Source organism: Fibrobacter sp. UWB5, from assembly GCF_002210295.1.
In the GTDB taxonomy this organism is placed as follows: domain Bacteria; phylum Fibrobacterota; class Fibrobacteria; order Fibrobacterales; family Fibrobacteraceae; genus Fibrobacter.
The window spans coordinates 1-57,671 of record NZ_MWQH01000004.1 but is presented as its reverse complement, the minus strand read 5'-3'; the positions used below and the strand labels follow the sequence as shown (position 1 = coordinate 57,671).

Below are 57,671 nucleotides of genomic sequence, written 5' to 3'. Positions count from 1 at the left end.
GGACCTGGATGCGCGTACTCCCATGATGCGCCATACTAAAATTCACCTTTATAACAACTATGTTCTCGGTCAGGGAACAGGCAACGGCCCGAATGTTCGCTATGGTTCTGACGACTACTTTGAAAATAATCACTATGCGGGCCTCAGCAAGGCGATTTTCGCTGGCGATGATGGCGTGGCTACCATTGTTGGAAACTATTACGAAGGCTGCGCCAACTTCCAGAGTAGTGGCTGTAACAGCAAAAAAATGAAGATTTCCGTAAATCCCGGAACTTCGCTTACTTCCAAGGATACCGCATGGGTCACTTACGATACGGAAATCCCTAAGGGAACTTTCAATCCCAAGAGCGTCTACAGCTATAGTGCAGATCCCGTAGGCGATGTGAAGGGCTTGGTGACAAATTATTCTGGCATTGGTAAAATTGATATCAGCGAATATGAAAAAGGAACGAAAATCGACCCGGTGATTGTTAGCTCAAGTTCTGTCGCCGAAGTAAGTTCTAGTAGCGTTACGAGTTCTTCAAGTAGCTCCGAAAACACAACGCGGTTGATTGCAACCGATGTCGAGTTCACCATTTCGCCTATGACCAAGGTGCAAATTTTCTCCTTGACAGGAAAACTGATCAAGCAGGGCTTTTACAGCGAATGGGAACAATTGAAGTCTAGCCTCCCGCAAGGCCACTACATTGTGCGAGGGCTTCACCAAACATTAATATTCCAGTCCCGAGGAAAATGCTCTCGTCTTTAAGGTAGTGGAGCAATCGTTGTCCTTAGACAACGCGTAAATAAAAATTTCAATACTCCTTGGCCAGCTAGGGAGTATTTTTTATGTCAGCATAAAAGTTGGAGTGTGTTATGCGAAAAAGTTGTTTGGGATTGATTCCGGGCGCCGTTTTGTCGGCTGCCCTAGGTGTTCACACATACGCGGCGTCGGGTGATGCTTACACATGGCCCGGTTACCGCAGCGACCTGGATTACGACACAAAGTCTAATCTGGGCGACATTCAGCCGCCGACCAAGTTCAATAACAATTGTTCGGGCGTTACCGGAAAGAAGGCCGGTAAATGGTGGGCGTTTTATTGGGGCAAGGATCGCGACAGCCGCATTACCGACGTGACGATTGATTCGATCCTCAAGAAGTACGATACCGATTTCGAGTACCTGTACAATGAAATGGGCTGGGCGCCGGATGCCCAGGCGCAAGAAGGCCAATACAGTGCCATTTACTATTACGGTTCGGGCACTTGTGCCGGTGGTGCGAAGACGGACACCACGGGTGGTTGGCAGTCGTGGGTGGCGGGCTACACGGCCGTGGCGGCCTCGTTCTATCCGCTATACAGTTTCAATACGAGTTGCCCCTATCGCGATCGTGTGGCGCAGATGGATGCGATGATTCACGAAGGAATTCACTCGATGACGAACGGCTACCCTGGCGCAAAGGATGCACACTGGTTCCAGGAAGCGGGTAACACCTGGATTCAGCAGGATATGTTCAGCCACCGCGAAGGTGTATACAGCGGTATGGGATTTCTGAATGCGGCGACGGTTATTGCGCCGTTTATGCCTATTGAAACCTATTCGGGCTGGCTGATTGACGGCACTTTCGGTGGCCCTGGTGGCGGCGCCGATGGCGGTGGCGTGACCGGTAAGAATCAGCGTTACCTGCTGGGTGGCTCGCAGTACAGTAATATCTTCCCGACGTTTATCGGCACGTGGATTGGTACGGGGGCTGTTCGCTGGATTTACGGAAACGCTTACGGCAAGACCAAATACCTGCTCGAGACCTACGGCCTCGACAAGGGCCTTGGCGATGCGGGCGTGCGCAGGCTCATTACCGAATTCCGCGCAAGGCTTGCGATGCTTGACATGAAAAAATGGTCCGGCGAAATCAAGAATTTGCTGAACCAGCATTTTGGAAGCGACACCTACTGGGAACAGGACATGTGGGACAATAACAGGAAAAGCTACACCTGGACCATGACGCCCTACCAGACGGTGACGGAAAGCAACGGCTACCTTGTTCCGAATCAGGAAACAACTCCGGGTTGGTCTGGCTCGAACGTGGTGCCGCTGAAGGTACAAAGCGGCGCTAAAGAAGTGACGGTGAGTTTCTACCCGAACGGCGCGAATTCCAATAACAGTAACATGAATTTCTTGCTGTGCTACCGCGCAACTGACGGTACACCTGTGTACAGCGAACCCATTACGGGCGAGGGCTCTGCAACGCTTCGCCTAGACAAGACGCCTTCTTCGACGAACGGCACGCCGATGGTTTTCGCGGTCATCGTGAATACCGATTACCAGTACACCGGCAACACGGGAATTCGCAAGTTGCATTACGATTATAAGTTGAAACTGGAAACGGGCGTAAGTGGCGCGGGTGCAGCAAACGTCAAGTATTACAACGACTTTAAACTGGATTACAAGTGGCCCGAAATCGGCGAAACCCCGGTTGTGTCCAGTAGTTCTGTGGCATCAAGCAGCTCTGTCGCTCCCGCAAGTTCCAGCAGCGTGGTGGCTTCCAGCAGCTCCGAAAAGATTGTCTTGGACGGAGCCACGACATATTCCATCTCGGTGACGCTTCCGATTGACGACAATTATGCGACGGTCGCGGCAAAATTTGATGTGAACGAAATCGCTCAAAAGCTTGGACTTACCGCAGCGACTCTTTCCCAGGCTTCCTTCTTTGCGCAAGAAAGCGATGGTAACATTGTTACCAACAGCACCGCCACCGCTCCGGGACACTGGTTCGGTAAAGACGGCAAGGTGGTGGAATGGGGTGAGTCCGCCTACGTGTTCAGCGAAGCCGACTTGTCGAGGGGAACGCTTGCCGTCGGACATTATCCGAACCGCGTGAAGGACGGCGAAAAGTACAGCTTTACGCAAGGGCTTTCGCACAACGGAAAATCGGTGCTGTTCAAGGTAAATGTGACTATCACCAACGAAAAGGGGAGTGGCGAGGCGACAGCGGCGTTGATGTATGGACTCGAGGGAATTTCGACTCATATCGACCTTGCGCTTCGTCGCGGACAGATCGAGGTTCGCTACACGCTTCCGCAGCGCGACAATGTAAAAATCAGCCTGTTTACAGGCTTTGGAGCCTTGATTGCCCAGGAAGTGGTTGGCATGCAGAACGCAGGTGCGCATACGTTTGCGTTTGATATGAATGGCTTGCCTATGGCGACCTATATCGTGAAGGTGACGACCGGCAGCTACCGCGAGGCACGACCGATCAATATTACCAGATAGCTTGCTCCTCTGCTATTCACACCAAAGATCCTCCGGCAGTTTCGCCGGAGGCTTTTGTGTCAGATCATAGGAAATGCGCAGGCTTATTTCACTGTAATGGAGTGATTCAGCTTGCCGATGCGCAGGATATACTTGCCAGCGTGCGGAACACTGATGTTCAGAGAGTTTTTCTGGTTCCAGATGCCCGCGTCAAGCATCTGCGCGATAAACACCCCTTTTTGGAAACAACCATTTTTAATATAATCTTTTTGGGGTGAATGTTACATGGAGGGGGCTAGTATTGCATCAGCACGCTGCTGTAATTATCGGCTCGCTCGGCGAGCCATTTTTTTAGCGTCTGGATTTCGGTATCGTACCGGCGGATTGGCGGCCAGCGGGTAGCGTCGTTTTCGAGAGCGATTGCGGTCTGCGAAACGTAGGCGTCGAGCTTTGCGAAGGCTTCTGCGAGGATTCCAGTTTTGTGCGATTCCCAGCGCGCCCTGTATGCGGCGAGGAACGTGCCGTTCGCGAACATGTTAGCGAAGAAACCTGGAACCGCCCTGCCGTCGTAATTGTTGAAGCGCATGTTTGTGCCGTTGCACATTCCCCAGTCGTTCTTGCTTTCTGCAGTGCAGTTGTAGGGGCTTTTCGAGGGGTTGCCTGTCCCGAGAATCCAACTCTGGCTCGTGAAGTACTCCTTGGTATCCTCGTCCCAGCCGTAGCCGAAACCTCCGTCAAAATCCCAGACGGGCCCCATGTGGTATTTCCCGGTATCGTCCCGGTAGAGGTACATGCTTCGCGGTGCTTCCAGTTCCACGTTGCGCGTGATTTCCTGTAGCAGGATGAAGTCGATGAAACTTTCCATGTCCATCAGTTTCTGCACGTTATCGTAATCGGCGCTTACGATTGCCTGTTCCAGGGTGGCGAAGTCGGCAGCGATGGCTTCGAGCCGTTCTGCGGAAATGTTTTTCGGGTATTTTACGGCGACGGGCATCCCGTATACCTTGCTGTAGAAGTTGTTGCCTGCGTCGGGAGAAAGTTCCGGACCGTCGTCCATGTCGAGGCTGAGCAGCAGACCGCTTGTGTCGATGTCTACGCGGCTTGTGGCCCTCTCGATCTGTTCGGTCAACTGGTACATGCCCATGTAATCCCCGTTGATTTCGACCTCCACGAAGCGATTCGCGTTCACGAACGGGAAACTGCCCATATAGCGTGCCATGTCGAACGCGATGGCGTTCATGAACTTGCTCTGGTCGCGGTAGTTGGCGAGCAGCACCCAGTCCTTGTTGGCGGGGAGCCCGAGAAAGCTTGTCTTGTTGTCAAGCTTGATGCGGTACGGCTTCTTGTCGTACCAGAGCCTTGTGGAGTTGCCGCGCTGGCGAATTCTTGCACCTGCCGGTGTGATGTCCTCGTATTGACCGTTACCTGCAATCTCGATAGTGCAGGCGACGTACTCCGTGTCGATACTGTCGGTGGCGATGATTCGCACGTAGGGAATGCCGTTGTTCGGCAGGGGGATGTTTTTGACGGAAGAAGACGATGTCTGCGAATTCCATAGTGAAGACGATGTCGGCTGCATTTGAGGCGAAGAAAAGCCTTGCTGCGCCTGAGACGATGAAGAACTTTGCGGTGCCCAAAGAGAAGATGAACTGTTAAAAAATGAACTGTTCGGAAAATCGACGGGCGTAATGCTTGTGGTACTTTCGGTGGCTGCGACTTCGGTACCGGTTGGTGCTTCGGAAACGGAATCTCCGCAGGCGCAGATTGATAGTAAAACCAGAAACAGCCCACCTTTCGCCAGTCTACAAACATGTCCCATTTTTACACCTCGCTACGCAATATAGCCATTTCTCCACGAAAAAGAAGGTTTTGGGCAAGGTGCCGTTGAGTTTCCGTGTAAAAAGTTGTGTAATGGGTTGTGCGGTTCAATCCAAAATCCCCAGCCGAGGTGGCCGGGGATTTTTTGGAGGTGTGTTGCTTCGAGAGAGTTATCGCCTTACTGCCTTGAATATCCCGAGAGTCCGGTTGCCTTGCGCGACCTTGACGAGATAGGCGCCTTGCCGTAGGGTTACGTGGAGTTCGCTCCCCTGCACTGCGCGGAATTCCGCGATGCGGTGGCCTTGCATGTCGAAGAAGCTGATGTTGTGCGCGCCGCCGTCGATGCTTTCGAGACGGAGCGTGTTACCATCGATATGGCCGCGAATTGCGTTGCGCGGTGTCAAGGATTTGACGGCGGTGGTGCCCTCGGTTCCTTCCGCACTGGAAGATATGCCTTCTGCTGCGCTGGAAGACTGTGGCCCGGCGATTTCTGCGCTTGACGAAGATTCCGGCTTTTCGGAACTGCTGGACTCTGGCTCTACCTGAATCAAGCCACCATCGGTGATGGGCGTCTTTGCCTGCGTAAGGATATCGAGCGGGTCGGGCTTGCTGGAATCGAAAGCCTCGTGGTCATCGCGCAGGTGCTTGGCGAGTTCGGGCACTTTCGCCTTGATTTCTTCGATGTTCGCGCGGGCGAGTTCGTAGGCACCGTATTCGCAGAAGTGCGTCTTGTCGCTCGCGGTGTACATGTACATTTTTTCCTTGTTGCCTCCGAGCGCCTTGCCGAGCGTGATGCTGTGCTGGTTCAGGTCGAGTACGGTGACGCCGAGTTTTTTGCCGAGGGCGCGCATGCGTTCGGGAAGCCCGCCCACGGCTGTTTTCGGGTCGGTCTCGTTCTGCCTTGCGGTGGATGTCACGAACAGCGGCGTGGCGCCCTTCGCTTTGATTTCGTTTGCGTACTTGGTGAGGGTCGCTTCGTAGTTGTTCACGTCGTTTTGATTCTTCTGGTCGTTATGCGCGAACTGCACGGTCACAAAATCGCCCTTCTTGACTTCGGAGAGAATCTTGGCGAGGCGCTTCATGCTGTAGAACCCGCTGGCGGTAAGGCCCGATTCGGCGTAGTTCGCGATGGCAAGGCTGGATTTGAAAAATCCCGGGGCCATCTGGCCCCAGCCCGCCCACGGAGCCGTAATCTGGTCGACCACGGTGGAGTTTCCGCAGAGCCAGAGCGTGGTCACGTTGTCGTTACGCTTGATTTCGATTCCTGCGACGGCGGGCGCCTTGCCGCTGATGACGAAGGTGAGCTTCTTGTCCCAGGTGCGGTAATCCTTTTCGCGATCCTTGATACTCATGGTCACCGAGCCGTCCATGCTTCTTGTTTCCATGCGCCTGAGCGAAACGGTCTGCCTGCTGAACACGCCGCCGGCGAGGGTGATGCGGTCGAGCATGAGCTTGCGGTTTTCGGCCCATACGGTGGTTTCGCTTTCGTTTTCGCCGTCACCGAGAATGAATGTCACCTCGTAATTGCCTTGCGGGAGCGCCACCGAGAAAACCATGTCGCCTTTCGCCGTCAGGAAATCCGTGGTGAGGTCGTCGTCCCACAGGCGATCTACTGAAGAAACCGTCCCACTTTCGAAACCGTAGCCCTGCGAGTCGCTGTACTTGGTGTTGGCCTTGACCTGCGTGTAGCCCGCGGCAACCGGGCCCTCGCCGAAGTCAAACTTGTAGTTTTCGGCGGCGTCAACTAATGTGAATGCCCCGAGAAGTGCAACCGCCGAGAGAATCGTTGCGGCCTTGATCGCAGTGTCTATTCCTGCTAATTGTTTTTGCTGTTCCATAAAACCATCCCTTTTACACGCGTTTGTACTTGTACTACAAAATGTACTATAAAATTTTTAAAAATGCAAGAAAAAAATGGAAAAAGTATGTTTTTTTTGCTATGAAGTGTTCGATTATGAATTAAATTTTTGCTTTTTACTATACCATGTACTACATTTTTATGTATATTTAATATCATGAATACCTTCGTAAACATTTTCGAGTTTACCAAGTTCCGCAAGTTCCTGGCCGAATACCAGGAACGCCGTCAGGCGGCGGAGCCTTCGTTTTCGCGTACCGAGTTCTGCAACTTGCTGGGGCTCCCGAATACCCGCAGCTATTTCAACGACGTGGTGCAGGGCAAGCGCGTGACCGACAACATGCGCGAGCGTTTTATAAACGTCATCGGGCTCAAGGGGAACGAGGCGAGGTATTTCGAGGCGATGGTCGATTTTGACCAGGGGAAGACTGCCCAGGTGCGCGAGGCGGCGTTCGATGCCATGATGCGCCTGAACAAGAACCCGCAGGCGATTGTGGATCCGGACAGCTACGAGTTTTTCGGAAATTGGTACAACAGTACCGTCTATGCGATTCTCGAGGTGATGGATGTGGGTGATGACGTGTCGGAACTCGCGGCGAAGATTTTTCCGCCCGTATCCGAGAAGCGCCTGAAGGCAAGCCTTGAGCTTATGAAAAAGATGTCGCTCGTGCGCAAGGACGAACGCGGGTTCTGGAAACCGACGAAGGATAGCCTTGCCACGGTGCAGCAGAGCAAGAGCCAGATGGTGCTCCAGTTCCAGAAGCAGTGTCTGGAACTTTCGAAGCAGGCGCTGGAATCCGAAGGGAGCGAATCCCGCGACATGACTACGTTCACGTTCGCGGTGTCGAAATCCGCGCAGGCGAAGGTCGAGAAGGCCGCCGAAAAATTCAAGGCGCAGGTGCGCCAGATCGTGATGGCCGACAACGAGACGCCAACCGTCGTGGAGCATGTGAACCTGCACGTGTTCAGCAACATCCGCGAAAACAATAAACCGTCCGGAACGGGCGAGGCGTAGGGAGGAAGGTGTTTATGGGATGCTTTAAGAATATCTTTGGTTCGGGGCGACTCGCGTTCGTTTTTGCCGCGGTGTGTGCGCTTGCCTTCTTTGCGGGCTGCAGCAATACGTCTTCTACGGATTCCGCGGGAATTTTGATTGAGACGAATACGGGCAACAAGGGGCTTGCGCGGATTCTTGTTTCTACCGAAAATCTGGATGTTGTCGCGGGCGATACTGTCGTGGTGTTCAAGGCGAGTGCCGATACCGTAGGCGATACTTTGTATGTAGATACGGTGGATTACAGGCACGTGGCGACCTTGATCGAGTGCGCGTCGGGCGTGATGTCGCTCGACAGCCTGCCCGTGGGCAATTATGAATCCGTTTCGGTGCACCCTCTGGAAGGTGACGTGCGTTCCGTGGCGGTATCCTGGGACGTCGAGGAAAATTCCACGAATATCGACCGCGCGCTGGATGCGGAATTCAAGGGCGCTGTCGCGCTCGTGCTTCCTGAGGGTTTTGTGGATTTGGCCAGTTCGGACGAGGTGTTCGAAAGCATGCCCTTCGCGGTTCGGCTCCCGGATGTAAAAAATCCCTGCCTGCTGGATGCTGACGGCAATATGGTGCGCCTCAGTCGTGCCGAACTTGCGGATGTCCCCACGGCAAAGACTTCTGATTCCGCTGTTTATTGGGGTGTGCTTCCGCAGGTCGCCTTCGACGGGAATGGCGCGATTTCCCTTGACATCGTAGAATCGTGCCAGTCCAGTGACCGGATTGACCTCGCGCTTGCGCGCCATGTGGAACATTTCGACTCGTTCGAACCTTCCGAGGCGGCGCTCGCTACCGGCAACGAGCTTGCGTCCGTGCTTGGCAATTCCCGCTGGGTGGATTCTACCGACAACTGGTTCTACATTCCCGATTTCAAGCCCTTCTCCGAAGACGGCTACTACATGGGGCTTTCCATCTGGTTCAATATCGATTCCATGCAGGTGAGCGAGTACGCACAAATTATTTCGGCCAAGAAGGACAGCGTGGGCTTCACGTTGCAGAAGCGTGGAGCGTCGGGTGCGGTGAACCTCAGACTCGATACGCGTACGGGTGTCTACAATACGGTCGTGGGTCGTGCGAACGGGGTGCTCGACGGAGCCTGGCACAACTACTCGTTCAAGATTCATGGCGATAGCGTGACCACGTTCATTGACGGAACGCTGCTGGAATCCAGGCAGTTCGATTCGGGCGAGGGCTTTGCGGCTGCATTCAACCCCTCGATCGGCTACGGCGGGCTTCGCGGCGGTATCGACGAGGTGTTCTTCTTTGACGGCACACAGTCCAACAACTGGATGCGACTCTTCTACGCTCTGCAATATTCGGCTATAAAGGAATAAATGGGTGTTTAAGGCCCCTTTCGGGGCTTGTTTTGTGAAATGTAGACTTTTTTTAAGTAAAATGTTGTAAAAATTGCATCATTTAGTTTGAAATTACGTAAAAACTATTGACTTTTAATAAAAACTAGCGTATATTTAAAGTAGTAAACCTTATAGTAAAAAGGGAAATAAATATGTTTGGTGTGATGGGATTGAATTCTCGCGGAGTGGTGTCCGCGGCAATTTTCACGCTTGCTTTTGCGGGCCAGGGGGTGTTCGCCCAGTCGTGGTATGCGACTGACGTGCGTCAAGGGGGCCACGATCCCTCGATGTACAGGGACGAAAACGGCTACATCCTCATGTCCACGAATAACAACTTGGCGATGTGGACCTCGACGGATATGGTCAAGTGGAGCGCGAAGGGGCAAATTTTCAACGACAGCCCGCAGTGGCTCAAGAACGCCGTGGGCGGCAAGACTGACGGCATCTGGGCTCCGGACCTGTTCCATTTCAATAACCAGTACGGCGTGTTCTACTGCGGCTCCGTTTTTGGCCAGCGCACGTCTGCCATCGGTGTTGCGACGAACGCGAACCTAGATTTCTCGAATCCGGCGAAGGGTTGGACGGACCAGGGCGAAGTGACGCGTACTACGAATAGCAACAACTACAACGCGATTGATGCCGACGTGGTGGTGACTCCCGATGGCCAGTACTGGATGACGTACGGTTCGTGGAATGCGGGCGGTATCCGCTTGATCAAGCTGGACCCCAAGACGGGCAAGCAGGCGAGCGATGACAAGACGAACTACCAGATTGCGACGCGCGGCGGTACGGGTATCGAAGGCCCGAGCCTCATCGAGCACGGCGGGCAGTATTTCTTGTTCACGGCCTGGGACGTATGTTGCAAACAAGGTAACGAAATCGAACAGACCACCTACAAGACGGCCATGGGCCGCGCCGACAAGGTGAACGGAACCTACAAGGACCGCAGCGGCAAGGAACTCAACAAGGGCGGCGGAACCATCCTGATGCAGCGTTACAGCCGTTATGTGGGCCCGGGCGGCGGCGAAGCCTTCAAGGACCTGAACCGCATCCGTTTTGTGCATCATTACTACGACCTGACCGGCGACAAGTACAACCACATCCATATTCGCGACCTGGTGTTTACCGACGACAACTGGCCCGAAATGGGGCAACCCTTCCTCGGGCGCTACCTGAGTGCCGAGGCGGAACACGGCATTATGACACGCGGTGCGACGGATGACCTGACCTTCAATTACACGAAGGAAGCCTCGAACGGCGAATACGTGGGCTACATCAATACGAAAGGTTCCAAGATTCGCTTGCCGATGAACATTATGCAGGCGGGCGACTACATTATGCGTTACCGCTATGCGAACGGCGGCGATAATGATGCTACACATAAAGTAACGGTGAATGGCAAAGCGCAGACGGTAAAGCTCCCGAAGACGGCTGCCTGGGGCAGCTTCCCCGAGAATTCTGTCGCGATGATTCCGGCGACGCTCAAGCGCGGTGGCAACTTTATCGAGGTGGAGCCCGACCAGAATTTTGCGGAACTGGACCGCATCGACTTCTTGCGCGTGATTCGCGATACCATTCCGGGCAATGGATTCGATAACGGCATCAAGGTGCGCCTCACGAACGATGACAAGCTTGCCGTCAAGAACGGCGGCTACGCCATCTTCGAAAATGTGGTGACGGATTCTATCAAGAGCACCGAAGTCAAGGTCGAACTGCAGCAGTGCAGCGGCGGAACGCTCAGCATTCGCGAGGGTTCTGCCTCGGGTACGGAACTTTCCAAGTGCACGGTTCCTTCGAGCTGCGCAAGCGGCGCCTGGACCGAAGTGAACTGCTCTGCCACCAAGAAGCTTTCGGGCATCAAGGACTTCTATCTCACGGGTAGCGGCATGAGCGGCGAAGTGCTGGTGGGCAACATCCGCTTCGGAAAAATTGCTGAACCGGCGGTATCTAGTTCTAGCGTGAATCCGCCGGCATCTAGTTCTAGCATGGTTCCGCCTGCATCTAGTTCCAGCGAGATTGCTCCGGAAAGTTCCAGCAGCGGAACGACCGCGATTGCTCCGCGCGTAATCCGCAACGATGTGCAGACCCCTGCACGCAAGGGCTACCGCGACCTCAAGGGCCGTAGTTTTGACAAGCAGATTCCGTATCGGGTGATGTTCTAGGGGCTTGATATGAAAAAACTAGGTGCAATTTTTTCTTTGTTGGCTGCGGCCTGTTTCGCGGCGAACCCCCTTACGACTCAATTCTACTCTGCCGACGCCGCGGCGCTCGTGCACAACGATAGCCTGTTCATTTTTGCGGGCCACGACGAGCAGGGCGCTCAGGGGAACAACAACAAGTTCTTCTTGATGAACGACTGGCACGTGCTGGTGACCGACGACATGGAAAACTACCATGACTACGGTGCGGTACTTTCGTGGCGGACCTTCAAGTGGGCAAGCGGCAACGCCTTCGCGGGCCATTGCGAATACCGTAACGGCAAGTTCTACTGGTACGTGGCGGTGCATCATGCGACCATCAAACAAGACGAAGGTTTTGCGATTGGTGTCGCGGTGGCCGATCACCCCTCGGGCCCGTGGAAAGATGCTATTGGCAAAGCGCTCGTGACCGACAACACCACGAACGATGTCGCGCTGAATATCGACCCCGCGATTTTCTACGACGGGAACGATATCTGGATGTATTGGGGCTCGTGGAATGCGGGGCGTCGCGTGAAGCTCAAGGAAAACATGATTGAGCTCGCGAGTACGCCCGAAGACATCAAGATTAAGGATTTCTTCGAAGCTCCCTGGATGCACAAGTACCGTGGCAACTACTACTTCAGTTACGCCTCGGGCTACCCTTCTACGACAAACTACTCCATGGCCACGAGCCTAAATGGCCCGTGGACGCAGAAGGGCGTGCTGAACGACAAACTCGACAATTCCGAGACGAACCACCAGGCGATTTTTAAGTATCTCGGGCACTGGTATTTCATGTATCACGGCGCGAATGCTCCGGGTGGCTGGACCTATCGCCGCTCCGTGAATATCGACTACCTGTACTATGACGAGAATGCGAATATCCAGAAAATCAAGCGCACCACCACGGGTGTAGACAAGGTAAATAATGCGCTTGTAGAAAACGGCACGTACCGCCTGACTGTTTCGCACAGCGCCCTGTCGCTGGTCGAAGAAAACGGAATCGTGGTGCAACGCCCCGAAAGCGAAAAGGATGCAAACCAGTTCTGGATCGTAGAACGTAGCGCGAAAAATGCCCGCCATTACATGCTCAAGAATTACGGCACCGGCCGCTACTATTGCCCGCCCAAGACGCTGCTTGATACCGTCAAGACATCGGCGACTGCCTGCGAAATCCGCATCGAGAATGCCTCTGCCGCGAAGGGCTACTACCTGTATGGCGATTACGACAGCGACTTTGTGGGCGATGTGCTGAATGTCTCGAAGGACGCAGGCATGCCTGTGATTACCTGGGTGCGTACCGGTGCCGACAACCAGAAGGTGAAACTCGCGAAGGCGACCCCGCCGGCTGTTGAACCGGAATCGTCCTCTAGCATCAAGGAGTCTTCCAGCTCTGTTGTCGCCGAAAATTCTTCGAGCAGCGAAGTTGCGTTGAGCAGTTCCAGCAGTGAAACTACCGCGATTGCTCCGCGCGCAGCTCGCCAGGGAATGCAGGTGCCTGCTCGCAAGGGTTACCGTGACCTCAAGGGCCGCAGTTTTGACAGGCGGATTCCGTATCGGGTGATGTTCTAGCGGAATTAACTTATTCTAAAAACAGGAGTGTTTGGATGTATGGATTGGGAAACGCCCTACGGGGCGGCTTTGTGGGTGTCGGCTTGTCGCTAGCCGTTGGTGCGTTTGCGGCGAGCAATCCCATTGTCACAAAAATGTTCACGGCAGACCCCGCGGGGCTCGTTCACAACGATACCATGTATATCTTCACGGGACATGACGAGGCGCCCGCCGGTCACGAAGGCTACATAATGAACGACTGGCACATATTCTCTTCGGGAGATATGGATACCTGGGTGGATCGCGGGGCCGTGCTTTCTATCAAGTCGTTCAAGTGGGCGCGTGGCAGCGCCTGGGCGAGCCAGACTATCGAACGTAACGGCAAGTTCTACTGGTATGTGACCGTGCACGACGGTAGGGACTTTGCGGTTGGCGTCGCGGTTGCGGACCATCCGGCCGGCCCGTACAAGGATGCCATCGGCAAGGCGCTCATTACCAGCGACATGACTCCGGCGAATAGCGGCGTGAATTACGATATCGACCCGACCGTCTTTATCGATGACGACGGACAGGCTTATATTTATTGGGGCAACGGCGCCGTGATGGGCTACAGGCTCAAGGAAAACATGGTCGAACTGCAAGGCAACATGTTCAACGTGACACCGCCCAGTTTTACCGAGGCTCCGTACGTTCATAAAAGGAACGGCTACTACTTTTTGACGTATGCCTACGGCTGGGAAGAACGCATTGGTCAGGCGACGATGAAAAGCCCGACGGGGCCCGTATCCAATTCCAAGGTCATTGTCGGCTACAACAAGAATTCCAATACGAGCCACCAGGCGTTCGTCGAATTCCATAACCAGTGGTATTACATATACCATACGGGCGCGATTGGCGGCAGTTTCCGCCGTGCACTGTGCGTGGACTATGCCTACTACGAAAACGACTCGACCATCGCGAACATCACCATGACCGACGCAGGCGTAAAGAAGGTAGACCACGCGCCGATCAAGGATGGCGTTTACCGCATCAAGGCGCGGCACAGCGGCCTGAGTCTCGAAGATGCAGCTTCCGCGGTAATCCAGATGGATTCCGAAGAAAGTGAATCGCAGTTGTGGGCGCTCAAAAGAATCGACGGTTACACCTACACGCTCAGGAATATCGAGACGGGAAAGTACCTTTCGTTCGGAAAGGGAAACCTGCTTGATACCGCAAGGACCGTCGAAAGCGAAAACCGCATCGTCATCGAGAACTTTAACGTGGATGATGGTTACCGCCTGTATGCGGATACCGCAAGTGAATACCTGGGCGATGTCCTGAACATCTCTACGGAGGCGGGAATGCCGCTTGTCGTGTGGAAACAGACAGGGACGCAGAACCAGTCGTTCAAATTTGAATATATGGGCGACGAATCTGCATATAGTTCTTCCAGTTCCGATGTTGCCGAAAGTTCTTCCAGCGAGGGTGTGTCGAGCTGTTCCGCAGAAACCACGTCGTTAGTTGCAGCGCCCCAGAAATTCGATGCGCGGGTTGTCGGCTTTTCTCGCGTGGATGGATTGCGATTCTCGCAGGCCGCGGATTACGCCCTGATGAATCTGCACGGCGTGGTAGTTGCCCGCGGGCACGCTGCGCAAGTCGCGGTGAAGAGTCTTGCTCCCGGCGCATACGTGGTAAGGCTCGGCGGCCGCATTCAGAAAATCGAGCTGAGGTAAAGCGTGTTCGACCGTGAAAATTTCGCCATCGTCAAGCAAATTGCGGTGCTCGGCCTACTCGCCATCGCGCTGGGACTTGTTTACGGGTGAGAAAATTCTTGTTTCGTGTTAAATATCGCCGTTTTTCGCTCGAAAAAGGCGATTTTAAATTTTCTCAAAAAATATAGTACGCTTTGTAGTAAAAAGAGTTATATTTATAGAAAATTGTAGTACAATTTATAGTACAACAAAATGTTAACTAAAATCAAAGGAGTGACGGATGTTTGGATTGGGAAAAATCATCAGGAAAACGGCGCTGGTTCTGGGTGCCGTGGCAGTTGCGGCGCTTGCGCGCCCGTATATCGTGGGTGTCGATGTCTCGTGGGTGCTCGAAGACGAGTCCTTGGGGGCGAAATACTACGATAACGGCAAGCAGCAGGACCTCTTTGATATCCTGCAGAATCATGGAATCAACTTTATCCGCGTGCGCACCTTCGTGAATTCGTGCATCGGCTACGCTAAGGAGAGTTACTCCGGTGCAAATTCCAACGTGTGCTGGTGCGACCTGGAGCATACCATCGCGCTTGCGAAGCGCATCAAGGCGCACAACATGGGATTCTTCCTGGATTTCCACATGAGCGACACGTGGGCTTCCATCGGCCACCAGAATGTTCCGGCCTCGTGGGCGGGCAAGAGCAATGCCGAGATGGGCAAGCTCGCCTATAACCACGTGAAGACAACTATGGATGCGCTCATGAAGGCGGGGCTGCGCCCCGACATGGTGCAGGTGGGTAACGAAATCAACTCGAAGGTGGCGGGCGTTTCGCTGAGCAAGACGGCGGACTTCGCGAATATCATCAATTCGGGCGTGCGTGCGGTGCGCGAGACGGATCCTTCCATCAAGATTGTGATGCAGCATGGCCAGCCGCGCCCCGAGAAGGGCTTCGCGGATTGGTACAGCAAGATTCACGCGAATATCGACTACGATGCCATTTGCGGTTCCACCTACGGCACCACGAACAACGGGCAGGATTGGCGCGATATGTTCGGGCTCGTGGTCAAGAATAAGAAGGCGGTGCTGAGCTGCGAATATACGGGCGAACGTACGGCCCTCGTGAACTCGGTGTTCTATGAATTCGGAGACTTGGGCTGGGGAACCTTCGTGTGGGAACCGACCCGCTACAGCAACAAGCCGATGTTTGATCGCGACGGCCAGAAATATACGGCGAACGCGCGCCTTAGGGAATTGCGCAATATTGCGAAAAAATACAACGCGACGCTCCCGGACTGGGTGCAGGTCGGCAAGGCCGTAAAGAAGTACAACGTGAAGACGACTGTCGCTTACGGCGGCTCGATTGCGCAGAGCATCGAGGGTAGTGAAATTGCGGAAGGGAGCAAGGTGACCTTTACGGCCGTTCCGCAGGAGGGCTGGGAATTTGTGGCGTGGACCGGCGACAATACGGGTAACGGCAAGGAATACACGGTGGCAAGTCTCGGCAAGGATGTGAACCTGGGCGCGACCTTCAAGTTCGTGGGCAAGGATTCGCTCAAGTACGAAGCGGAAAACGGCGTGTTCAACAAGACGGTTCTCGAGTCGACGCACGAGGGCTTTTCGGGCAAGGGCTATGCGAACCTTGATAACGAGGTGGGTTCCTCGGTGACGCTTTCTGTGGTTACTGCAGGCGAGGGCGACAAGAACGTGAAAATTGTATTCGCGAACGGCTCTACGGCAAATCGCCCGGTAAGTGTTGCGGTGAATGGCAAGGTGCAGGTGGAATCGGTGGACTTCGAATCGACGGGTGCCTGGGAATCGTGGGATTCTAGCGTGGTGACGCTCAAGTTGCCTGCGGGTGCAAGCACCATCACTATCGCCTCGCTCACGAAGGATGGCGGCCCGAATATCGACCGTATCGAGTTCGTGAATAAGAATGCGGTAATCCCCGTCAATCCCGGCGACTCGGTGGTGGGCGACAGCGGCACGACGGTACTCCAGAGGATTCCCGTGCGTAGCAATACGCTCCGTAACGGTGGCCGGAACTTCCTGGTGAACGGGCGTTCTGCGGGTGCCTTGAAGAACCATGCGTCAAAAATTAAGATATATTCAAAGTAACGGGATGAGGTGTTTATGAAAATGAAGCGCGTGTTGTGTGCGGCCGTGATTGCCTTGGCTGCAGCGGAAACTTTCGGCGCGGTCTACTACGTGGCCCCCGACGGAAAGAATACGAACAAGGGAACGAAGGATAGCCCCTTCGCGACCCTCAACAAGGCGAATTCCGTGGTGAACGCGGGCGATACCGTCTGGATTCGCGGTGGAACCTACTTGCATACGGACACGAACTATGTGAAAAACGACAACATGTTCGCGGGCATTCACTTGACCAAGAGCGGCTCAAGCGACAACAAGCGCATTCATTACCTCGCGTACCCGGGCGAAAAGCCGATTATCGACTTCAGCAAGATGCCGATTGCCGACGGTTCGAACAACATCAGGTACACTTCGGGTATCCTTATCCAGGCGCAGTATCTGCACCTGAAGGGGCTCGAAGTCAAGAACGTTCCCATGAAGGGCGAATCGAATGTGGGCGTATACATTTCACGCAGCAAGCATATCTTCTTGGAACTGATGGATAGCCACCATAACGGCGGTTCGGGATTCTTCGTGAACGAACGCGGCACGGGGAGTGCGGGCGGCCACCTGTTCTTGAATTGCGACAGCCACGACAACTACGACCCCAACGGGCGCCAGGGAGACGGACAGAATGCCGACGGCTTCGGCGTGCATTATCAGACTAGTGGCGATACGACAAAGTTCATCGGGTGCCGTGCTTGGTGGAACAGCGACGATGGCTGGGATTTTATTAGCCAGGAATTTCCGGTAGTCATCGAAAACAGCTGGGCGATGGGCCATGGCTACAGCAACTACGGTACCGGCAAGCCGAAGGATGGCAACGGCAACGGCTTCAAGGCGGGGAGCAGCAAGACGGGGGTGCGCCACACCATCCGCAATTGCGTCGCCTGGAAAAACAAGGCGTCGGGTTTTTACGCAAACCACAGCAGCGGCGGTAACGACTGGTTCAACAATACGGCCTACATGAACGGTACTGCGTTCAACATGTGGGCGAGTACCTGGGATGCAAATGACAACCGCACCGACGGCGTCGTGCTCAAGGGGAGCAAGGCTCACGTGATGAAGAACAACATCGCCTTCCCAAACAAGACGGCCTACATTGGCGGTGAATATGCGGCGGGCGAATACAATACCTGGAACCTGAACATTACCCCGAAGGAATCGGATTTCGTGAGCGTGTCTGATCCGAGCATGACCGTGACAGGCAAGGAACTCGGGCCTCTCGGTGGTGCTTTCGGCCCGCGCCAGGCTGACGGTAGCCTTCCGGATATCGACTTCCTGAAACTTGCGAAGAACAGCCAGATGATTGACAAGGGCGTAAATGTGGGGCTCAAGTACGAGGGCAAGGCTCCGGACTTGGGGGCGTACGAATACGGCTATGTGGCGCCTGTTATAGCGCCGGTCGATACCACACCGAAGGATACTGCTGTAACGCCGATTGTCGTTCCGGTCGATACGTCGGTTGCGCCGGTCGATACGACTGCGGATTCTATGGAAATTTCTGCGGGTGATTCGACGACGTTTGTGCGCCCGCTTCCGCAACGCAGGCCGAACATGCAGCAGCCGGGACGCCTGTTCTACGTGAACGGTCGCTCGGTGAATGCGTTGCGTGCAGGTAATCGCAAGGCAATTCAACCGACATTCGCAAAGTAGTTTTCAATACCAAACAAGGCGTCCCGACGAATGTCGGGGCGTTTTTTTTATAAAGATTATGGAAAATTATTTCCCGCCGTTGTCTATGGACAACCGGAAGTGTGGTGGTGAAGGTACTATTTGGAGTGCCGGAGATATATTATAGGTGCAGGTTCCCGGTGGTGCGGGGGCCTGTAATTCCAAAAAAGGATTGGATGATGAAAAAGTTGTGGATGTTTGGGCTTTCGCTCGCACTTGGAGTGTGCATGTCGCAGGCGGCTCGCCAGATGGAATGGCTGAACCGCGGGCTTGTGGCGGTTAAGACCGGCGGGGGCATATTCCTCAGCTGGCGCGTCCTTGGGACCGAGGGCTCCGAGACGGGCTTTAACCTGTACCGCGATGGCGAGAAAATCGCGAGCCTCAGCGGGACACAGGCGAGCAACTATACCGACGCGAAAGGGACAACCTCGAACAGGTATTCCGTAAAGGCTGTCATAAACGGCAAGGAACTTGCATCTGACGATGCCGTACCCGTGTGGGGCGAGCAGTTCTTGACAGTGAACCTGGACAGGCCTGCAGGCGGTAGCGACTACACCTACAGTCCCAACGATATTGCCGTGGGCGATGTGGATGGTGATGGCGAGTTCGAGTTGGTTCTCAAGTGGGATCCGAGCAATTCCAAGGACAATTCCCAGAAGGGAAAGACGGGCAACGTCATCATTGACTGCTACAAGATGAGCGGCAAAAAACTTTGGCGCATCGACCTAGGCGTAAACATCCGTGCGGGGGCGCACTACACGCAGATGCTCGTGGGTGACTACGATGGCGACGGCAAGGCGGAACTTGCCGTAAAGACTGCGCCGGGAACGAAGGATGCCAGCGGAAAGTACCTGAGCAAGGGCGCAGCGGCCAATGCGGCACATACTAGCGATTACCGCAATTCGAGTGGATACATTCTGACCGGTGACGAATACCTCACGGTTTTCAACGGCGAAACGGGACTTGAAATGGCGACCGTCGCCTATAATCCAGGGCGCGGTACGGTAAAGAACTGGGGCGACAGCTACGGGAACCGCGTCGACCGCTTCCTTGCGACAAATGCCTATCTCGATGGCAAGAAACCGAGCATGGTTTTCCAGCGCGGCTATTACACGCGCATGGCGCTCACGGCCTACGACTGGGACGGAAAATCGCTGACGCAGCGCTGGTACCACAATTCGGCGACGAGCGGCAAGGAATGCTACGGGCAGGGAAACCATAACCTTTCGTCGGGTGACGTGGATGGCGACGGATTTGATGAAATCATGCAGGGTAACTGCGCTATCGATCACGATGGCAAGTTCATGTACCGTGTAGGTTACGGTCACGGTGATGCAATCCACTTTGGCGATTTGGACCCCGATAACGACGGCCTCGAGGTTTGGCAGGTCCACGAGGAAAAGCCCTACGGCTACAACTTGCACGATGCACGTACTGGCAAGGTGCTTTTCTACGAAACCAGTTCGGGCGATAACGGGCGCGGTGTCGCGGGCGACGTCGATTCCAACAGCCGTGGACATGAACTCTGGTCTGCTGCAAACTGGAACACCTATACGGCTAAGGGAAAAATCTGGAAGGCCGACAAGCGTCCCGCCTACAACTTCCGTATCTACTGGGATGGTGACCTGCTTGACGAACTTTTGGACAATACGACCATCAGCAAGTGGGACCATGCAAAGCAACAGAGCAATACACTTTTCCAGATGCAGGGCAACAGCTGCAATACCACCAAGGCGACACCGAATTTCAGCGGTGACATTCTGGGCGACTGGCGCGAGGAAGTCATCTTGCACGATGGAGCCTCCAAGCTTTACATTTACACAACGACCGCGCCTACCGAACATCGCATGTACACGCTTGCGCACGACCCGGTTTATCGCAATGGCATGAGCTGGCAGAATACCGCCTACAACCAGCCGCCGCATCTGGGCTTTTGGCTGTATGGCAACAAGGGCAAGTTCCCGAAGCCGGACATCGTGCTGATAGGCGACAACACGCCGAAGGCGGCCGCGATTGTCAAGCAGGGCGCAGGTAGTTCGAGCCAGGTGATTGTGAAGGGTGATTCGATTGTCCCGTTCACCTTCGCGATCCAGCATGCGGACGGGGCGAATGTTGACGGGCTCCCGGCAGGCGTGACGGCCGTGTGGAATGCGACGACATCATCGCTCTATTTTAGCGGGACTCCCGTTGTCGAGGGCGAGTTTACCTATACGATTACGACGAAAGGCGGGAATGCTGACTTTGGCGAAGCGACTCGCAACGGAAAATTCACCATCCTGAGTGTCGTGGAATCGGGACCTGCTCCTCTTATGGTTCGGAGCGATATCGAGGCGGCGGTACCGACCGATGCAAAGGGAGCCTTTGCCGACAACCACGAGAATTTCCGCGGCACGGGATTCTACGATTTCGAAAATAGTCTCGATAGCTACGGCATTTACCACCTGGTTTCGCCGAAGGAATACAAGAATGCAACGATGGTGCTGCGCTACGCCCACGGCAAAACGGATACGCGTCGCATTATGGTGAAGATGAATGAAGACCTGGTCGGTTCGCTGACGTTCAAGCCCACTGCCGATTGGGATACCTGGGATAGCGTCTCGGTGGGTGTTTCGCTCCAGAAGGGGTTGAATGTACTTTATCTGAAATCGCTGGAAGAGGCGGGTGCACCGAACATCGATCAGATCGGTTTTGATGTCGAAGGCGTGGTGCTTTTCGAGGATTCGACGCAACTCTCGGCGATAGACACCTTGAGCGCTGAAGTCGCGGGAGACTCTTCGGGAACGACGGGGCTTACCCGTGGCGATTACACCGCAGAAGACGACTTTGCAGGTAACATTCGCATTGCTGCCGGAATACACCTGAATCTTGCAGATTGTACGCTGATTGCCCGCGAATCGGGGTATGCCCAGGTGGATTTCTTTGACATGACTGGCCTCCAGGTGGCGCGCCTTGCAAGAAATGTTCCGGCAGGAGCGTCTGACTTGTCCCGAGAAATCAGGGCTCTCCCCGAGGGCGTCTACATGGTCCGTGTCAAGTTCAATGGTCGCACGATGCAGAATGCGGTGCAGGTAAGAGTAGAACGGTAGTTTCCTAACTAAACGATACGTCCCGGCGGAAGCCGGGACGTTTTTTTTTGCACCGCAGGTGCCCGCCGTAGTCCGCGGACAACTGGAAATTTCTTTTACCCTACCCCCGGAGCAAATCTGAGGGTATTTTTGTGGGCAGAAAGGAGTTTTGTATGGGATGTTTGAACTCTATTCGCGTATTGGGCCTCTCGGCGGCGCTTGCCTTTGCCGCATCGCCCGTCATCAAGGTCGATTTTGACATGAGCGGCCGCAATTCGAGCGAGGTTACGGAACCGAATTACGTGCCCTGGGTGGTTTCGGGTGTCGCTTCGAAAGATACGACGCTTTCGGGCGTGAAGGTGAATGTCGCCGGAAGCGCGAACCTCAAGGCCAACTGGTACAAGGCCGGGGTGCAGTCCCCGAGCTATGCGCGCCTTGTGTGCGACGGCGTGATGGTCGAAGGCGGCGGGGCGATTACGCTCACCTTCTCGAATCTTGCTGCAGGGACGCACAGCCTTCTCCTGTATCTGAACAATGTTGATGGCGTTGCGGCAAGCAACAATATTGATGTCTATGTGAACAACTCGAAGCAGGCGTCGGTCAAGCCCACGAATCGTGCGCTCTCGACAGGCGAGGCGGCGATTGCCTACGTGACTTTTAATGTAGGCGGTACGGGTGCCTCGACCGCGATAAAGTTGAATACGGGCACGGTTACCCTGAACGGCTTTGAACTGAACGTGCCCAATGCGGCGGCACAGGCGACAGGGCCTTCGCCTGCGGATTTGGATTATCACGCTCCGCACGAAAGCGGGGCGCTGACGCTTTCGTGGACGGCGGCGAAGTCGGCCGTAAAGCATCGCGTCTATTTCGGGACGGATTCGGCGGCTGTGCTTGCGGCAACGCCCTCGAGCACTGCGGTTTACAAGGGTGAACAATCCGGCAGTTCGTATAAGGTGAGCGGCACGACTCCGCTCCAGACTTACTACTGGCGCGTAGATGAGGTCGATGCGAATGGAACGGTCACGGCAGGGAATGTCTGGTCGTTCAAGCCGGGCCGCGTCGCGTTCGAGGGGGCCGAAGGTTACGGCCGCAACGCCCTGGGTGGCCGCGGCGGCAAGGTGGTGTACGTGACGAACCTGAACGATGATGGTGCAGGCTCCTTGCGCGAGGCGTGCACGGCAGAAATTGGCCCGCGCACCATCGTGTTCAAGGTGTCGGGAATGATCCAGCTGAAATCGCGCCTGGTCTGCAATCAGGATTACGTGACGATTGCGGGGCAGACGGCTCCCGGCAAGGGTATTACCATCAAGAGCGCCCCCATCGGGTTCACGGGCAAGGACATGGTCATCCGCTTCATGCGTGTGCGTCTGGGCTACGGTGCTACCTACGATGGTATGGGGCTCACCGGTGGCGACCACAGCATACTGGACCATGCGAGCATCAGCTGGACGATTGACGAAGCCTTCAGTAGCCGAGGCGGCAAGAACCTCACGCTGCAGCGCACGCTGATTTCGGAAGCGCTGAACGTTGCGGACCACCAGAACTATGCAGCGGGAACGGGACACGGGTATGCGGCGACTATCGGCGGCGATATCGGCAGTTTCCACCACAACCTGCTTGCGCATAATGCGGGCCGCAACTGGAGCCTGGGCGGTGGCCTCGACGGGAACGGCTACTACGCGGGTCGCCTCGACATATTCAACAACGTTGTCTATAACTGGGTGAGCCGCGTGACCGATGGCGGTGCGCACGAGGTGAACTTCGTGGGCAATTACTACAAGGAGGGCGCCGCCACTACCTTGCACGGCTATACATTGCGCGCGCAGTTCGAAGGTACGGGCAAGGGCTCGCAGGCGTATTACTACCATAACAATATTCTCGAGGCTGCGGGCGGCAAGTTCACCTGCGACGGCACCAACGACAATTGCGGTCGCGAGTATTCGCTTTCCGGCGGGCAGGTGCTGGATTGGGAACCCTGGAACAGCAAGCCTTTCTTTGCCTCGTATGCGACTGTCCAGAGCGCGAAGGCCGCCTACAAGGATGTGCTGAGCGATGTGGGCCAGCGCATGCCGGTACTTGACAATCACGACACCCGCGTGATAAATGAGACCAAGAACGGAACCTACAGCATGAAGGGTTCCGTGGGTGGCATGGCGGGCATTCCCGACCGCGAAACCGACGTGAAGGATACGGCGAACATCAAGGGCTGGGAGCCTTACCCGAGCGTAAGCTGGGCCAACGATTACGATAGTGACCTCGATGGCCTCCCGGACTGGTGGGAAAGTATGTACGGTTACAATCCGAAATCCAAGAACGGCGACTTTAGCGATGCGAACAAGGATCGCCTGGGCGATGGCTGGACAGAACTCGAACGCTACCTGGAATGGATGGCTCGCGCACACTATACTTTTGCAAAGGGTGAAACCCAGGTGATTGACCTTTCGCAGTTTACCCGCGGTTACGACGGCGGAACCTACACCGTGTCGGCCCCGACAGGCGTGACTGCGACTGTAAACGGTACTAAACTTACCGTAAAACTCGCCGACAGTTTTGGCGGCGTAGACTATATCAAGTTTACGCTGAAGGATAACGCTGGCGATACCTTTAGCCGCTACATCGGCGTGACGCAGCAACTCGCAATTCAAAATTCTGGCGAAGGAGATTCAACGGTGCTTAACGATACAACTCAAACGGATTCTTCGACAACCTTAATTGCATCCTTCTCTCCTGCACAGAAATTTCATTATGTCGTAGAGGATGATGTCGTGTATTTTTACGGTATTCCTGTCAACGCGCAAATTCGCGTGACTGATCTGAGTGGCAAAAATCCGATGCTGAGCAAGGATGTCGTGACTGCAAACGGCACGGCATCGGTAAATCTGCAACCCTTCGGCAGGGGCGTCTATATCGTGAATGTTCGCGGAATGGATCGCGATGGCTCCTGTTTGAGCAAGACCATCAAGGTTATGCGCAGATAAGTTTCGAAATAAGTGCGCCTCGGCGAATGCCGAGGCGCTTTTTATTGACGGAGTCAATTCAAAGCTCAGCGCCTCGGTCATGGGCAAGCAAGCGTGCCCGCGACTCTCGGCTTGTGCGCTTTTTATTGACAAAGTTGATTCAAAGCTAGAATCCTGTATAGCTGAACGATTTGTGGCCGAGCTTTTGGCCACAACTGCTGACAAATACAGCGGTCAACTTACCGACGCGAATGTCTGCAAGATTTCCGCCATTTTCGCCAAATTCACGGACGAGGTTACCCTGCAAGTCGAACAAGCGGACCTTGGTGCCCTCGGGTGCGCCTTGTACATGCAAGAAGCCGTTTGATACAAACATGCTCATTGACGGAGCGAGGTGTGCCATCTTCAGGGAGGTCTTCGAAGTGTCCTGTTTGGAAGTATCCTGCACGGTCGTGTCCTGCTTGGAGGTGTCCGGCTTGGGTTCTTCGTACGGGAGCGAAGGCGTTTCCCAGTCAATCCAGTCGGCATAGTTGTCAATCTTGAAACCCTTGCCGTTCGTGGGCTTGACGTGGATATCGGTATTGGCGTTCTTGCCGCGCAGGAACTTGTCGACAAATGCTGTCACGGTGTTGTTCTGGCTACTGGCTGCTTGACAATGCTCGTGGCCGCCGGTAAAGTCAAAGCCGATGCGGTCCTCGATGCCCATGGACTTCCACACTTCGCTTGCTACCATCATGGACTTGTAGCCCGATTCGTCGCCGAGCCATTCGTAACCGGGGTTTCCGAGCGCAACCACCGCACGCGGGGCAATCATGGCGATGAGTTCGTGGTGATCGTGCGGGAGCTTGTACGGGTCTTGGCTCTTGAGGCTCTGCATGAACCAGCTGTAGTTTGTGTTGTCGATTTTTTCGATGTTCGTGCCGCGGCTTGCGAAGTCTGCGGAAGTGCGCCACGAGTTGATGCCGCCGCCACCCGATTCCTGGGCAATGGTGAGCGTCACGCGTTCATCGAAGGCGCCTGCGAAGAGTGCCATCTTGCCCGCATAGGAGCAACCTGTGACTGCAATTTTGCTCATGTCCAGGTGGTACTGGTCAGCAATTTGCGCAAGGCCGTCAATCAGGCGGCTTACGCCCCAAGACCATGCGGAATAGTCACCGTTCTGGTTCTTGTTGCCGTAGAACTTGTAGAAGCCCACGTTCGTGTCCTTCTGACCGTTCATGGAGTATTTCGCCACCTGGTCGTGGCTGAAAGGCACCTGCACAAAGCCGCTGAACAGGCTCGAGGAAAGCGACCCCGTACCGCTATTCATGCCGATGATAATCGGGTGCGGGCCGTTGCCAGACGGAATGTTGAATTTCGATGTGATCGTCATCGTCTTGCCGCCTTCCTTGACAGTCACCGTGAGGGTGCCGCCGCTGTAAGTGGCGCTCACGTCGGAAGGAATCGGCTTGTCGCCGATTTCGTACTTTTCGATATCGGCCTTGATTTCGTTGCGGCGTTTGCTCCAGTCGCCATACTTGGTGACCTTGGAGCCGTCGTGGAATTCGAATGGGTTGGGGAGTTTTCTATTGCTCTTAAGTTCGCCCGCCTTGGCGCCAAGATCCTTGCCGCGGTTTTCGGTGTCGAAATTGAGCGGTATTTCTGCAAATACCATGGAACATAAACCAAAAAGAAGCGCCGTATGGAGGCCCTTTTTCATGTTTCACTCCTTTCGCCAAACAGAAACCCAAACCCATTGTGTTAAACAACCTTAATTATAATGGGTACTTTAAATATATGCTTGAATAGCATAGATATGGTGTTCAAATTCTTTTTACTGTGGACAAATATGTCCACATGTTTTGTGCCGTAGTCCGTAGACAACCTTTTATTGGGGAGCCTATAGTTTTTTGGCTGCTTTAGATATATATTAGGCAAAAAAGGGATGCTCATGGATTTGAAATTTGGTTTTTGCAAGAATTTTGCGGTTTCGGCGCTTTGCCTAACAGTGTTTGGTGTTATGGGGGCGGGTGCCGAGCCGCTGGCTTTTCCTGAGGCGCTCGGTTTCGGGGCGCAAGTCACGGGCGGTCGTGGCGGAACCGTGTATCACGTGACGAACCTGAACGATGACGGCGCGGGCTCTTTCCGCGATGCGGTCAGTCAAGGGAATCGCATAGTGGTCTTTGACGTAGGCGGAATTATCAACATCAAGACGGCCGTTTCAATCAAGAGCAATATCACGATTGCAGGGCAGACGGCCCCGGGCGAGGGAATCGCCATTCACGGCGGCAAGCTCAGTACCGGCAAGCAGAGCAATATCATCATCCGCTATCTGCGAATCCGTCCGGGCGAAAATACCGCGTCCGAGAAGGATGATGCGCTCAACCTTTACGATTCCAAGAACGTAATTGTGGACCACTGCTCGGTGGAACTTGCACCGTGGAACAACTTCGGCGGTTCTTCGGACAATGCAAGCTACCGCGTTACGGGTATTACGGTGCAGAACTCGCTGATTGCAAACCCCATCGGGCAGCAGTTCGGTGCGCACATTGAGTCGGTGGATGGCACTTGGGCTTGGTACTACAACGCCTTCGTGAACACGCACAATCGAAATCCGCTGGACAAGATTAATGACGTGTTCGTGAACAATATCCTCTACAATTTTGAGGCGGGCTACACGACGCATACGAGCACTCATTTCAATCACGACATCGTGAATAATTACTTTGTCTATGGCCCGAAGGGGAGTAACCCGTGGTTCCAGGTAGACAAGAACCAGAGTATTTATGCGAGCGGTAATCTGATAGACACGAATAAGGATGGCGTGCTGAACGGGACGGCGTCAAGTATCTATTACTATCAGGGTGCTGGCGAAGAACTTTCCAAACCTTGGAATGAACTGACGACGAGTGGACCTATGCTCAGTGCCGCAAGCGCTTGGCGTTACGTGAATTCGCAGAGCGGAGTGCTCCCTTACGACGATATTGATTCCCTGATATGGCACCAGGTGGGGACACTGGGGAAAGAAGGAGCCTTGGTGAAAAGCGTTGGTGCCATGGGAATCAAGACCAATAACGGCTGGGGTGAGGTGATTGCGGGCGATGCCGCTACGGACAGCGACAAGGACGGTATGCCCGATTACTTTGAAGTGGCGATGGGCTATGATAAGTCTAAAGATGATGCGATGACCAAGGAAAGTGATGGTTATGTGCGTATCGAAAAGTATATCAACTGGCTCGGTGCTTCGCACATGCGCATTGCGGACGATGCTTCTCGCGATTTTGATTTACGCACGATTACGCGCGGGTTCCAGGAAGTAAAACCCACATATAGCGTGTCTGCGGCGGAAAATGGCTCGGTTGAACTGCAGAATGATGGCTATACGGCCCGATTTACTCCTGCCGCAAAGGGGCTTGCTCCGTTCAAGTACACCGTGAAGGGTAACGACGATACCGAATATACGGGCCGCGTCGAGGTGCTTGTGGAAAGTGTGGCAGGAGCCGACACTACTGTTGCTACGGGCGATTCTTCGACAACGGCAATCGTAAATCGTGGGATGACTCTCCCGAACGGCTTGCAAATTCCCGCCCGCAATGGGTTCCGTGACCTGAAGGGCCGACGCTATAGCAAGCAAGTCCCGTACAGGGTATTGTTCTAGACGCTATTTGGTGTAAATCTTATGCTCGGCCATATAGATGGCCAGATAGTCAATGACGCCGGAATCGGCGCCTTTTACAGGAATATAGCGCAGGTTGTTTTGCGCATCGGCAATAACGGCTAGCCCCGCGATGAAGTTAATCCAATGGTAATCCTCGTGATACTTGAGGGCGACCTTTTTCTGCGAACCGAAAACGGCAAGCGGCATCACGAAGATGTCGTGCGATACCATGATGGTGATGCGTTTCCACTTGGATAAATTTTTCAGGATGACCGCTTGCATGAATTCTTGCGCGCGGGGCTCCATTTCGTAAAATGTTTCCGGGTATCCGCCTTCGTATGCCCAGCGTGCCATCAGTTCGACTGAACTGCCCTTTAGGCCGAGCGCGGTCGCTTGCTTTGCGAGAGAGTCGGCCGAAATTTTCAGGAACCAGTTGCCGGTAATGTCGTAATTCGTGATGAGTTTCGGGGACGTCGCTTCGCCGCGTCCTTTCGAGATTTGGTTTGCGGTTTCGTTCGTGCGCACGAATCCCGAAGTGACGTACGAGAATTCTTCTTCGCTCTTGAGGGTTGCCCCTAGATCCTGTGCCATCTGGATCCCGTTTGCAGTGAGTTCTGTTTCTAGCGCTACATCGTCTTCGCGTTCGGAATGGCGGATGATAAATACCGCTTTCTCGTCGGGGGCGAGACTCCTGTAAACATCGGCGATGGTTGCGAATCCGTCTTTGTCCAAAACGATTTCCGGAGAGGTATCCATGATTGCGGACGAAGATGATTCCTCAATCGAGGAGGAACTGTCGACTTGCAGTTCTGCTGAGGATGATAGGGCGTGCGAAATAGGCTCGCTGGAAGAGGATGCCGGAATGGTCGAAGACGACATGGCCGAAGACAACCATTCCGGGGAATCTTGCTCGGACGACGACACGGGTATCCAGGAGTGATTGGAGGCTTGGTCGGACGAGCTTGATTCAATATCGGGGTTAGATACTTTGTCGTTACATGCCGTGAGTGCTGCAATACATGCTGTGACAAAGATGAAAAGGAGCATGCGCATTATGACCCCCACTGATAATCTCCGGCTTCGTAAACGGGGTTTTCGCCGTTGAAGCCGCGGGGACGTTTGACTTTGTCGTCGTAAAGGGTCTTGTTGAATATGCGGAAATCGCCTCGTTCATAACTTTGGAATGAAATGTGGCAGAAAATGGGGCCTGCGGGCATGTATTCGCTGTAGCTCATGGTGCGTTCGCCGGCGGTATAGAGATAGTTGAAGTATTTCCCGTTCAGCACGATGTGAAGCCCGATGTTGCCTACGGTGAACCAGCGGCCCTTTGCGAGAATATTCTCGTGGTGCGTATCGTCGTAATCCATTACCACGAATTCGGCGTCCCCATTCTTGTCGAGGTGGAATCGGTATTTGTGGTTGCCGCCACAGCAACGCCCGTCAAAGAACCAGGTGTATCCGCTAGCAGCGGCAATACGCGGGTCACGTACGCTTGTGTCGGGGTGGGCGAGTTGTTCGTCTGTCACGAGGCGCTCGGGCTCAACGGCGGCGATCAACTGTTCCAATGTTTTCGGGTTGCTTACGGTCGTAAGGCTTACCTTGTTCTTAGCTTCGCTTGCTGCACGGCGGTATAGTCGGTAAGGAATGCCGTCGTCACTAATCATGGTGAGTTCATCTTGGCTGAACACATAGTAAGCGTACGTTTTGGTTCTGGTTTTTGTGACCACGTTAAAGCTGCGGTTGTTGAGCGTGTACCATTGGCCGGAAACGTTCGGGAATCCTGAAACGGCTGCAATTCCGTCTTCGCCGATGACAACGGTGTAGTCGTCGCTGATCCAGGCTTCGTCGGCTGCGGTAATGAGGCGGCAGTCGCGGTTTTTGTCTCCGGCACAAACCGCGTCGCTCGGGTTCGCCGCTTCGCAGGCGCTGATCATTCCCGGCGGAAGTTCGGTAGAGGCCCCTAGCCTAAATCCCATGTCGGCGGCGCCATCGCGGCTACGGATGGCCCGGCGGCTCACCCGAGCGAATTCGGCGGGTTCGCCGTAACTGCCGCCACGTCGCGTCTTGTTGCCAGAACCCGTGAGCTGAACCGGGTTGACTTTATCGCCTGCAGTATAACCCACGAGCCAGTCGTACACCCATTCCCAGGAATTGCCGCTCATGTCGTAAAGCCCGAGCTTGTTCGGCTTCTTGCTGGCGACGTCGTGAGCCTTGCCACCGCTGTTTTCGGAATACCAGGCGACATCGTCAATGGCGTTGCCTCCTGAGAATTTGAAGCTGTCGGCAATCCCATCCTTACCTCCGCGAGCAGCAAATTCCCATTCGGCATCGGTAAGCAGGCGGTATTGCCTGCCTGTCAATTGCCCTAATTTACAAGCAAAATTATTCGCATCAAACCAGCTTACACCTATTTTGGGGGCGTTTCCTGATTCCCAAGCGTTTTTCTTGCCGCCCATGACGGCGTTCCATTGGCTGACCGTGACTTCGGTTTTGGCGGCAAAGTAGTCGCTGACGGTTACCTTGTGCGCGGGTGTCTCGTAAATTTTGTCTTGTTCGGCGCAGTTGTCACACCCGCGTGTGTACGAACCTCCCGGAACATGAATCATGTCAAATAAGACGCCGTTTACAGTGTCGGAAAAATTTGCAGGTGCAATATATGAAAATCCGGTTCCGCTTGATGAAGCTGGAGGGACAGCAAGTTCACCAGACGAGGAGGAGCTAACAAAAAAGACGTCCGATGAACTTATTGCAGTGAGTCCGCTCGAAGAATGGGTGTCGCCTGCGCTGAAAGCGGTTTCGGAGCTGATTTCCTGAAGAGAATCAGCTTTTGACGAATCCGGAAAATTCGTTGCTGAGGAATCGCCCTCGGTGGGGGGAGTTAACCCACTTTCGGGCGATTCCGAGCAACCTCCAAACATCCCGGCGATAAAAGTAACCGCTATAACACCCGAGGAAAACTTGTGCATGCGCACCCCCATCGAGTCTACATCCTTAACCGGTTTTAATATAAACTTAAACTAAAAGGAAAAGGCGTTATTTATTCTTTTACTGTGGACAATTGTGTCAACACCAATGTTTGCGTTTCAAAAAAAGAAGCACTCCGTTCGGGGTGCCTCTTTGTTTGGTTTAGGAAAATTTGCGCTTTTACTTTGCCCGTACGGTACTTGTCTGCACCGCATTTTTGCCACGGATAATGACTATGTACTGCCCCGTCGGGATGTTTTCAAATTGTACTTGTCCGTAATTCTTAGAAAGGGCCTTTTGGGAAATGAGTTGCCCCGTTGCAGAAACAAGGGTTACGGAGGTTACATTTAGTAAGTTGCCCTCAACGAAGATATTCTTGCCTTGCGCGTAAATTCGGGGGACCATAAACGTGCCTGACATCTTTAAAGTCGTGGAGGAGTCTGGCGTTTTGGTGGCGGTGTCGCCTGCGGCATACAAGGGGGCGAGCGCTTCTGCCCACAAGTGGTGCATGGCTTGACCGCCCTTGGTTTCGGCATTCGGGTGTACACCATCGCTCGCCAACAATTCGGGATGTTCCTTAAAGTAACTGTAGAAATCAGGACCCTGCGGCAGGTTATTCTCTTTGACGAGTTTGTCTACGGCTTCCAAGTAGGCGGGGTTGATTTGCCAGCCCGCCTTTGCGGAATCGGTCGCGATAATCCTTGCAATAACGGGCGTGATTCCGTGAGCCTTGGCGGAATCGATAATCGTCTGCATATTGCTTACGTAGGTATTCAGGTTCCAGTCGCCGCCGCCCCAAGCATCGTTGGTGCCCATTTCGATGGCCCAGAATTTGACGTTGCCGACGTATTCCAGGTATTCGCTCAAGTGATCCACGACTTCGGTGCTGTTGATGCAACCGATGCCTCCGCGCAACATGGCAGGCGTGTATTCCGGGAACTTTGCATGAATGAGCTGCGCCGTAGTGGAATCGGTATCCTGTTGCTTGATTCCCATCTGACTGATGCTTGTGCCCATAAAGAACCAGGTGTCGGTTCCGCCTGCGCTCATGTCGAAGGCTTCAATTTCAAGAATTTTGCCCACATCGCCTTCGCTTGCGAACTTGAACCAGGATTTGCCCGCAAAGTCGATGGTTACGCCACGTGCCATCACGGGGTTGTTCTGGATGGTGGCGGCCACTTCCCAGTCTCCGTCGGTACCGTCGGTGGAATTCGCCGAAGTCAAAATCTTGAAATTCGAGAGTGCGACGCCCGAGTGGCCGCAACCGCTCGTGAAATCGGTCGCCCAGGCACAATCGCCGAACGATTCCCAGTTGATTAAGAGCTTTTTGGGGCCTTCGCCCACGTTCAACGCGATTTCCTTGGCACTGCTACTCTTCCAGTTGGTCAAGTAACCGTCCGTCAGGTAATCTGTCGTTGTGGCTCCTGTATGAGCCGGCAAACCGCCAGAAACCAACTTGTTCGGGGTAATCCCGTAAGAGGCGCACATTCCGCATAACAAAAAAGCTGCGGTTGTGTTCGCCATTTTTAAAGTAAAACAACCCATAAACACTCCAATTTAAAAAAGCGACGCTCCAAAAATAAACTCCAACCCCCGTTGTGCATTCATTTTTTTTGCGTCGCCTGTAAAATTCGTTGAAACCGACTCAATAGTTATTTTTTGATGTATACCGCATTCAAGTTGCGTCCCTGGATTCTTTGACGCACGATGTAGCGCCCCTGCGGAAGTCCCTGCGTAGTGAGTCCCACATAGTGGCCGTTCATGTCAAAGATGCCGATTGTTGTTGCAGGGCCGTAGAATGGCGATACCTTTGCAAGACGTGTCGTAGAGGTATCCTGGTTGGGCTTGTATTTGTCCCAGCCGGGCATGTCCTCGAGCGAAATGACGCGTTCGTCGTCCATGTTGCTCTTCCACACGGCGTCTTTCGTCTGGCTGGGCCAGGTTCCGCTCCAGGTGCTGTACCACGGCATCCACCAGCTCCATACGGCCTCGTCGGTATGCATGTTGTTCACGTCGGGAATGGGCCCGTTTTCGCTGAGTGCAAGAATTTTCGTGGAATTCGATGCGTTCTTGAACTTGTCAAAAGAACTCGCGTTGCTGGAATGGTCGTTGTCCTTGTTGTAAATGTCTATAGAAAGCACATCGTAGTATTCGCTGCCCGGATCCCAGGTGGTAACGGTAGAACCTTCGGGGTTGAACACCCAAATCATGTTCTTCACGCCCTTGACCTTCACCATGCGGTCAAATACCAGGCGGTAGAGCGCCGCGAACTGGTCGCCCGAATTGATACTCCACCAGAACCACTTGCCGCCCGCTTCGTGCAGGGGGCGGAAGATGCCTGCAACGCCATCTTTCTGCAGTTCTAGGAAGTAATCGGCAATATGGTCAATGTCGGCGATAATTCCCTTGTAGGCCGCACTTTCGGTGTTCCATTCGGTAGTGCCGGGCTTGAATCCGGTAGAGAAGTCGAAGTCCGTATATTCGTTGGTCCCTGCCGCACTCTGGATATAGAAGGCGTCCTTCTTGTCGAGGGGATCCTTCCAGTGCCAGGTGAATGCGGGAATGCCGCCTGCTTTCCAGAGACCCTTCGCTATAGAAATCGCCTTGTCGGTGTATTCCATGTTCCAGCTACCGGAAGCGTTCGGGCCTGTTGCGAACAGGAAGTCGAGACCGACGAGCGCCGGGTACTTGCCCGTGCGTGTATAGATGTACTTTACGTCGTCGTGGGTCTTGAAGTCGGCTCCCAGCGTGTAGCCGCTCATGTCGCCGGTCATGATGCCGCTAATTGTTTTCTTGCCGAAGTTCTCGCGCAAGAAACTGTAGAGCTTCACGGCGCTTTCGGTCGCGTTCGGGGTGACCGGGCTTGCGGAGAGCTCGAAGGGCTTTGATTCGTAGGCGGAAATGTCGATGTAGTCCACGTCGATCCAACCCCAGTATTTTTCGATGGCGATGGTGTTTGTGCCCGCCTTGAGCGTGACGGCGGTCGTGATGTCCGCCCACCCGGTCGTTGCCGCGAAGTCGATGGTGCCTGCGGTTGCGCCATTCACCTTGAGGTAATTTGCCTTGAAGTCGCCCGCCTTGTAATGGATGGTGAGCGTGTACTTGCCTGCGGATTCGGCGGTGACTCCCGTGAAGGTGATGTTGCCTTCTTGAAGGCTTGCATAGCCTGTGCCAGAGACGCCGCTGCTGTTGACAATTTTTGCCTCGCTAGATACGGTTGCCGATTCGGCTTCGTACTTGGTGGCGAAAGCTGTTGTTGCGAGGGTTGCCGCAAGAATTGCGACTGTATTTCTTTTAAACATTCAAACTCCTTGATACACCATTGTACCCTAAATTTATGCTTGTGAATGCATTTCGAGGAGTTTTTTTTGGGGAGGGCGTGGACAAAAATGTCAACAACTCCGAAAAAAAACATTAAAAAGCGGTTGCGAAAATAGATTATTTTGATAATAGAAACTATATTATTGGGACGGGTCAACCATGTTCGCAAGAAACAAAATCAACATATACGATTACACCGACTACCGTAAATTCCTGCAGGATTTTTACGAACTCGAAAAGTCGCTTGATCCGACCTTCAGCTATCGGGTCTTTGCGTCGGCTGTGGACATGGACGCAAGTCTCCTGGTGAAAATCTTGCAGGGTAAGCGTCATGTGTCTTCGAAAGGTGTTGAACCATTCGTTGAATTGTTCCGTTTCAAAGAGGCGAAGGCTGAATATTTCCGCGAAATGGTCGCTTACGGCAAGGCAAAGACCGACGAAGAGGTGCGCAAACATTTTGAAATACTCCAGAAAATGCGCCCCGCTGCTTGCCGCGAACTTGATGAGGCTCGCTACCGTTATTTTCAACAGTGGTACTATCCGATGATTCGCTCGGCGCTCGATGTATTTGATTATCGAGGCCCGCAAAATGCCGCCGCACTCGCCGAGACATGCATTCCGAAACTTACCGCTTCGCAGGTCGAGAAAGCGGTCGAGGCCTTGCTGCAGCTGGGTCTTGCCCGCCAACGCAAGGATGGCCGCGTGGAACCCACCGAGGCGCACCTCCGTACGCAGGAACACTGGCTGAGTGCCACCATTAGTGACTACCAGGGACGTATCGCCGAACTGGCCCGCGATTCGATTGCCAACACCCCAAAGGAAAAGCGTGATATCAGCACGCTCACCATGGCGCTTGACTCGAGCCAAATCCAAAAAATCCGCGATATCCTCGCCGAAACGCGAAAATCCATCGTAAATGTGGTCAATGCGATGCCGTCGCAAATTTGCGACAGCGTTTATCAATTAAATTTCCAGTTATTCCCGATGATGAAAAAGGAAGAACGGTAAAAATGTTCCAGGTGTTTAGGATTCATAAATTGTTTTATTTTGCGCTCGGCCTGATTCTGGCGGCGTTTTCGGGCTGTTCCGACAGCGGCCCTGAAACTGCCGGAGCCACGAGCGAAACGACGAACGGGATTGCGGTCGTTGCGCTTGATGGAGTTCACAAGCCGATTCCGCAGGCGCGTGTTACCTTGTACCAGCGTCCTAGAGCCGCTTCTGCGGAAAGCCCGTCCGAAGTCCAGGATGTGACGCAGTTCCTCCCGTCCTATGTCACGGCGCTCGAAACCGCCACTGCGGATGATTCCGGAAAGGTGCAGTTCGAGACTGAACTTGACCAGTGCCAGAATGCAAGGTGCTATGTCGAGGGAATTGCCGGCGAGGACTCCTCGCTTATGGTGTGGACGAAGTTCAATGCGAAAGATTCCTTGGCAGATGAAATCGAACTCTTGCCGTCTGTATCGCTTACGGTGCGTACCGGGGCGGCCGCTTCCGATTCTACTGTCTTGGGCAGTTCCGTGATGCTTGATGCGACTCCCTATTGGGCAAAAAATGATGGAAACGATTTCGTATTCTCGCATGTTCCGGCGGGTCTATATACCATTGTCGCGAATAGTCAGCCCGTTGGCGATATTTCGCTTGACGCGGGCACTTCTGTTGACACGCTCATGTGGTTCCAGGAATTGACTCACGAATACGTTTTCGAGGATTTTGATGATGGCGACAATCTGAACAATCTGGCGAAAACATACCCGAATTACGGTTGGTACTACCTACCGCACAAGGGAGCGTCCTTTGAAAGCCCCGACAGCGCGGGTGGTTTTGCAGGGGCGCTCGTAGATGACGGAGCCCGTGGCAAATATCTCTCGTTAAAGTTTACCATCCAGGATACGGGCTATGTCATGCTCGGGACGCGTCTTGGCCTCGATACGGGTTATTACGACCTGAGTGCGCTCACAGCCGTCCGGCTGAAAGTTCGCGGTGACTGCATGTTCGCCGTTGCGCTTGAACATTACCGCCAAATCGAGAATAACAACTATAACAAGGCGCTGTGGTTTACGAAGGCGAGCGATGAATGGACCGAACTGGTCTTACGCCCAGGCGAAGAAATCGTGGACAGTAAGAATTACCAAGTCTCTTGGGACGAAATCTCAAGCGAAATTGGCATATTCAGCATCTTTATCTATAACGGATCTTTCCTGGAAATAGATGAAATTGTATTCGAAGGAATTCAAATTATCGATTAACTAAATAAAGATGCCTCGGCGAATGCCGAGGCGCTTTTGCTTACTTGATTGAAATCGGGTGGACGGAATTGCCGATGCGGAGAATGTAGCGACCTGCCTGCGGTGCGCTTAGCTTAATGCTGCTTGCGTTTGCGATGCCGGAACGTAGTGTTTGTCCGAGGATGTTCGAAAGCGAGTAATGCGTACCGTTCTTGATGCCGGTGGCGATAATGTTCAAACCGTTGGTGTTTATGCGGTAATTCGCCTTTGCAGTCTGCGTTTGGACGGCGTCTGTGTTTGTGGGAATTTTTACAGGTGTATAGCCCTCGACGCTTTCGATGCACTTGATGTTTTCGACCCAAAGCGAGGTGTCAAAAAAGTCGTTTGTTACATTAAAGCGGAACGCGGTCGCCGCCGAAAGAACCGGGGTCAGCGGGAGTGCTGCCTGCCAGCCATTGCTCATCATCCAGCCTAAATCCACGTAGACCGTTTCCCATTCGGGTGCATACGGCATTTCGACAAAGGGGTAGTCCCAGGCGCCTTCGCCAAAGACATCGATACTGGCGTTCCAATCGTAGTAGAGGATAAACTGGTGGTTTGCTCCTTTGTAGCGGTAGCTAACCATTTTGCACTTGGACAAATCGGGCTCGCCGTCGAACGCGTATTCTGCGCGAATGTACGGGGCGTAATCAAAGCCGGTGCCGACGGTGTCAAGCTTCATGTTGTCCATTTTCACGGTAGTTTCGGTAGAGTTGTCGGTAAAGGTGGAGTTTCCCTTGTCGCCCTGTTCGTCGCCGTAGTCGTCAATGTCGCTGGTGCTGCTCCACTTGCCCGGAATATCGGTGCCGGCGCCGTATGTAATCAAGTTGGGCAACTTGTCGCTGATTTCGGTTTCCCAATTTAGATTTTTCTGGTAGGTGGTCTTTGCGGGCAAAATGTTTTCTTTGATGTAGTTATCGACATCGTTGTTTTCGAGGAAGGGCTTTTCGACATCCCACTTGGCGCAAGAAATTTTCTTCTCGTTGGTCCATGCGAGGAATTTCTCGAGTTCGGTCTTGTGGGCTTCCTTGGTGAAGATTTCATCGATGCCGCCCCATTCCGTTACGAATACGCTAAGGCCGGCTTCCATCGCCTTGTTGGAACTGGACAAGTGGCTAGAAGTCTGGTGCAGGTTGGCGTAGAAATGGTAAGTGTAGGCGACGTTATCGTCTTGTACGGGGGCAGCTACGGCATCGCCTGCCATCGAAGACCACATCGGGGTTCCGACGATAACCAGGTTCTTCGAATGTTTGCGGATAGCGCTGATGACCGTGTCGGCGTAGGCTTTCAGGTCTGCCCAGGATTCACTCACGGGTTCGTTGTAGATTTCGAAAATGACATGCGGGTACTTGCCGTAGCGTTCAGCCATGCGTCCGAAGAAGGCGGCGGCATCGTTTGCGGTAAAGCAGGTCTTGTTGTCGTTGAATTCGTACTTTGGCTTTGTTCCCTTGTGGATGCAGTTGTAGTAGCCGCCTTCGCTGTGCCAGTCGATCAAGACGTAAACATCGTTTTGAATGGCGGCCTGTACTACGGTGTCCATTTGCGATTCGAAATATTCGGGGCGGGTCATGTAGCTTCCGTGTCCCCAAGGCGGAACGACGCCCATGGCAGAGCGGACAAGTTCAACGTTCCAGGAGCCGACCAGAGTGTCGATAAAGGAACTTCCGTAAAAGCTGCTGCCGTACGGCCAGTACTGACTCCAAGTGAGGCTCATTCCGCGAACCTGGACTTCGGCGCCGTCCTTGACGCCTTGCACGCTACCATAAATGCGGCCTTCGCCAGCGGAATTCTTGCCGCTTTGCAAAGCGCCGTATTGGCTAACGGGGCCGACGCGCGTGGGTTGAATGGTGGCGAACGCGCTGCTTGTAAAAGCGAGAGCGCACAAGGCAACTATGCCTATATTTGTCTTTTTCATAAAGCACACTCCTATATGTGAAAATTCTAGAATCGCATTCCGAGGCTTGGCCACATGCTCGGCGAAATGCCGTCAAAGCGAATGTTATCCAAGAAAATCTCTGCGTCTTCGGTCACCAAGATGTTGATGGTGTTGACGGCGATAAGTTCCGTGTCGAAATCGTCGGCGGTAAAAGTGAAATGTTCCCATTCGTCGCCGAGCGTCACGAAGGCGGTCTGGTGGAAGTCTCGCTTGCCGTCGTTGCCGCGCTTGGTGATTTGCAACGAAATCTTTCCGCTGCCCTTGGCGTCGAACGAAATGGCGGTGGCGCTTCGCAAGTCGTAGAACGCGAACATGTCGTCTTCGTCAAAATCGTCGCCGATAGAGAACCCTGCGACGCCGTAATGGCCTTTAGTTTCCTGATCGATATTGAAAATCAGGTGCAGGCTGCTTCCGCTCTTGGCGCTGTCGCCGGTAACGAGAATCTTGTCGCTATCGATGCCTTCGGCGACGCGGCTGTTCCCGCCTTGCAGGGAGTCGGTGCAAATAAACCACCAACCTTGTCCAAAACTCTTGCCGATAAAGGTCTGCCTGTGTTTCCAATTTTCAAAGTCTTCGACAACGGTGAAAATGCTGTCGGCGATGTTGATGTGATTTGTCGTGGCGCCATCGCTTAGGCCGGTTTCCATTTGGTAAGAGAATTTGCCGAAATACCCTTCGACGAAGGCGTAGTGCACGCCTGCAGGCAAACCGCTGAATTCAAAGTATCCTTGTACATCCGTGGTGACGGTTTGGTCTAGAATGCTTACGGTTGCGTTTTCGACGGCGGTACCGTTATTGGTGATGATGCCTTTCAGGCTTTCGCTTTGGGCGATGGCGAGATTCTGCTCCGGACTGCGTTCGAAGTCGACCCAGCGCATAATGGAAAGCGAATCGCCGGAGCGCATTTCGAGCAGCTGGACGGGGGCCTTCTTTTCGCTCAAGGCGGCGGAGTTAATCTTGAGAATGCCGTTGTCGTCAAGGGAGTCTTCGTAGGCGACAAGCATGGAATCCTCGTTTAAAATCCATACACGGGCGACGGCGTTTTTGAGGGGCATTCCGTGATTGGTGGCTGTAACGATGCCGGCAATTTCGGTTTCGCCGGCGTTGCTGCCTGTGCCGTTTGTGGCGGAATTTTCACTTGTGCTGCAGGCGGTGAATGCGATGCCGAGGCTGGCTGCGAAAAGCGAAAGGGCGAGAATAACCTTCATTATTTGCCCTCCTTCACCTTGGCGCGATTCACGAGCTGGAATCCGACATGACAGACGCGGTCGGGGTTCTTTTCTTCGCGGGACATGGCCAAAATCTTTTCGCGAAGCTTGGCGATTTCTTCGCGAACCTTTTCGAAACTTTCCTTGGAAAGGCTGCAGGTTACGCTGGTGATGCTGCGGTCATCGCTTGAAAACAGGTCGTAAACTTCGCTATTGACTTCGAGGTTCTTTAAATGGTATTTGCGCAGAATGGTAGAGCGCACGCGGGGCGGCGTCGAGATGGTGGGTTGCTCGACATGGTAGGTTCCGTCATCGTTCAAAGAAACGAATCCGGCTTCCTTTAGGTACTTGATTCCGCTTTGCACTTGCGGGGCGCGAAGCGCGGGCGTGAACATCCGGCCGATTTTCTCGGCGGGGGTGTTTGCGGGGAGGAGCGGCAACAAGTCGCGCAAGACGGGGTAGTACCACTTCGAAAAGAACTTGAGGGCGGAATCCTGGAGTTCGTATTCCTGATTTTTTGCGCGTACGGCGAGGAGTTTCTTGAGCAGGTTTTCGCGTTCGTCCACGTTCTTTTCGTTGCCGAAGCGGACTAGCGTCAGAAAGTATTCGGATTCTTCATCGGAAAGCCCCCAGGCTTTGGCGAGAGTCTTTGCGTTTGCGGTAGAAAGCGGGCGGGATCCGTCCAGAATGCGGTTGAAAAAGGCGGAACCCGAGACTCCGGCGCTTTCTTGAATGGAACGGATGGACTGCCCTCTGGATTGCAATGCCTCCATAACGGCCCGGATATAATCCCGGTAATCAAAGTACATAAATACACTAATTGTGGAAACATTGTTCATGTTGCTAAAGTTAGATAAATATTTGCGAATGTAAAGTAAAATTTTATTATTATGGTGTATAAAATACATTAAAAATGGAAACATGTCGGCGTTTTTTGGCCGTAGTCTACGGACAACCCTAAATTTCAAAAAAACTACCCAGCACTCCGATAGGAGTGTATTTTTTTTGCGTAAAAGGAGCTTTTACAATCGTTGTCAATGAACAAACACATATTAATGGGCTTGGTGGATAACGTTTTGAAAACAAAAGTGCCAAAATTAGATTATAAAAGGCAATATTACAAAAAGAGGAAAAAATGGGAGTAAAAAAGGATGTTGGGTTGGCTTTAGCGGGCTTTGTCTCGCTTTTTGGAATTTCTGCGGTGCATGCCGCTGTCCCTGCGACAGAAGTGGTTCAACTCCCTTCTGAAGCGGCTTACGGTGGTGGTGACAAAGTTGGTTCGCAGTTGGTTGCCGCGACTTATAACGCAGGCGAAGGTCCGGGTATCTGGATTGTGGCCGATGGCGGCTACAGACTTTACCACAATGGCGCTCTCCTTGCACAGGACAACCAGGCGGGCCGCGTGCGCTTTGTGCCGATGACGTTCCTTCCCGGTGAAAATGCAATTTCGGTCGTGGGCGTGAACGGTAAAGGTGCCCCCGGCGTCATGGTGCAGATTGACGACCTGGACAAGTCTTACTATTCCGGCAGTGGTTGGAAATCAAAGCCTGCAGTGAGCAACAACTCGTGGAAAAACAAGGGCCGCGACCTTAGCCAGTGGGGCGGTGCGACAACCCTTAACTACGCAAGCAACAAGCTCCCGAGCGGGGCGGCGCTTTCCGGCTTTGCTGCAAACACGCAGGCCAAGTGGATTTGGACTTCTGCCGAAACGGATCCGACTGCCGTGCTCCTTTTCACATTCAACGTGAAGGCCGAAGGTTTCGGTGCTTCTACGACGGGCGGCGATGCAGGAAACATCGTCATCGCGAGCGATTCGGCAACCATCCGCAAGTACTTGCAGAGTAATGACGCCGTGACGATTCTTGTGCCCGAAGGTACTTACGATTTTAGGCAAATGCGCAATGCGGTGACCGAGGCGAATAAGCAAGGGCGTACTTGGTGCCGCACGACTTGTGGCGAGACGAACCGCGTGACAGGCAAGACGAACAAGTTCTACCGCATCGCCTTCGAGAAAAATAGCTGCGCGAGCCTCGGTGAATCCGGACTCGAAATCGTGAAGGAATCGGACAATCTGCAGGCGTGGAGCAACTGGATTACCACCAAGCCCAACAAGAGTCTTGTGGGCATGGGTCGCGGTGCGAACCTGCGTGGAGCCTCCATTGTGGTGCGCAGTAACGAGGGCTCTTACAACCACGTCTACCGCAACCTCGCCATTTACGACGTGAACCCGCACTTGATCGAAGGTGGCGATGGCCTCGAAACAGTAGGTACAGCCTCGAAGCATGTGAAGGGCTTTTGGGCCGATCACATCAGTTACAAGTGGATCAGTGACGGCATGGACATGGAATTCGTGGACGATGCCACCATCAGTTACCTGGATTTTGACGGCGCAAACGATTTCAACTGCTGGGGAACTGACCCCTACATGGCACTCGTCGAAGATGCCCATCTGACATACGCGAATAACTACTGGCACAATACTTATGGCCGCGTGCCGAAGGTGACGGGCGAAAGCAATGGTTCTCAGGTGCATTTGTACAACCAGTATGTGGACTACAACCGCTTCTTTGTGGCGGGTGCAAATGGCCATAGTGCAAACGCGAAGGCCTACGTACGCTACGAGAATAGCTATATCGATAACGGCCAGGGTTACCTCGCCGAATGGGGCGACAACGGCTACGTTTACTTTAGCGGAGTCACGTTCGGGAGCGGAACCAAACAGCAGCACCGCTACAACGGTACGGTGACGCAGGGCGTTCCGCAGGCAGAAACATTCAACCCGAGCTACAGTTTTGAAAAGCGCACCGTTGCAAATCTCCCGAAAGAAATCCCGAGCCTTGTGGGCGTGGGTGGCCGCTACGGCAAGATGCCCGAATACAACCAGGGCTTTGGCCAGAGCAACAAGGCGGCAAGCGTTTCTATGACAGCGCCTTCTGCAGGGGCCAAGTTCGATGCCGGCAAGGCTGTCACCTTGAAGGCTGATGCGAAGGACAACGACGGCTCTGTCAAGAAGGTTGATTTTTATGTCGGAACGACTTTAGTCGGCTCTGCGATGGCATCGCCTTACCAGGTGAATGCGGAAGGCCTTGCTGCGGGCACGCATTCCGCCGTCGCTGTCGTGACGGATAACTCCGGGCTCACCTGGATGTCGGAATACGTAACCTTTACGGTCGAGGGAACGGTTGAACCTGAATCGTCTTCGTCCGAAGTCGCAGAATCGTCGTCGAGTGTAGAATCTTCGTCGAGCGTGGAACCTGAATCCAGTTCTTCCGAAGTCGTAGAATCCAGCAGCGGGACTACCGCAATTGCCCAGCGCATGAATCTTGCCCCCGAAGCAGAAACGGCCTTCTATCGCATCTTCGACTTGCAAGGCCGCCCGCTATTCTCGGGCATTCAGAAGCCTGCCAAGATGCCTGCCGCGCATGTGATGGTGGTGGAATATACAAAGAGCGGCGCCATCAAGCACCGCTATATACAATAATATACGAACAACGAAAAGAGAGAACTCCAAAAGGATTAGTAAGTCGTTGTTCGTCCTTCGCTCCGACAATAGGCTTCCTGCCTATTGCCTTCGCTCGGCGAATTACTTTTGGATGTTGTCCAGGATTCTTTGCGCTTGCTTGGCAAGAATGTCGGTCGAATTCATCTCGATCACTTTCTGCAAGCGCTTGATTCCATCTTCCAGCTCGATCTTATTCGTGACGCAAGTCTCGCCCAAAGTATAGAGGGCGCGTCTTGCGAAATTCTTGTCTTTCTCGAGCGAAAGGCCTTTCTTCAAAAGCATGATTGCGGCTTCAGGCGCATTCTTTGCCTTGGCGATTTCGCCCCATTCAAGCCACTGGTTGCTTGAAATTTCAATATAGAGCTTGTTCATGCTGTCTGCCAGAGAAAGCACCGTAGCCTTGTCGATGGGGTGTTCCTGCAAGAGCTGTACCATCGATTGTGTGAGCAGGCTGAAAGCTTGTTCGGGGCGGCCGCCCTTGGCGTTTTCGATGCCCGACTGGATCATGGCTCGAGTCTTGTTCTTCATTTCGGCCATGGGATTGCGTCGCTCAATACGGCGGGCTCGTTCCTGCAAGGCTTCTTGTTTGAGTTCGAAACGGGTTTTGCGGCGGGTTTCAATCTTTAGGCCGGCAAAGGCGCCTGCACCGAATGCGATGGGCGAAAGTACGGTGACGGCGCCGAAAATATTCGGATTGATAAACCAGTTGACGGCCATGTCGAGCAGGAGTCCCGTAAAGCAAACGGCCGAAAGCGTTTGCGAGGTCAATTCCTTGCGCGGGGCGAATGCAGTGGCGCCAAGCAGGAATGCAATTGTCAGGCTCATGCCCATGTAGCGTTCGCCGCTGTAATGGTCGAAGAAACTCGTGCCGGTCATGACGCTCACTAGGACACCGCCCAAGAGGGCCCAGCCGATAATGCAACCCCACAGAATAAACCATTGCCAACGCTTTTCCAGGCGAACAAGCGTAAACATGAAGAGTACGGCGAACAGGATGTAGCTCCAGGCGCTCGGGAACAGAATCCAGCTGGTGAGCAGTCGGTCGTACTGTTCCTTCTTGGGGACGAACGCCATGTTGTAACGCGGGAATTTGTCGGTGTAGTTGTCGATCCATTCGGCAAGTTCGCGCCTAAAGTCCGCTTCGCCCGGGTAGCGGTTGTGCTTGGCGATGAATTCTTCTTTGCCGCCACGGATTTCCCACCATTCGCGGAAATCCTTCTTCATGAATTCGACACGGTCTTCGACAATGTACGAAGGCTTTAGCGCAAAAGCCCTGTTGCGGAATTGCTCAAATTCTTCTTGTCTGATTTTTTCGGTCGGTTCGATTCCGACGACTTTGAACTGGTTCGCGCCCTCTTCTTCCCACCACTTGTCAAAGGATCTTTCGATTCCCTTTTCGTAGCGGCTTTGCTTGATTTGCGGCATGATTCCGGTAACGGCGTTAAAAATGCCGATGCCTATAATTGCCAAAACCACCAAGTAATGGATTGGCTTAATTTTCTTCAAAAGAGCAGTAATATTCGAGATAGAGGACTTATTCATATCCTGAATATATACTAATGAACTTGAAAATGAAAATTTTATTTTTCTTAAAAGCGGTTGTATTCGCGCAGCTGATTCCACAAGAAGTCGGTGTTCACGTCGCGGTAACCTTGGGCGTTTACGCGTTCGCGCAACTTGTGGGCAATATCAAACAAGTTCGGGCAACTCTGCATGCGTTCAAAGCTGTCGAAAATGGTGAGGTTGTCAATCCACTGCGTCAGTTCCGGGAATCTCGGGTCGCTAAAGCGGTTCTCGCGGCCGGTCTTCAGGTATTCCAGGTAACGGTCGGTAATGCGGTAGCCGTCTTCGATAAAGATGTCCATCGAATGCGGGAACAGCTTTTCGCCGGTCAGGTATTCGTGCACGATAATGCCGAAGCTAAAGTAGTCCACCGAGGCCGATAGGTTTTCGCCCATGATTGCCTGTTCGGGAGCGCTGTAGCAAGGCGTCATCTGGCCGCCGTATTCGGTAATGGTGTCGCGCATTTTTGCCTGGGCGTAACCGAAGTCGCACACGAGAATCTTGTGGTTGTTCTTGTGTTGCGGATTCTGGCACAAAAGCAGGTTCTTGGGCTTCAGATCTTTATGCACCACTTGGTAGTAATGCAACTGGCTGATCGTGTTGGCCAAGTAGGCGAGTTGGGCGACTCGATGCAGGATTTCGTCGTCACTTAGTTCTTTCTTGAATAACCTGTCCAGAGAGCAACCCTTAATAAACTCCATCTTGAGGTAAGGGTGTCTGCCGGCAATGCCGCCGCCCATGCTCTGCACCACGCCTTCGATATTGGTAGCGTGTATCAGGTTGTTGATGCGGATTTCGTCCTGGAAGGCGCTCAAGAGGCTGTTCAGGCGGTGAAGCCTGTTCTTGCCGGGGCTTGCCCAGAACTTGCAAATCTTGACGACGATTTCTTGCTCCACATAGCGGCTGGGGTCGTTCGGGTGTTCCAGCCAGTACTGGGCGCGATAAAGGTTGTTGGTGCCTTCGAGCGTCAGGGGCTCGACGAGCTGGATGTGCTGCATGGCACCGTTGTGCATGTATTCGGGATTCTGGTCGAACCACCGCTGGTATTCTTCCATGGTGTAGTTCGGGCGGAGAGCCAAGTTTCTAGATACGCGATCTAATGTTTCTGCCAGAATGTTTCGAATCATGCCCCAAATTTAGCTAATCCCAAAAACAAAACAAGGTGCCGCCGAGCGACACCTTGCAATAAAAGTTATTTGAGATTAATCCATAGTCTTTTCGAGAGCCGATGTAATGACATTGTAAGCATCTTCTACGGTATCGCAGAAATGGAACAGCTTGAGGTCATCCTTGTCGATCATGCCTGTTTCGGCGATGTAGTTCCAGTTGATGACCTTGTTCCAGTACTTGCTGCCGTAAATCACGACGGGCATCCTGTCGCCGTATTTCTTTGTCTGGATCAGTGTCAAGATTTCGAACATTTCGTCGAGTGTGCCGAAACCGCCCGGGAATACCACGAGGGCTCTAGCCATCTTCATGAACCAGTACTTACGGATAAAGAAATAACGGAACTGCAGGTTCAGATCGTCATCGATATAGGGGTTCGGGTGCTGTTCGAAGGGCAGCTTGATGTTCAGGCCGACCGAAGAGGTGCCCACATCGTTTGCACCGCGGTTACCCGCTTCCATAATGCCCGGACCGCCACCGGTCATCACCGCAAAACCATGGTCGTGTTGCTTGTTTGCCCAACGACCGAGTTTCGCGCCCAGTTCGCGCGCGGCGTCGTAGTATTCGGCGACAGCTTCCAGTCGTTTGAGTCGGGCGAGTTCGGCCTTGTTCTTGCAACTCTTTTGGCGTTTCTTGAGTTCGGCCATGGGGAGCGTGCGTGCAGAACCGAAGAACACGATGGTGTTCTTGATGCCTTCTTGTGCAAAAATCTGGTATGGACCCATGAATTCGGAAAGAATTCTGATCGGGCGCCCGACATCGCTATCAATAAATTCCAGATTATGGTAAATCATTTTGCCGGGGGTCAGTTTGATTGCCTTTTTCGTTGCCATGGTAAACTCCTTGGTTGGGTATGCCCAACCGCTATATTATATCCCTAAAATACACTCAAAAAGGCAAAAAGCAACAAAAAAACGCTTTTTTTCTGCTTGCAAACAAAAAAAACTTTATATTTAAGACATGCTAGTAAAAATTTGGACCGACAGCTTTATCATCACGGGCGAAATCGATACGCTCCGCGACGAACGTCTCACGGACTACATCCGTGAAAACAAGGACTTTATTGCCGTCACGCAGGTGCGTGTGAGCGACAAGAGCGAAAAGGATTTGTTCCGTACGCACTTCTTGAACGTGAGCACCAGCCACATCGAAATTATCTTACCTGCGGAATAAGATCGTTGTTCATAATAATTAAAAAGGCCGTCTGAGTGGACGGTCTAAATTTTTTTGTTTATGAAATCACCTTCTAGTCAATGCGACAGAACCGAGCGGTCTTTGTGAGTAACAAACGCCTCGTATTAACGAGGCGTGGTTACGAGAGCGAGGCGATATCACATTCTTGTTGATGCGATAGAGCCGAGCGGTCTTATAGGAAGAACCAGGTGGCGTAAACGCCGGCCTTCAAACCGAAGCTCAGGTTAGACATTTCGGTTTCGGAGCTGGTGTTTGCGGCGATTGCCGTGGTCTTTGTCGTAGAGGACGTGTACACGAATCCGAGACCAGCCTTTCCGGAAAGTTCGAAATTCTTGACGAGTTCTGCATGGACACCGAACATCAGGTTGATGTTCAGGTTGCTCGAAGAAAGGGTGGACTTGTTCATCCCGTCGTTAGACAAAAGCTGTTCGCCGTTGCTGATGTAGGCAATTTCGGCGCCCACGGAAGTCGGAAGTACCGGAGTGTCGAGGTTGTAGTCGATTCCGGCACCGATACCGAATGCGGTGTAATCGTCACCCATATCCACTTCAACGCCGCCTGCTTCATAGGTGGATTCACCATGGTGGTTCAATAGCAAGATACCGGTAGCTGTCAAGGAAGCGTTGATCTTGTACTTGATATGAATTTGCTGGTAGCTGTCGGTAAGGCCCATGCCGAGGCCCAGGAAAGCATCGCCAGAGGATTGTTTCTTTTCTGTTTTTGCAACTGGAGCGTCATCTTCTTCGATCGCCGGGGCTTCTTCGCGAGCCGGGGCGTCTTCTTCTTCGTACTCGTCTTCGTCGTCCTGTGCATAGCTGTAAGAGCACAAGGCGAGTGCCGTCACGGCAGCAAGAAACATTTTTTTCATATACTACTCCTTAAATAGGTGTTTCAAAAATCCACTAGGAATACTAATAAAAAATGTCCAAAAGTGTTATAACTTTTGCTAAAGTTTTACCATTCCATCGCTATTTTCTTGATAAGGAAGCGCCTTGACGCCTCATCAAGCTTCTTGGGGTCAAAATTGACGCCCATCAGGGCTGCGTAAATATTGAACGGGCTTGCGGTGGTGCCCATGTTGTTGCACTTGATTTTAAGGACGATGGCGCCGCCTGCAATTTGAATTCCAAGGATGTGTTCGTTCAAGTTGATTTCTTGGCCGCGGTGGTTGAGTACCACGGGAAGCGTCTTGCTTTCGAACTTTTCCATGATGCCTTCGGGAATCGTGTCGGGCGTAAACGAATAGATCATCGCTGTCGGCATGTGCTTAGAAAGCTTTTCCTTGAGCGGCTCGATGTTCACGATTTCCATGCCGCGCGGGAACGGTCTCGAAAGTTCGGCCATGATCTTCGGCAAGTTTTCCTTGGAAATGTCAAGTGGTTGCAACAAGTCTACGCTGATGACTTCGCAGTAAGTTTCTAGACCGAGCGGGAGTGCGCCCATGTTCGAAATGCGGGGCTTCGGGCTGAAACCTTCGCTGAACTTGATGGGGATTCCTGCGCAAAGGAACGTGCGCTCGAAAAAGCTGAGCATGTTCTGGTGCGGCAGGAATCGGCTGAGACCTGTCTTCTTGAAAGTAATCTTGTAGCTGTGGCAACTCTTTTGCGTGGGGCGGCGTTCGGCGACAAGTTTTTTGATTTCTTCGGGTGTGCGGCTCGGTGCCTTATGGCGCACCGGGTCGTTTGCGAGCTTGATTTCGGCACCGAAGCCCGGAATGCCGCATTTCTGGCAGTCGCCCCATTTGCAGTTGGGCACCGGTGCGGAGTCTTCCTTGAAGGCTTTTTCCCATTCGCCGCGCAGGTACTGTTTGCTGGTGCCTGCGTGAATAAAATCCCACGGGAATACTTCGTCCTTTTCGCGCATGCGGTACACCCAGCTGGTGTCGTAGCCACATTCTTCCCAGACCTGCTGCCATTTTTCAAAATCAAAACGGTAGGAGTCGCTTTCGAAGATGATTCCCTTCTTGTAGGCGGCGTAAATTACGGGACCGAGTCTGCGGTCGCCGCGGCTGTAAATGGCTTCGAGGAAGCTGGTTTCCCAACCGGCCCAGTTCACCTTCACGTTCGGGTGTCTAAAGAATCTTTCGCGCACGTAGCGGATATGTTTGAGGGCGGTTTCCTTGTCCATGAACGGAGCCCATTGCAGCCCAGTAAAGGACTTCGGAATCAGAATGCCCATGCTCACGGCGATTTGGCATCCGCGCAGGTACTTGCGGCCGATTTTCACGAGGTTCTCGATCAGGTTGCAGAACGCTTCCATGTCCTGCTCGTTTTCGGTCGGAAAACCGATCATTGTGTACAACTTAATCTTGTTGAAGCCGCTGCTGAAGGCGTGCTCGGCGGCGTTGTACATATCCTGGTCGCTGATGGTCTTGTTGATCATCTTGCGGATGCGTTCGGAACCGGTTTCGGGAGCGAAGGTCGCACTGCGGCCACCCTTGAGGGCAGAAATCTTTTGGGCGAGCGTTTCGCCGAAGGCGTTCACGCGGATACTCGGAAGGCTCACATCCACGGTGTCGAAGAACGGGTCGTCAATGATGGAGTCGGTCAGGCCTTCCACCGGCTTGTAGTCGGCGGTGGAGAGCGAAAGGAGTCCGAGTTCGCGTTCGCCCGTGGCCTTGATGCCGGCCTTCGCGATGTCCAAAACGTCATCGGGGTCGAGCTCGCGGCAAGGTCTGTACCAAATGCCGGCTTGGCAGAAACGGCAACCTTGGGCGCAACCGCGCATGACTTCAACGCTGAATCGGTTATGCACCAACTGCATGTTGGCAATCAGGTTCTTGATGGGGTAGTTCTTCGGGTCCATCACTGGAATGAACTGCCTGCGAACACCATTCGTGTTCTGGTAGCTGCCCTTGGCGGGTTCTGCCGGAACGATGTCGCCGAATTCATTGATGACGGTGGGGCGCAGACTCGGAACGTACACACCGTCGATTTTAGACAAATTCTCTAGAATCTGGGCGCGGGGGAGTTTGGCCTTGCGGCCTTCGCCTACGCAGCGCAGGAACTTAATAATCATGTCTTCGCCGTCACCGATCATGAAGGCGTCAAAAAAGTCTACGACCGGCTCGGGGTTTGCCATGGCGGGGCCGCCTGCGACCAAAATCGGATCTTCTTCGCGGCGGTCTTTCTGCCACACGGGAATGCGCGCGATATCGAGCACGTAAGGCACGTTCGTAAAGTTGAGCTCCGTCTGGAGCGTCATGCCGACCACTTCGAAATCACGCACCGGCGTGTAGCTTGCGTAGCTGTACAGCGGAATGTCGTACTTTTCCATTTCCTTCGCCATGTCGTCCCACGGGGCAAAGGAAACTTCGCACAGCAAGTCCGGTTCGCGGTTGATCACATGGTACAGAATACGGATTCCGTTGTTGCTCATGCCGATTTCGTACTTGTCGGGGAACACGAATGCCATGCGGCAAAGCATCTGGCTGTGGTCCTTCACGACGCTGTTCGCTTCGCCACCCATATAGCGGGCGGGGGATTCGACGGCGGGGAGGGCAAGAGCAATTTTTTCGAGAATGGTCATGTTTGCAAATTTAGCTAAATGCGAAAGCCCTCCTGTTTTACACGGAGTTACAAATGCTTAGTATTAATAGAGGGTGTTTTGGGGCTTGTTCCTCCTTTTTTCTGTTAATAAACTTGCAGTTCCCGTTTTTTTGAGGTTATTTATGTGTCGTGTGTCTATAAATTCACTTTTTAACTACATTTAAGAGCATGAGCATGCTAACATATTTCTTCTGGCTGGTTACGTTTGTCGCGGGTGTCGTCGTCGCATTCTTTGTGCCCGAAACGACGGTTCCCGTTGGTGGCAAGTTCGTCTTTATCGGGGCTTGGGGCGCTGTCCTTGGCCTGGTACTCTACAACGTGTGCAAGCGAAAGCTCGATATTGCCGAAGAGGACTTCAACGAAGCTCTCTATTCCATCAAGGACTCTAAGCTGTCCATGACGTCTGGCCTTTCGGCGCAGGATCCCGATCCTCTGGCCTCGTCGCCGGAACCCGAAGACATGCCTCTCCCGACGGGGGCTATCTCTTCGAAGGAAGCTCTCGCTAAAAAGGTGGATGAAATTTGCGTGAAGTTCCCTCTTGAGGCTTGGAAAAAGTATGCTCGCTGCCTCTTGAAGGATCGTCCGGTTCCCGAAGTTATCAAGGCTCTCCAGGATTTGCTCCCGCAGCTGTTCCCGAATGCTTCTGGTATTCTGTATATGTATGCCGGAACTCAGACCGATTTGCACAAGGTGCTTTCTTTCGGTGAAACGGTCATTAGCGACGACGTGATTCGCCCGGTCGAATGCGCCAGCTTCGATGCCGGCGATATCGTTATTACGGACTATTCGAACCCGAGCGTGAACGGCGGTTGCACGCACTTGCACCTCCACCCGCACGGAATTTCGTTCTGCGCCCCGATTGAAGGCGTCGAAGAACATTTCGGTATTTTCTCTCTGCAGACCGATGCCCTGCCTGACAACGAAACTATGGATGACTGGCATGCCAAGGTGAGCGCGGTTTCTGCAACGTTTGGCCTTTATATTGCGACCCAGAACCTGAATGCCCGCTACAAGCAGCATAGCATTCGCGACGGCCTTACGGGCCTGTTCAACCGTCGCTATATGGAAGAATCCCTGATTCGCGAAGTTTCTGCGGCTACTCGCCATCGCTCCCCGATCGGGCTTGTCATGATTTATCCGGATTCCGTGTCCCAGATCCAGGAACAGCGTGGCCGTCATGCGGTAGAACAGCTCCTGTGGGAGCTGGGCCAGCGCCTGCCGGGCTATGTCCGCAACGAAGATATCCCTTGCCGCTACGAAGGCGACGTGTTCTGCGTGATTCTGCCGGGTGCAGACCTCAAGATTACGCGTGCCCGCGCCGAACGGATCCGCAACGAGATTTCCCAGCTCAAGATTGCCTATGGCGAAAGCGTCCTCGAAACGACTCTCAGTATGGGTGTGGCCGTTATGCCGGCCCATGCAGGCGACGCCCGCGGACTCCTGCAGGCTGCAGGCGAATCAATGCAGATGGCTGTCCAGTCTGGCGGTAATCGCGTGATTCTTGCCGAGGCCCTGCCTCCCAAAAAATAAACGGTTAGACGTCTTTTTTTTTGTTAATTTGTCTGCAAGACGGTTCCGCCTTGCAGGCTTTTTATTTATGGGGCAAATCGCCCAAGAGTAGGCCGGAAATAAAAAAACTCAGCTAACTTGCGCTAGCTGAGCTTTTTGGGGGTTAGGAGGAGAACAAAGAGTTCTTGAGTAGAAAGATAGAAAATGAGCGGGGTAAAAGGGGTGTCTGGCCTTATCTTTGTTGAAAAGCGTTGAGGTTTTTTCAACGTTCTCAACGGGGACCATTGGGCGTATTTTCTTTTTTTTACTATTTTTAGGCTATGAAAAAATTTTTAGCTCCCATCGTGCTGCTTGTCCTGGCATCCGCTTTGGCTGTGTACCTCTTGATGGATTTCTCTGGTTCGGGAAGTTCCTTTGATGCCGAAGCTTATCTGGCTGCACGCTCTAAAATTGATTCGCTTGAACTTGAACTCTGGAATGCAAAGTCTGATCCTGACCTTCAGGTAAATATCCGCTTGCAGCTGGACTCTGCATGGGAAGAATTGTCCTCGATGCGTTTTGCTCCGGTGTCTGCCTCTTCGGATGGCGCCGCTGTTGAAGAAAAATCCCACGCCTCTGACATTGTCAAATGGATTTTGGGTGGCATTCTTGCCATTGCCGTTTGCGTTGTCATCTTGATCTTTGTCTTGAGAAAGCGTCAAGAAATTATTACGCGTCGTATGGAGGCCACCAAGGCCGAACGATTTAAGGAACCGAAGGCGTCTCTTGACGATGCGACGATTCCGCCGCGCCCGCGCCGTGAAAAGCGTTCCATTATTGCCGACGCCGAGGCGTATGCTGCCAGAAAGCGTGAAACGCTTGCACAAGAGGCGGCAGCAAAGCAGGAGGCCAAGCCCGAAGAAGAACCGAAGGTTGAATTCGAAGACGAAAACGGCGTTCCTGAAAACAAGATTTTGACGGGCGTTCCCGACAACAAGCCGACTCTCAGACCCACGGCCAAGGAACGTATCACTTCTGCTATGCAGAATCTGTCTGACGTATTGCGTGCCCCTCGCGGCCTTTCTCGTGAACGCACCATGAAGTTGCGCGCCCAGAGCCGCAACCTCACGGGTGACCCGAACCTCAAAAGCCCGCTCGAAATTACGCGCTTCGATCGTGAATCCAACGAAAAGACGAAGATTCTCCAGATGTCCCGCCGCGGATTCCCCGCCTCGGCTATCGCCTCTAGCCTGAAGATTTCTCAGGAAAAGGTGGAAGCGGTCATCAAGGAAGCCATGGGCTAATGCGTTATCGTTTCCGCTGCGAATACCTGGGGTCGGCCTTTTACGGCTGGCAGGCCCAGAACGAAGGCGGAAAAACCAAGTTCGTTACAGTACAGTCCGCGCTAGAACAGGCTTTTAGCGTCGCTCTTCGTACGCCAGTGCGCATTACGGGTTCTGGCCGTACCGATACGGGCGTGCATGCCCGCGGACAGTGCGTGCATTTTGATTTCGACGGTGAAATCGATTGCGCGAAAATCGTCCGCTCGATCAACGGGCTTACCCAGAGGCTCATCCGCATTCGTGACCTCGAACCTTGTGCGCCGGATTTCCATTCGCGATACGACGCCTTGTGCCGGTATTACCAGTATACGATTTTTACCCGTCCGGTCGCCTTGTTACGTGACTTCGGCTGGGAGTGCGGTTCCTTGAATCTCGATCTTGATGCCATGGAGCAAGAGGCCAAGTCCTTCCTGGGACATCATGACTTTATTGACTTCTGCATTCCCCGAAACGACGGCAAACCGACGGACTGCATTCTCACGGAATTCCGCCTGGAACGCCTGAATGACTGGAGTTGCATGTTCCATATCAAGGGTAACCGGTTCCTGCATCGTCAGGTGAGGGCCATGGTTGGCACGCTATTCGATGTCGGTCGTGGCAAGCTTCCGCTGGGGACCGTACAAACTATTTTCGAAAAAAAATTTAAGGGCGAACGCACATGGGCGCCGCCCCAGGGGCTTGTACTTCAGAATGTGGAGTATAAGGACTATTAGCCCTTAATCGCATCGATCATGTCGCGAATGGCGCGGTCGATGCCAATCATTACAGCCTTGCTCACAATACTATGGCCGACGATGATTTCGTCGATGCCTTCAATGGCGGCAATAGCGCCGACGTTTCTGTAGTTGAGTCCGCGGCCGGCCTTGACCTTGAGGCCGTATTTGCGGGCGAGAACCGTCATGTCTTCGAGAGCGGAAATTTCGCGTTCCACTTCTTCGTTGCTTCCGAGTGTGCAACTGGTGGCGTATTTGCCTGTGTTGAATTCAACGAAATCAGCACCAATTTTCTTGGCCGCCTTGACTTGTTCGGTTTCGGCGTCAATGAACACGCCTACGGAAATGTCGTTGTTCTTGAGCGTCATGACCGGTTTCACGAGGTCGTTTGCCTTGGCAGCGACGTTCAGGCCGTCTTCGGTGGAAAGTTCCGTGTGGGTTTCGGGGACAAGAGTCACCATGTCGGGCTGGTTGTTGATTGCCACCTGGAGCATTTCTTGCGTGGGGCTCATTTCCAAGTTCATCTTGGTCGTTACCGTGCGGCGCAAAAGCTGTACGTCGCGATCCTGGATATGCTGCTTGTCTTCGCGCAAATGCATGGTGATGCCTGCAGCGCCTGCGATTTCTGCAAGTACTGCCGCTGCAATCGGATCCGGTTCGCAAATCTTGCGGGCTTCGCGGATGGTGGCGATATGATCAACGTTAAATCCAAGTTTTACGGTCATACAAGGCTCCTTGTCATTTCTTCATAAAAGTAGATAAATTTATTAGAGTGGTACCCTGGGCTTTCGCTTTTGCCGGCAAATCGTTCAATTTTTCGATAGAGCTCATGCTCAAGGGAAGAATCATCACGGCGAGGCCGTTGCGCTTTGCTTCCCTGATTTTTGCCTTGGAATAGTCGTCAAGCGAGCTGTTTTCCGGGTTGTAGGCCGTAGCGGTCTTGCATCTCATCCCGATTTCTTTGCAAGTCTGCATCACGATGGAACGCTTGTTCGCCGAAATATCCAAAAACCAAAGGCCTCGGTCCTTGGCGGGTGTCAAAATGGCCTGCAAAAGTTGCTTGTGTTCTACGGCCTGCTCGCCATAACGCGAGACAATGCCCCTTGCTTCCGGGAACTTGGCATGTGCATCTCCAATCACGGTCTCGATTTGTTCTTCAGTGTGGTGGATGCGCAAGGGTCTTAATTTGTTGTGAGCCTTGTTCAGTTTGGTCGATTCAAGCGTGAGCCAAAGGGTTTCGCTCTTGTTGTTTATGTTGTCTAAATTCGCGTAGTCAGTTTCGCTTAAACCGAATGGCGGAATCAACAAGTCATACGGGTAGTCCAATTTCTTGAGTGCGACAATCAGTTCGGGCGTCAGGTTCGTCACCTGGAATGCGACGGCGAGTAGCGATGCTCCCGGCTTGAATTCGTTGCGGGAGACTTGAAGTTCCAGTTTGAGAGTGTCGCCCTTGTCGTTCAAAAGGTCGACTTTTGCCGCCTGGAAAATAGAGGGGTCCAAGTTGTAAAGCTCTTCCATGTAAAGAATCTTGCCGCCATTCTTTTCGGCAAAGCGCTTTACCTGCAGCAAATACATGATGACCGTTTCGCCGCCACCCATTGTCCAAATGTGGCGTTTTTTACGCTTGGAGTAGCTGACCTGCAGCGGCGACAGGGCCGAGTCCATTTTTTCTTCGAACGGACGGGTGTCCTTTTCTACGGTTTGTTCTGCCGTAGATTCCTTTTGGCCAAGTAGCCCTTGCACCTTTGTCTTGTATAGTTCGGGGAGTTTCGGAAGTAAGAAAACGAACCCTCCGATTAAAATCACTAAAACAATAATTATGGCAAGAATGTGCTTCATTTTTCCCATGGTAGGTGCTAATATAACTAAATTGCCGGTATGCCTATTGTGTTTGCCTTGGTCGGAGCGACCGGAATCGGAAAATCGGAATTGTCCCTGCGACTTGCGGAATCGTTTAATGCCGAAATCATTGGCGTCGATTCCAGGCAGGTGTACAAAGGATTTTCCATAGGCACGGCGCAGCCGGATACGGCAAGCCTTAAGCGCGTCAAGCATCACTTGGTCAATTTTTTGCCTCCTACCGAAACTTTTTCGGCGGGGGAGTTCTGTCGCCAGGTTAAACACTTGCTGGCCGAAAACCCCGACAAGAAATACATCTTGGTCGGTGGTACAGGACTTTACGTACAAAGTCTTCTTCTCGGTTTGCCCAATATTCCTGCCGTTCCCCCGAGCGTCCGTAAAAAATTCGAGGATATGGCCGCTTGCGAGGGTTCTGCTAGTTTGTACAAAATGGCTTGCGAGGTGGATCCTGAATCGGCCGCGAATGTGGATCCGAATAATGCGCAACGTCTTGTGCGTATCCTTGAGGTTTTTGAGGCGACGGGGCGCCCTTTATCGGGTTATCAGAAGGAACGTGAAGGCGGAATTGGGGCGGTGCCTGTTTTTTGGTTGCAGCGCGAAAGGGACGTTTTGTACAAACGAATTGATGCCCGCGTCGATCAGATGATTAAGGAAGGCTGGGTCGAAGAAGTTCAGGAACTTTCTCAAACGGTGCCGCTTACGGCTCCGGCGTGGCAAAGCCTGGGCTATCGCGAACTCTTGCAGGCGAAAAGTGCCTCCGAAATGGCGGGTGTTATCGAAGAAGTCAAGAAAAAGACCCGCAATTACGCCAAAAGGCAACTTACATGGTTCCGTGGCCAGATGAATTGCTCTTCTATAGATATGAATGAGGATCCTTTTAAGGCGATTATGGACCTTTTGCAGTGAATTTGGGCGATTTTCGGCAAAAAGATTCTTGAGGCTCTTAAAAAAGTTGTGAATAGTTTGTGAATTCTCGGGGAACTCCCTGCGCAAGAGCCGTGTTATTCCCGTTTTTTGCGAAAATAAGAAAAAAATGCGCTTTTTTCTGCAAAAACACCCTTGCAAATGTTCCTGAAAATTCTATAATTGGCGTCGTTCCTGAGAGGGACGGCCGAAAACGAAACGCTAAACGCGAAGAACCAAGTAAGCCGCGATCAAGGGACAGCAACCCGAGAGGTTGCTGAGTAGATTGAAGGAATCGGAGATGTGCTTAGTGACGGGTCCAAGAGATTTCTTGGAATAGTCAATTAATCAGAAGGCGAGAGTCGCGGCCAAGCTTGCTTGGACATGACCGAGCCAAAGATTAAAGGATAACTTTAGTTATCAATAATACGAACGTGATTAACGGGACCAAGACTTTAAAAAATTAATGAAGAGTTTGATCCTGGCTCAGAACGAACGCTGGTGGCGTGTCTT

39 protein-coding genes (1 of these 39 running past the window's edge) are annotated in these 57,671 nt (G+C 53.1%); 22 read left to right on the top strand and 17 right to left on the bottom strand.

Going from position 1 to position 57,671, the window contains the following annotated elements:
* On the top strand, positions 1–748 hold the end of the coding sequence (locus B7989_RS07550; protein WP_088627928.1) for a polysaccharide lyase family 1 protein. Its footprint begins 764 nt before the window's first position; the window shows 748 of its 1,512 coding nt (coding positions 765–1,512); the start codon falls outside the window, past its left edge; it ends in the stop codon at positions 746–748.
* A gap of 107 nt (positions 749–855) precedes the next feature.
* Positions 856–3,249, top strand: a complete 2,394-nt coding sequence (locus B7989_RS07545; RefSeq protein ID WP_088627927.1) for a DUF4859 domain-containing protein — start codon at positions 856–858, stop codon at positions 3,247–3,249.
* Positions 3,250–3,523: 274 nt separating this feature from the next.
* Here the strand turns inward: B7989_RS07545 and B7989_RS07540 are convergent, their stop codons facing one another.
* Both B7989_RS07540 and B7989_RS07535 read right to left on the bottom strand, forming a co-directional pair.
* Positions 3,524–5,047: a CotH kinase family protein gene (locus B7989_RS07540; protein WP_088627926.1), complete on the bottom strand. Its 1,524-nt coding sequence runs from the start codon at positions 5,045–5,047 to the stop codon at positions 3,524–3,526.
* Positions 5,048–5,216: 169 nt separating this feature from the next.
* On the bottom strand, positions 5,217–6,884 hold the full coding sequence (locus tag B7989_RS07535) for an SGNH/GDSL hydrolase family protein (protein ID WP_088627925.1): 1,668 nt from the start codon (positions 6,882–6,884) through the stop codon (positions 5,217–5,219).
* Positions 6,885–7,061: 177 nt separating this feature from the next.
* On the opposite strand from B7989_RS07535, the gene B7989_RS07530 reads away from it, so the two are divergent.
* The 9 genes from B7989_RS07530 (at position 7,062) to B7989_RS07490 (ending at position 24,568) form a co-directional block, all read left to right on the top strand.
* Entirely contained in the window at positions 7,062–7,919 is an 858-nt protein-coding gene (locus tag B7989_RS07530; RefSeq protein WP_088627924.1) for a TIGR02147 family protein, read from the top strand.
* A gap of 14 nt (positions 7,920–7,933) precedes the next feature.
* Positions 7,934–9,283: a LamG-like jellyroll fold domain-containing protein gene (locus tag B7989_RS07525; protein WP_088627923.1), complete on the top strand. Its 1,350-nt coding sequence runs from the start codon at positions 7,934–7,936 to the stop codon at positions 9,281–9,283.
* A 185-nt stretch (positions 9,284–9,468) separates the two neighbouring features.
* The gene (locus B7989_RS07520; RefSeq protein WP_233144306.1) at positions 9,469–11,466 is read left to right on the top strand and encodes a family 43 glycosylhydrolase; all 1,998 of its coding nucleotides are present in this window, start codon (positions 9,469–9,471) and stop codon (positions 11,464–11,466) included.
* Positions 11,467–11,475: 9 nt separating this feature from the next.
* On the top strand, positions 11,476–13,056 hold the full coding sequence (locus B7989_RS07515; protein ID WP_088627922.1) for a glycoside hydrolase family 43 protein: 1,581 nt from the start codon (positions 11,476–11,478) through the stop codon (positions 13,054–13,056).
* A 35-nt stretch (positions 13,057–13,091) separates the two neighbouring features.
* Complete coding sequence (locus tag B7989_RS07510) at positions 13,092–14,747, top strand: family 43 glycosylhydrolase (RefSeq protein WP_088627921.1); 1,656 nt, start codon at positions 13,092–13,094, stop codon at positions 14,745–14,747.
* Positions 14,748–15,006: 259 nt separating this feature from the next.
* Positions 15,007–16,836 carry a glycosyl hydrolase 53 family protein gene (locus tag B7989_RS07505; protein WP_088627920.1) on the top strand — a complete coding sequence of 610 codons (1,830 nt, stop codon included), beginning with the start codon at positions 15,007–15,009 and terminating at the stop codon, positions 16,834–16,836.
* Between the two features lie 15 nt (positions 16,837–16,851).
* Positions 16,852–18,507: a right-handed parallel beta-helix repeat-containing protein gene (locus B7989_RS07500; RefSeq protein ID WP_233144305.1), complete on the top strand. Its 1,656-nt coding sequence runs from the start codon at positions 16,852–16,854 to the stop codon at positions 18,505–18,507.
* Between the two features lie 197 nt (positions 18,508–18,704).
* A complete protein-coding gene (locus B7989_RS07495; protein WP_369829052.1) occupies positions 18,705–21,611 on the top strand; it encodes a carbohydrate-binding protein in 2,907 nt (968 codons plus the stop codon).
* 152 nt (positions 21,612–21,763) lie between these two features.
* Positions 21,764–24,568 carry a T9SS type A sorting domain-containing protein gene (locus tag B7989_RS07490; RefSeq protein WP_233144304.1) on the top strand — a complete coding sequence of 935 codons (2,805 nt, stop codon included), beginning with the start codon at positions 21,764–21,766 and terminating at the stop codon, positions 24,566–24,568.
* A gap of 145 nt (positions 24,569–24,713) precedes the next feature.
* On the opposite strand, the gene B7989_RS07485 is transcribed toward B7989_RS07490, so the two are convergent.
* On the bottom strand, positions 24,714–26,246 hold the full coding sequence (locus tag B7989_RS07485; protein ID WP_088627918.1) for a hypothetical protein: 1,533 nt from the start codon (positions 26,244–26,246) through the stop codon (positions 24,714–24,716).
* Positions 26,247–26,477: 231 nt separating this feature from the next.
* On the opposite strand from B7989_RS07485, the gene B7989_RS07475 reads away from it, so the two are divergent.
* Complete coding sequence (locus B7989_RS07475) at positions 26,478–28,184, top strand: hypothetical protein (RefSeq protein WP_088627916.1); 1,707 nt, start codon at positions 26,478–26,480, stop codon at positions 28,182–28,184.
* 3 nt (positions 28,185–28,187) lie between these two features.
* Here B7989_RS07475 and B7989_RS07470 read toward each other — a convergent pair whose 3' ends face one another.
* Entirely contained in the window at positions 28,188–28,940 is a 753-nt protein-coding gene (locus tag B7989_RS07470; protein ID WP_233144303.1) for a histidine phosphatase family protein, read from the bottom strand.
* Here B7989_RS07470 and B7989_RS14165 point away from each other — a divergent pair.
* A complete protein-coding gene (locus B7989_RS14165) occupies positions 28,939–29,124 on the top strand; it encodes a hypothetical protein (RefSeq protein ID WP_233144302.1) in 186 nt (61 codons plus the stop codon). The two genes, B7989_RS07470 and B7989_RS14165, sit on opposite strands and share 2 nt — an antisense overlap.
* 112 nt (positions 29,125–29,236) lie before the next feature.
* Here the strand turns inward: B7989_RS14165 and B7989_RS07465 are convergent, their stop codons facing one another.
* Positions 29,237–30,790, bottom strand: coding sequence for an SUMF1/EgtB/PvdO family nonheme iron enzyme (locus tag B7989_RS07465; RefSeq protein WP_233144301.1), 1,554 nt, complete (start codon positions 30,788–30,790; stop codon positions 29,237–29,239).
* On the opposite strand from B7989_RS07465, the gene B7989_RS14160 reads away from it, so the two are divergent.
* Complete coding sequence (locus B7989_RS14160; protein WP_233144300.1) at positions 30,789–30,998, top strand: hypothetical protein; 210 nt, start codon at positions 30,789–30,791, stop codon at positions 30,996–30,998. The two genes, B7989_RS07465 and B7989_RS14160, sit on opposite strands and share 2 nt — an antisense overlap.
* A 330-nt stretch (positions 30,999–31,328) precedes the next feature.
* Here B7989_RS14160 and B7989_RS07460 read toward each other — a convergent pair whose 3' ends face one another.
* Both B7989_RS07460 and B7989_RS07455 read right to left on the bottom strand, forming a co-directional pair.
* Positions 31,329–32,672 (bottom strand): SGNH/GDSL hydrolase family protein, encoded by a 1,344-nt coding sequence (locus B7989_RS07460; RefSeq protein WP_233144299.1) that lies wholly within the window; start codon positions 32,670–32,672, stop codon positions 31,329–31,331.
* A 128-nt stretch (positions 32,673–32,800) separates the two neighbouring features.
* Positions 32,801–34,450: a glycosyl hydrolase gene (locus B7989_RS07455; protein ID WP_088627914.1), complete on the bottom strand. Its 1,650-nt coding sequence runs from the start codon at positions 34,448–34,450 to the stop codon at positions 32,801–32,803.
* Between the two features lie 178 nt (positions 34,451–34,628).
* Here B7989_RS07455 and B7989_RS07450 point away from each other — a divergent pair, with 178 nt between their 5' ends.
* Together B7989_RS07450 and B7989_RS07445 are read left to right on the top strand one after the other, a co-directional pair.
* Positions 34,629–35,477 (top strand): TIGR02147 family protein, encoded by an 849-nt coding sequence (locus B7989_RS07450; RefSeq protein WP_088627913.1) that lies wholly within the window; start codon positions 34,629–34,631, stop codon positions 35,475–35,477.
* A gap of 29 nt (positions 35,478–35,506) precedes the next feature.
* The gene (locus B7989_RS07445) at positions 35,507–36,715 is read left to right on the top strand and encodes a CIA30 family protein (protein WP_233144298.1); all 1,209 of its coding nucleotides are present in this window, start codon (positions 35,507–35,509) and stop codon (positions 36,713–36,715) included.
* A gap of 40 nt (positions 36,716–36,755) precedes the next feature.
* On the opposite strand, the gene B7989_RS07440 is transcribed toward B7989_RS07445, so the two are convergent.
* From B7989_RS07440 to B7989_RS07430, 3 genes are read right to left on the bottom strand one after another with little or no spacing between them, the layout of a single operon-like run.
* On the bottom strand, positions 36,756–38,648 hold the full coding sequence (locus B7989_RS07440; protein ID WP_088627911.1) for a glycoside hydrolase family 5 protein: 1,893 nt from the start codon (positions 38,646–38,648) through the stop codon (positions 36,756–36,758).
* A gap of 26 nt (positions 38,649–38,674) precedes the next feature.
* Positions 38,675–39,877: a carboxypeptidase-like regulatory domain-containing protein gene (locus B7989_RS07435; RefSeq protein WP_233144297.1), complete on the bottom strand. Its 1,203-nt coding sequence runs from the start codon at positions 39,875–39,877 to the stop codon at positions 38,675–38,677.
* Complete coding sequence (locus tag B7989_RS07430) at positions 39,877–40,686, bottom strand: TIGR02147 family protein (protein ID WP_255406413.1); 810 nt, start codon at positions 40,684–40,686, stop codon at positions 39,877–39,879. The genes B7989_RS07435 and B7989_RS07430 overlap by 1 nt, the downstream gene beginning before the upstream one ends.
* A gap of 326 nt (positions 40,687–41,012) precedes the next feature.
* Between B7989_RS07430 and B7989_RS07425 the strand changes: the two genes are divergently transcribed.
* Positions 41,013–43,358 (top strand): Ig-like domain-containing protein, encoded by a 2,346-nt coding sequence (locus tag B7989_RS07425; protein WP_088627909.1) that lies wholly within the window; start codon positions 41,013–41,015, stop codon positions 43,356–43,358.
* A gap of 102 nt (positions 43,359–43,460) precedes the next feature.
* Here B7989_RS07425 and B7989_RS07420 read toward each other — a convergent pair whose 3' ends face one another.
* From B7989_RS07420 to B7989_RS07410, 3 genes are all read right to left on the bottom strand, one after another.
* On the bottom strand, positions 43,461–44,921 hold the full coding sequence (locus tag B7989_RS07420; protein WP_088627908.1) for a hypothetical protein: 1,461 nt from the start codon (positions 44,919–44,921) through the stop codon (positions 43,461–43,463).
* Positions 44,922–44,968: 47 nt separating this feature from the next.
* The gene (locus tag B7989_RS07415) at positions 44,969–46,069 is read right to left on the bottom strand and encodes a protein kinase (protein WP_088627907.1); all 1,101 of its coding nucleotides are present in this window, start codon (positions 46,067–46,069) and stop codon (positions 44,969–44,971) included.
* A 75-nt stretch (positions 46,070–46,144) separates the two neighbouring features.
* A complete protein-coding gene (locus B7989_RS07410) occupies positions 46,145–46,942 on the bottom strand; it encodes a TIGR00730 family Rossman fold protein (protein ID WP_088627906.1) in 798 nt (265 codons plus the stop codon).
* 127 nt (positions 46,943–47,069) lie between these two features.
* On the opposite strand from B7989_RS07410, the gene B7989_RS07405 reads away from it, so the two are divergent.
* Positions 47,070–47,282 carry a hypothetical protein gene (locus B7989_RS07405; RefSeq protein WP_072801369.1) on the top strand — a complete coding sequence of 71 codons (213 nt, stop codon included), beginning with the start codon at positions 47,070–47,072 and terminating at the stop codon, positions 47,280–47,282.
* Positions 47,283–47,475: 193 nt separating this feature from the next.
* On the opposite strand, the gene B7989_RS07400 is transcribed toward B7989_RS07405, so the two are convergent.
* Together B7989_RS07400 and B7989_RS07395 are read right to left on the bottom strand one after the other, a co-directional pair.
* On the bottom strand, positions 47,476–48,171 hold the full coding sequence (locus B7989_RS07400; RefSeq protein ID WP_088627905.1) for an outer membrane beta-barrel protein: 696 nt from the start codon (positions 48,169–48,171) through the stop codon (positions 47,476–47,478).
* A gap of 86 nt (positions 48,172–48,257) precedes the next feature.
* Entirely contained in the window at positions 48,258–50,831 is a 2,574-nt protein-coding gene (locus B7989_RS07395) for a TIGR03960 family B12-binding radical SAM protein (RefSeq protein WP_088627904.1), read from the bottom strand.
* A 188-nt stretch (positions 50,832–51,019) separates the two neighbouring features.
* Between B7989_RS07395 and B7989_RS07390 the strand changes: the two genes are divergently transcribed.
* The 3 genes from B7989_RS07390 to truA all read left to right on the top strand — a co-directional run bounded on the left by B7989_RS07390 (position 51,020) and on the right by truA (position 54,395).
* On the top strand, positions 51,020–52,381 hold the full coding sequence (locus tag B7989_RS07390; protein WP_088627903.1) for a GGDEF domain-containing protein: 1,362 nt from the start codon (positions 51,020–51,022) through the stop codon (positions 52,379–52,381).
* A 299-nt stretch (positions 52,382–52,680) separates the two neighbouring features.
* Positions 52,681–53,643: a hypothetical protein gene (locus tag B7989_RS07385; RefSeq protein ID WP_088627902.1), complete on the top strand. Its 963-nt coding sequence runs from the start codon at positions 52,681–52,683 to the stop codon at positions 53,641–53,643.
* On the top strand, positions 53,643–54,395 hold the full coding sequence (truA, locus tag B7989_RS07380) for a tRNA pseudouridine(38-40) synthase TruA (RefSeq protein ID WP_088627901.1): 753 nt from the start codon (positions 53,643–53,645) through the stop codon (positions 54,393–54,395). Before B7989_RS07385 ends, truA begins: the two co-directional genes overlap by 1 nt.
* Here truA and B7989_RS07375 read toward each other — a convergent pair.
* Together B7989_RS07375 and B7989_RS07370 are read right to left on the bottom strand one after the other, a co-directional pair.
* Complete coding sequence (locus B7989_RS07375; RefSeq protein WP_088627900.1) at positions 54,392–55,120, bottom strand: pyridoxine 5'-phosphate synthase; 729 nt, start codon at positions 55,118–55,120, stop codon at positions 54,392–54,394. The two genes, truA and B7989_RS07375, sit on opposite strands and share 4 nt — an antisense overlap.
* A gap of 13 nt (positions 55,121–55,133) precedes the next feature.
* A complete protein-coding gene (locus B7989_RS07370) occupies positions 55,134–56,243 on the bottom strand; it encodes a divergent polysaccharide deacetylase family protein (protein WP_088627899.1) in 1,110 nt (369 codons plus the stop codon).
* Between the two features lie 30 nt (positions 56,244–56,273).
* Between B7989_RS07370 and miaA the strand changes: the two genes are divergently transcribed.
* Positions 56,274–57,161, top strand: coding sequence for a tRNA (adenosine(37)-N6)-dimethylallyltransferase MiaA (gene miaA, locus B7989_RS07365; protein WP_088627898.1), 888 nt, complete (start codon positions 56,274–56,276; stop codon positions 57,159–57,161).
* The last annotated feature ends 510 nt before the right edge of the window (positions 57,162–57,671 follow it).

Bases quoted from the DNA above. Each gene is read 5' to 3' on its own strand.
- B7989_RS07515 (WP_088627922.1), top strand. From the start codon at position 11,476: ATGAAAAAACTAGGTGCAATTTTTTCTTTGTTGGCTGCGGCCTGTTTC.
- B7989_RS07510 (WP_088627921.1), top strand. From the start codon at position 13,092: ATGTATGGATTGGGAAACGCCCTACGGGGCGGCTTTGTGGGTGTCGGC.
- B7989_RS07410 (WP_088627906.1), bottom strand. From the start codon at position 46,942: ATGGCAACGAAAAAGGCAATCAAACTGACCCCCGGCAAAATGATTTAC.
- B7989_RS07415 (WP_088627907.1), bottom strand. From the start codon at position 46,069: ATGATTCGAAACATTCTGGCAGAAACATTAGATCGCGTATCTAGAAAC.
- B7989_RS07440 (WP_088627911.1), bottom strand. From the start codon at position 38,648: ATGAAAAAGACAAATATAGGCATAGTTGCCTTGTGCGCTCTCGCTTTT.
- B7989_RS07430 (WP_255406413.1), bottom strand. From the start codon at position 40,686: ATGTACTTTGATTACCGGGATTATATCCGGGCCGTTATGGAGGCATTG.
- B7989_RS07435 (WP_233144297.1), bottom strand. From the start codon at position 39,877: ATGAAGGTTATTCTCGCCCTTTCGCTTTTCGCAGCCAGCCTCGGCATC.
- B7989_RS07495 (WP_369829052.1), top strand. From the start codon at position 18,705: ATGAAAAAGTTGTGGATGTTTGGGCTTTCGCTCGCACTTGGAGTGTGC.
- B7989_RS07420 (WP_088627908.1), bottom strand. From the start codon at position 44,921: ATGAATAAGTCCTCTATCTCGAATATTACTGCTCTTTTGAAGAAAATT.
- B7989_RS07545 (WP_088627927.1), top strand. From the start codon at position 856: ATGCGAAAAAGTTGTTTGGGATTGATTCCGGGCGCCGTTTTGTCGGCT.
- B7989_RS14160 (WP_233144300.1), top strand. From the start codon at position 30,789: ATGTCAAATAAGACGCCGTTTACAGTGTCGGAAAAATTTGCAGGTGCA.
- B7989_RS07505 (WP_088627920.1), top strand. From the start codon at position 15,007: ATGTTTGGATTGGGAAAAATCATCAGGAAAACGGCGCTGGTTCTGGGT.
- B7989_RS07540 (WP_088627926.1), bottom strand. From the start codon at position 5,047: ATGGGACATGTTTGTAGACTGGCGAAAGGTGGGCTGTTTCTGGTTTTA.
- B7989_RS07450 (WP_088627913.1), top strand. From the start codon at position 34,629: ATGTTCGCAAGAAACAAAATCAACATATACGATTACACCGACTACCGT.
- B7989_RS07390 (WP_088627903.1), top strand. From the start codon at position 51,020: ATGAGCATGCTAACATATTTCTTCTGGCTGGTTACGTTTGTCGCGGGT.
- B7989_RS07490 (WP_233144304.1), top strand. From the start codon at position 21,764: ATGGGATGTTTGAACTCTATTCGCGTATTGGGCCTCTCGGCGGCGCTT.
- B7989_RS07530 (WP_088627924.1), top strand. From the start codon at position 7,062: ATGAATACCTTCGTAAACATTTTCGAGTTTACCAAGTTCCGCAAGTTC.
- B7989_RS14165 (WP_233144302.1), top strand. From the start codon at position 28,939: ATGATTGCGGACGAAGATGATTCCTCAATCGAGGAGGAACTGTCGACT.
- B7989_RS07405 (WP_072801369.1), top strand. From the start codon at position 47,070: ATGCTAGTAAAAATTTGGACCGACAGCTTTATCATCACGGGCGAAATC.
- B7989_RS07520 (WP_233144306.1), top strand. From the start codon at position 9,469: ATGGGATTGAATTCTCGCGGAGTGGTGTCCGCGGCAATTTTCACGCTT.
- B7989_RS07485 (WP_088627918.1), bottom strand. From the start codon at position 26,246: ATGAAAAAGGGCCTCCATACGGCGCTTCTTTTTGGTTTATGTTCCATG.
- B7989_RS07370 (WP_088627899.1), bottom strand. From the start codon at position 56,243: ATGGGAAAAATGAAGCACATTCTTGCCATAATTATTGTTTTAGTGATT.
- truA (WP_088627901.1), top strand. From the start codon at position 53,643: ATGCGTTATCGTTTCCGCTGCGAATACCTGGGGTCGGCCTTTTACGGC.
- B7989_RS07455 (WP_088627914.1), bottom strand. From the start codon at position 34,450: ATGTTTAAAAGAAATACAGTCGCAATTCTTGCGGCAACCCTCGCAACA.
- B7989_RS07525 (WP_088627923.1), top strand. From the start codon at position 7,934: ATGGGATGCTTTAAGAATATCTTTGGTTCGGGGCGACTCGCGTTCGTT.
- B7989_RS07400 (WP_088627905.1), bottom strand. From the start codon at position 48,171: ATGAAAAAAATGTTTCTTGCTGCCGTGACGGCACTCGCCTTGTGCTCT.
- B7989_RS07535 (WP_088627925.1), bottom strand. From the start codon at position 6,884: ATGGAACAGCAAAAACAATTAGCAGGAATAGACACTGCGATCAAGGCC.
- B7989_RS07465 (WP_233144301.1), bottom strand. From the start codon at position 30,790: ATGATTCATGTTCCGGGAGGTTCGTACACACGCGGGTGTGACAACTGC.
- B7989_RS07375 (WP_088627900.1), bottom strand. From the start codon at position 55,120: ATGACCGTAAAACTTGGATTTAACGTTGATCATATCGCCACCATCCGC.
- B7989_RS07395 (WP_088627904.1), bottom strand. From the start codon at position 50,831: ATGACCATTCTCGAAAAAATTGCTCTTGCCCTCCCCGCCGTCGAATCC.
- miaA (WP_088627898.1), top strand. From the start codon at position 56,274: ATGCCTATTGTGTTTGCCTTGGTCGGAGCGACCGGAATCGGAAAATCG.
- B7989_RS07460 (WP_233144299.1), bottom strand. From the start codon at position 32,672: ATGGCGAACACAACCGCAGCTTTTTTGTTATGCGGAATGTGCGCCTCT.
- B7989_RS07500 (WP_233144305.1), top strand. From the start codon at position 16,852: ATGAAAATGAAGCGCGTGTTGTGTGCGGCCGTGATTGCCTTGGCTGCA.
- B7989_RS07425 (WP_088627909.1), top strand. From the start codon at position 41,013: ATGGGAGTAAAAAAGGATGTTGGGTTGGCTTTAGCGGGCTTTGTCTCG.
- B7989_RS07475 (WP_088627916.1), top strand. From the start codon at position 26,478: ATGGATTTGAAATTTGGTTTTTGCAAGAATTTTGCGGTTTCGGCGCTT.
- B7989_RS07470 (WP_233144303.1), bottom strand. From the start codon at position 28,940: ATGGATACCTCTCCGGAAATCGTTTTGGACAAAGACGGATTCGCAACC.
- B7989_RS07385 (WP_088627902.1), top strand. From the start codon at position 52,681: ATGAAAAAATTTTTAGCTCCCATCGTGCTGCTTGTCCTGGCATCCGCT.